The organism is Lentzea chajnantorensis (assembly GCF_054300775.1).
Map to the genome: position 1 here is coordinate 2652468 of NZ_JBSDZT010000002.1, position 57671 is coordinate 2710138.

The 57671-nt window shown below is 70.7% G+C and carries 52 protein-coding genes and 1 pseudogene (2 of these 53 cut by a window edge); 40 read left to right on the forward strand and 13 right to left on the reverse strand.

What is annotated here, in order from left to right; all coding sequences use genetic code 11:
- Nucleotides 1–328, reverse strand: the beginning of a protein-coding gene (locus ACVDFE_RS13855) for a hypothetical protein (RefSeq protein WP_458430670.1). 671 nt of this gene lie to the left of the window's left edge; the window shows 328 of its 999 coding nt (coding positions 1–328); the start codon lies at nucleotides 326–328; its stop codon lies off the left edge, out of view.
- 120 nt (nucleotides 329–448) lie between these two features.
- Here ACVDFE_RS13855 and ACVDFE_RS13860 point away from each other — a divergent pair, with 120 nt between their 5' ends.
- On the forward strand, nucleotides 449–1408 hold the full coding sequence (locus ACVDFE_RS13860; protein WP_458430672.1) for an ABC transporter permease: 960 nt from the start codon (nucleotides 449–451) through the stop codon (nucleotides 1406–1408).
- Here the strand turns inward: ACVDFE_RS13860 and ACVDFE_RS13865 are convergent.
- Together ACVDFE_RS13865 and ACVDFE_RS13870 are read right to left on the reverse strand one after the other, a co-directional pair.
- Entirely contained in the window at nucleotides 1304–1711 is a 408-nt protein-coding gene (locus ACVDFE_RS13865; RefSeq protein WP_360390757.1) for a YjbQ family protein, read from the reverse strand. The two genes, ACVDFE_RS13860 and ACVDFE_RS13865, sit on opposite strands and share 105 nt — an antisense overlap.
- Before the next feature lie 4 nt (nucleotides 1712–1715).
- A complete protein-coding gene (locus ACVDFE_RS13870; protein WP_360390754.1) occupies nucleotides 1716–2273 on the reverse strand; it encodes a sugar O-acetyltransferase in 558 nt (185 codons plus the stop codon).
- 22 nt (nucleotides 2274–2295) lie between these two features.
- Between ACVDFE_RS13870 and ACVDFE_RS13875 the strand changes: the two genes are divergently transcribed.
- The 4 genes from ACVDFE_RS13875 to ACVDFE_RS13890 are packed head-to-tail and all read left to right on the forward strand — an operon-like array spanning nucleotide 2296 to nucleotide 5476.
- The gene (locus ACVDFE_RS13875) at nucleotides 2296–3249 is read left to right on the forward strand and encodes a glycosyltransferase (protein WP_360390751.1); all 954 of its coding nucleotides are present in this window, start codon (nucleotides 2296–2298) and stop codon (nucleotides 3247–3249) included.
- Nucleotides 3250–3260: 11 nt separating this feature from the next.
- On the forward strand, nucleotides 3261–3725 hold the full coding sequence (locus ACVDFE_RS13880; RefSeq protein WP_458430674.1) for a DUF4442 domain-containing protein: 465 nt from the start codon (nucleotides 3261–3263) through the stop codon (nucleotides 3723–3725).
- Nucleotides 3718–4671, forward strand: coding sequence for an aminotransferase class V-fold PLP-dependent enzyme (locus ACVDFE_RS13885; RefSeq protein ID WP_458430676.1), 954 nt, complete (start codon nucleotides 3718–3720; stop codon nucleotides 4669–4671). Before ACVDFE_RS13880 ends, ACVDFE_RS13885 begins: the two co-directional genes overlap by 8 nt.
- 55 nt (nucleotides 4672–4726) lie before the next feature.
- A complete protein-coding gene (locus ACVDFE_RS13890; RefSeq protein WP_458430678.1) occupies nucleotides 4727–5476 on the forward strand; it encodes a hypothetical protein in 750 nt (249 codons plus the stop codon).
- A gap of 6 nt (nucleotides 5477–5482) precedes the next feature.
- Here ACVDFE_RS13890 and ACVDFE_RS13895 read toward each other — a convergent pair whose 3' ends face one another.
- Complete coding sequence (locus tag ACVDFE_RS13895; protein ID WP_458430681.1) at nucleotides 5483–5905, reverse strand: ferritin-like domain-containing protein; 423 nt, start codon at nucleotides 5903–5905, stop codon at nucleotides 5483–5485.
- Nucleotides 5902–6345, reverse strand: a complete 444-nt coding sequence (locus tag ACVDFE_RS13900) for a hypothetical protein (protein WP_458430683.1) — start codon at nucleotides 6343–6345, stop codon at nucleotides 5902–5904. Before ACVDFE_RS13900 ends, ACVDFE_RS13895 begins: the two co-directional genes overlap by 4 nt.
- Nucleotides 6346–6472: 127 nt before the next feature.
- Here ACVDFE_RS13900 and rimP point away from each other — a divergent pair, with 127 nt between their 5' ends.
- From rimP to truB, 11 genes are all read left to right on the forward strand, one after another.
- Nucleotides 6473–6997 carry a ribosome maturation factor RimP gene (gene rimP, locus ACVDFE_RS13905; RefSeq protein WP_360390736.1) on the forward strand — a complete coding sequence of 175 codons (525 nt, stop codon included), beginning with the start codon at nucleotides 6473–6475 and terminating at the stop codon, nucleotides 6995–6997.
- The gene (gene nusA, locus ACVDFE_RS13910) at nucleotides 6994–8007 is read left to right on the forward strand and encodes a transcription termination factor NusA (protein ID WP_360390734.1); all 1014 of its coding nucleotides are present in this window, start codon (nucleotides 6994–6996) and stop codon (nucleotides 8005–8007) included. Before rimP ends, nusA begins: the two co-directional genes overlap by 4 nt.
- Before the next feature lie 126 nt (nucleotides 8008–8133).
- Nucleotides 8134–8373, forward strand: coding sequence for a YlxR family protein (locus ACVDFE_RS13915; RefSeq protein ID WP_458434331.1), 240 nt, complete (start codon nucleotides 8134–8136; stop codon nucleotides 8371–8373).
- Nucleotides 8374–8460: 87 nt separating this feature from the next.
- A complete protein-coding gene (gene infB, locus ACVDFE_RS13920; RefSeq protein ID WP_458430684.1) occupies nucleotides 8461–11643 on the forward strand; it encodes a translation initiation factor IF-2 in 3183 nt (1060 codons plus the stop codon).
- Nucleotides 11644–11716: 73 nt separating this feature from the next.
- Nucleotides 11717–12013, forward strand: a complete 297-nt coding sequence (locus ACVDFE_RS13925) for a DUF503 domain-containing protein (RefSeq protein WP_360390728.1) — start codon at nucleotides 11717–11719, stop codon at nucleotides 12011–12013.
- Between the two features lie 13 nt (nucleotides 12014–12026).
- The gene (gene rbfA, locus ACVDFE_RS13930) at nucleotides 12027–12476 is read left to right on the forward strand and encodes a 30S ribosome-binding factor RbfA (protein WP_360390725.1); all 450 of its coding nucleotides are present in this window, start codon (nucleotides 12027–12029) and stop codon (nucleotides 12474–12476) included.
- A gap of 134 nt (nucleotides 12477–12610) precedes the next feature.
- Nucleotides 12611–13597, forward strand: a complete 987-nt coding sequence (locus ACVDFE_RS13935) for a DHH family phosphoesterase (protein ID WP_458430685.1) — start codon at nucleotides 12611–12613, stop codon at nucleotides 13595–13597.
- Entirely contained in the window at nucleotides 13594–14727 is a 1134-nt protein-coding gene (locus tag ACVDFE_RS13940) for an ROK family transcriptional regulator (protein WP_360390720.1), read from the forward strand. Before ACVDFE_RS13935 ends, ACVDFE_RS13940 begins: the two co-directional genes overlap by 4 nt.
- 408 nt (nucleotides 14728–15135) lie before the next feature.
- On the forward strand, nucleotides 15136–16425 hold the full coding sequence (locus tag ACVDFE_RS13945; RefSeq protein WP_458434332.1) for an MATE family efflux transporter: 1290 nt from the start codon (nucleotides 15136–15138) through the stop codon (nucleotides 16423–16425).
- Between the two features lie 116 nt (nucleotides 16426–16541).
- Nucleotides 16542–17876 (forward strand): MFS transporter, encoded by a 1335-nt coding sequence (locus ACVDFE_RS13950; protein ID WP_360390718.1) that lies wholly within the window; start codon nucleotides 16542–16544, stop codon nucleotides 17874–17876.
- Between the two features lie 11 nt (nucleotides 17877–17887).
- On the forward strand, nucleotides 17888–18775 hold the full coding sequence (truB, locus tag ACVDFE_RS13955) for a tRNA pseudouridine(55) synthase TruB (protein WP_360390715.1): 888 nt from the start codon (nucleotides 17888–17890) through the stop codon (nucleotides 18773–18775).
- A 49-nt stretch (nucleotides 18776–18824) separates the two neighbouring features.
- Here truB and ACVDFE_RS13960 read toward each other — a convergent pair whose 3' ends face one another.
- From ACVDFE_RS13960 to ACVDFE_RS13970, 3 genes are all read right to left on the reverse strand, one after another.
- On the reverse strand, nucleotides 18825–20786 hold the full coding sequence (locus ACVDFE_RS13960) for a tachylectin-related carbohydrate-binding protein (RefSeq protein ID WP_458430686.1): 1962 nt from the start codon (nucleotides 20784–20786) through the stop codon (nucleotides 18825–18827).
- 35 nt (nucleotides 20787–20821) lie between these two features.
- Entirely contained in the window at nucleotides 20822–22780 is a 1959-nt protein-coding gene (locus ACVDFE_RS13965) for a tachylectin-related carbohydrate-binding protein (protein WP_458430687.1), read from the reverse strand.
- A gap of 87 nt (nucleotides 22781–22867) precedes the next feature.
- On the reverse strand, nucleotides 22868–24853 hold the full coding sequence (locus ACVDFE_RS13970) for a tachylectin-related carbohydrate-binding protein (protein ID WP_458430688.1): 1986 nt from the start codon (nucleotides 24851–24853) through the stop codon (nucleotides 22868–22870).
- Between the two features lie 194 nt (nucleotides 24854–25047).
- Between ACVDFE_RS13970 and ACVDFE_RS13975 the strand changes: the two genes are divergently transcribed.
- From ACVDFE_RS13975 to ACVDFE_RS14030, 12 genes and pseudogenes are all read left to right on the forward strand, one after another.
- Nucleotides 25048–34215, forward strand: coding sequence for a LamG-like jellyroll fold domain-containing protein (locus ACVDFE_RS13975; protein ID WP_458430689.1), 9168 nt, complete (start codon nucleotides 25048–25050; stop codon nucleotides 34213–34215).
- Nucleotides 34216–34224: 9 nt separating this feature from the next.
- Nucleotides 34225–34770: a hypothetical protein gene (locus tag ACVDFE_RS13980; RefSeq protein ID WP_360390701.1), complete on the forward strand. Its 546-nt coding sequence runs from the start codon at nucleotides 34225–34227 to the stop codon at nucleotides 34768–34770.
- A gap of 59 nt (nucleotides 34771–34829) precedes the next feature.
- Entirely contained in the window at nucleotides 34830–35762 is a 933-nt protein-coding gene (locus ACVDFE_RS13985; RefSeq protein WP_360390699.1) for a bifunctional riboflavin kinase/FAD synthetase, read from the forward strand.
- Between the two features lie 82 nt (nucleotides 35763–35844).
- Nucleotides 35845–36327, forward strand: a complete 483-nt coding sequence (locus ACVDFE_RS13990; RefSeq protein WP_360390696.1) for a helix-turn-helix domain-containing protein — start codon at nucleotides 35845–35847, stop codon at nucleotides 36325–36327.
- A gap of 32 nt (nucleotides 36328–36359) precedes the next feature.
- Complete coding sequence (locus ACVDFE_RS13995; RefSeq protein ID WP_458430690.1) at nucleotides 36360–36770, forward strand: 2'-5' RNA ligase family protein; 411 nt, start codon at nucleotides 36360–36362, stop codon at nucleotides 36768–36770.
- A gap of 127 nt (nucleotides 36771–36897) precedes the next feature.
- Entirely contained in the window at nucleotides 36898–37167 is a 270-nt protein-coding gene (gene rpsO, locus ACVDFE_RS14000) for a 30S ribosomal protein S15 (RefSeq protein ID WP_360390691.1), read from the forward strand.
- 230 nt (nucleotides 37168–37397) lie between these two features.
- Nucleotides 37398–39648 (forward strand): annotated as a pseudogene (locus ACVDFE_RS14005) (polyribonucleotide nucleotidyltransferase).
- Entirely contained in the window at nucleotides 39645–41048 is a 1404-nt protein-coding gene (locus ACVDFE_RS14010) for a M16 family metallopeptidase (protein WP_458430691.1), read from the forward strand. Before ACVDFE_RS14005 ends, ACVDFE_RS14010 begins: the two are co-directional and overlap by 4 nt.
- Nucleotides 41045–41782 (forward strand): 4-hydroxy-tetrahydrodipicolinate reductase, encoded by a 738-nt coding sequence (dapB, locus tag ACVDFE_RS14015; protein ID WP_458430692.1) that lies wholly within the window; start codon nucleotides 41045–41047, stop codon nucleotides 41780–41782. Before ACVDFE_RS14010 ends, dapB begins: the two co-directional genes overlap by 4 nt.
- Nucleotides 41779–42216, forward strand: coding sequence for a hypothetical protein (locus ACVDFE_RS14020; RefSeq protein WP_360390680.1), 438 nt, complete (start codon nucleotides 41779–41781; stop codon nucleotides 42214–42216). The genes dapB and ACVDFE_RS14020 overlap by 4 nt, the downstream gene beginning before the upstream one ends.
- Before the next feature lie 151 nt (nucleotides 42217–42367).
- Nucleotides 42368–42910, forward strand: coding sequence for a helix-turn-helix domain-containing protein (locus ACVDFE_RS14025; protein WP_458430693.1), 543 nt, complete (start codon nucleotides 42368–42370; stop codon nucleotides 42908–42910).
- Nucleotides 42907–43782 carry an SRPBCC domain-containing protein gene (locus ACVDFE_RS14030; protein WP_458430694.1) on the forward strand — a complete coding sequence of 292 codons (876 nt, stop codon included), beginning with the start codon at nucleotides 42907–42909 and terminating at the stop codon, nucleotides 43780–43782. Before ACVDFE_RS14025 ends, ACVDFE_RS14030 begins: the two co-directional genes overlap by 4 nt.
- 167 nt (nucleotides 43783–43949) lie before the next feature.
- Here the strand turns inward: ACVDFE_RS14030 and ACVDFE_RS14035 are convergent, their stop codons facing one another.
- On the reverse strand, nucleotides 43950–44462 hold the full coding sequence (locus ACVDFE_RS14035; protein ID WP_360390672.1) for a hypothetical protein: 513 nt from the start codon (nucleotides 44460–44462) through the stop codon (nucleotides 43950–43952).
- Nucleotides 44463–44483: 21 nt separating this feature from the next.
- The gene (locus ACVDFE_RS14040; RefSeq protein WP_360390669.1) at nucleotides 44484–45026 is read right to left on the reverse strand and encodes a GNAT family N-acetyltransferase; all 543 of its coding nucleotides are present in this window, start codon (nucleotides 45024–45026) and stop codon (nucleotides 44484–44486) included.
- Nucleotides 45027–45096: 70 nt separating this feature from the next.
- Between ACVDFE_RS14040 and ACVDFE_RS14045 the strand changes: the two genes are divergently transcribed.
- The 4 genes from ACVDFE_RS14045 (at nucleotide 45097) to ACVDFE_RS14060 (ending at nucleotide 48500) form a co-directional block, all read left to right on the forward strand.
- Complete coding sequence (locus ACVDFE_RS14045; RefSeq protein WP_360390667.1) at nucleotides 45097–46296, forward strand: winged helix-turn-helix domain-containing protein; 1200 nt, start codon at nucleotides 45097–45099, stop codon at nucleotides 46294–46296.
- 91 nt (nucleotides 46297–46387) lie between these two features.
- Nucleotides 46388–47374, forward strand: a complete 987-nt coding sequence (locus ACVDFE_RS14050; RefSeq protein ID WP_360390665.1) for an aldo/keto reductase — start codon at nucleotides 46388–46390, stop codon at nucleotides 47372–47374.
- A gap of 4 nt (nucleotides 47375–47378) precedes the next feature.
- Entirely contained in the window at nucleotides 47379–47987 is a 609-nt protein-coding gene (locus tag ACVDFE_RS14055; RefSeq protein WP_458430695.1) for a TetR family transcriptional regulator, read from the forward strand.
- Between the two features lie 18 nt (nucleotides 47988–48005).
- The gene (locus ACVDFE_RS14060; RefSeq protein ID WP_360390659.1) at nucleotides 48006–48500 is read left to right on the forward strand and encodes a hypothetical protein; all 495 of its coding nucleotides are present in this window, start codon (nucleotides 48006–48008) and stop codon (nucleotides 48498–48500) included.
- A gap of 134 nt (nucleotides 48501–48634) precedes the next feature.
- Here the strand turns inward: ACVDFE_RS14060 and ACVDFE_RS14065 are convergent, their stop codons facing one another.
- Both ACVDFE_RS14065 and ACVDFE_RS14070 read right to left on the reverse strand, forming a co-directional pair.
- Entirely contained in the window at nucleotides 48635–49537 is a 903-nt protein-coding gene (locus ACVDFE_RS14065; protein WP_360390656.1) for a DUF4097 family beta strand repeat-containing protein, read from the reverse strand.
- 5 nt (nucleotides 49538–49542) lie between these two features.
- Entirely contained in the window at nucleotides 49543–50067 is a 525-nt protein-coding gene (locus ACVDFE_RS14070) for a toxin-antitoxin system HicB family antitoxin (RefSeq protein WP_360390654.1), read from the reverse strand.
- A 56-nt stretch (nucleotides 50068–50123) separates the two neighbouring features.
- Between ACVDFE_RS14070 and thyX the strand changes: the two genes are divergently transcribed.
- The 8 genes from thyX (at nucleotide 50124) to atpB (ending at nucleotide 57319) form a co-directional block, all read left to right on the forward strand.
- On the forward strand, nucleotides 50124–50828 hold the full coding sequence (thyX, locus tag ACVDFE_RS14075; RefSeq protein ID WP_458430696.1) for an FAD-dependent thymidylate synthase: 705 nt from the start codon (nucleotides 50124–50126) through the stop codon (nucleotides 50826–50828).
- A gap of 5 nt (nucleotides 50829–50833) precedes the next feature.
- Nucleotides 50834–51235, forward strand: coding sequence for an ACT domain-containing protein (locus ACVDFE_RS14080; RefSeq protein ID WP_360390649.1), 402 nt, complete (start codon nucleotides 50834–50836; stop codon nucleotides 51233–51235).
- A gap of 72 nt (nucleotides 51236–51307) precedes the next feature.
- A complete protein-coding gene (locus ACVDFE_RS14085; RefSeq protein ID WP_458430697.1) occupies nucleotides 51308–52750 on the forward strand; it encodes a protein kinase domain-containing protein in 1443 nt (480 codons plus the stop codon).
- A gap of 2 nt (nucleotides 52751–52752) precedes the next feature.
- On the forward strand, nucleotides 52753–53166 hold the full coding sequence (locus ACVDFE_RS14090; RefSeq protein ID WP_458430698.1) for a hypothetical protein: 414 nt from the start codon (nucleotides 52753–52755) through the stop codon (nucleotides 53164–53166).
- Nucleotides 53167–53220: 54 nt separating this feature from the next.
- The gene (locus ACVDFE_RS14095; RefSeq protein WP_360390641.1) at nucleotides 53221–53832 is read left to right on the forward strand and encodes a TIGR03085 family metal-binding protein; all 612 of its coding nucleotides are present in this window, start codon (nucleotides 53221–53223) and stop codon (nucleotides 53830–53832) included.
- Between the two features lie 20 nt (nucleotides 53833–53852).
- Nucleotides 53853–54749, forward strand: coding sequence for a 4-hydroxy-tetrahydrodipicolinate synthase (gene dapA / locus ACVDFE_RS14100; RefSeq protein WP_458430699.1), 897 nt, complete (start codon nucleotides 53853–53855; stop codon nucleotides 54747–54749).
- On the forward strand, nucleotides 54746–56425 hold the full coding sequence (locus ACVDFE_RS14105) for a ribonuclease J (RefSeq protein WP_360390636.1): 1680 nt from the start codon (nucleotides 54746–54748) through the stop codon (nucleotides 56423–56425). The genes dapA and ACVDFE_RS14105 overlap by 4 nt, the downstream gene beginning before the upstream one ends.
- A gap of 90 nt (nucleotides 56426–56515) precedes the next feature.
- Nucleotides 56516–57319: a F0F1 ATP synthase subunit A gene (gene atpB / locus ACVDFE_RS14110; protein WP_458430700.1), complete on the forward strand. Its 804-nt coding sequence runs from the start codon at nucleotides 56516–56518 to the stop codon at nucleotides 57317–57319.
- Nucleotides 57320–57323: 4 nt separating this feature from the next.
- Here the strand turns inward: atpB and ACVDFE_RS14115 are convergent, their stop codons facing one another.
- A protein-coding gene (locus ACVDFE_RS14115) for a class I SAM-dependent methyltransferase (protein WP_360390630.1) crosses the window boundary here: on the reverse strand, nucleotides 57324–57671 show its 3' portion. 267 nt of this gene lie beyond the right edge of the window; 348 of the gene's 615 nt are visible here — the last part of the coding sequence; its start codon lies off the right edge, out of view — the gene reads right to left on this strand; its stop codon occupies nucleotides 57324–57326.

Below are 57671 nucleotides of genomic sequence, written 5' to 3' on the forward strand. Positions count from 1 at the left end.
GGTACGTCGTGACACCGCCGCCCACCAGCAGCACGAGGACGACCGCGCTGAGCACCACCCACAACGTTGTTTTGCTCTTCTTCGGCGGTTGCTGGTCGAACCCGCCCCCGCCGTAGACGCCCAGGCCGCCGTACCCGCTGTTGTAGCCCTGGTGCTGCTGCGGGAAGCCACCGGTCTGCGGGTAGCCGACCGGCTGCGCGTGGCCCTCCTGCTGGGGGTAGGCGCCGCTGCCCTGGTAGCCACCGGTCGGGTAGTCGCCCTGCTGCTGACCCCAACCGGGCTGCTCGTTCCAGCCGCCCTGCCCGCCGCCGCCACCTGGGTAAGTCACGGGGAAACCGTACCTCGTGACCCCGACAGCCCTTAATTCATCAAGCGTTGACTTCCAGATCGTGACCGGCGTACCGTCGCGGCCATCGAATTCAACATATGATGAACTCTGGAGGTCGCGATGCGCACCGCGCTGGTCACCGCCGCCGCAGGTGCGGTGGTGGCGTTTCTGCTGGGGTTGCTGACGTTCGGCGTGCAGGCCACGGTCCACCCGCACGACGTGCCGCTCGCCGTGGTGGCACCGCCGCCGATCGCGGAACGGGTGGCGGCCGCAGACTCGCCCGAGGTCGACCTCCGCGTGGTCACCGCCGCCGAGGCGCGGGCACTGCTGGCCGGTCGGGAGGTCTACGGCGTCCTGGAGATCACGCCCGGCCAGGCCGTGGTCCGGCTCGACCCCGCGGTCAACCCGTCCGGCACGCAGGTCGCGCAGCAGGTGCTGACCGGGGTGGCCCAGGGCGCCGGACTGCCGGTGCGGGTCGAGGCACCGGCCGTCTCCGCCGCCGAACGCACCGCCCCGCTGACCGCGTCGGCGCTGCTGTGGATCGGCGGGATGGTCGCCGGGGTGCTGTTCGTGCTGCTCAGGGGCACCCGGTTCCGGCTCCTGTCCGCGGTGACCGCCGCCGTGCTCACCGTCGGGTCCGTAACCGGTCTGCTCGCGTGGTGGGGCGTGGGCCTCACCGGTGGCGCGCTGGCGTTCCTCTTCGCCGTCGCCGGTGCGTTCGCGCTGCTGCAGGCCGGGTTGTTCAAGCACCTCGGCATCCGCGCGATGGGCGTCCTCGGCGTGCTCTACCTGATGGCGCCCGCGGTGGCCGGCCAGGTGCCGGAGCTGCTGAACCCCGTCTACCGGGTGGCGCTGTGGTCGTGGACGCCGTTCCGGTTCGCCACCGAGGGCCTGCAGGCGGTGCGGCACGACGGCTCGGCGGGCACGGCGTGGTGGGTGTTCGCCGGGATCGCGCTGGCCGGGCTGGTGCTGGTGCTAGCCGGCCAGGAAGCTCAGCCGGACCGTCCGGACGGGGTTGTCGACGTTGGTGTCGACCAGGCAGACCGACTGCCAGGTGCCGAGCGCCAGCACGCCGCCTAGGACCGGGATCGTCGCGTAGGGCGGCACCAGCGCGGGCAGCACGTGGTCACGGCCGTGGCCCGGGGTGCCGTGCCGGTGCCGCCACCTCACGTCGCGGGGCAGGACGTGCTCCAGCGCCGTCAGCAGGTCGTCGTCGCTGCCCGCGCCCGTCTCGATGATCGCGACGCCGGCGGTGGCGTGCGGCACCCACACGTGCAGCAGTCCGTCGCCGTTCTCCTCCTGGAGGAACCGCTCGCACTCGCGGGTGAGGTCGTGCACGACCTCCTCGGCACCGGTGCGGACCTGGATCTCCTCGCTGCGCATGACCTCAGATCTTACGAACCACCCGCGCGGGGTTGCCGACCGCGAGCACGTGAGCAGGCAAATCACGCGTCACGACACTGCCCGCGCCCACGACCGTGTTGTTGCCGATGGTCACTCCCGGGCACACGATCACACCGCCGCCGAACCACACCTTGTCGCCGATGACGATCGGGGCGGTCGTCTCCCACCCCGCGATGCGCGCGTCGTGGTCCTCGATCGGGTGCAACGCGGTCAGCAGCTGCACGTTAGGGCCCATCATCACGTGGTCGCCGATGGTGACCGGGCCGCAGTCGAGGATGACGCCCCCGTAGTTCATGAAGCTGTTGGCGCCGACGCGGGTGTTGTAGCCGTACTCGATCTGCAGGCGCTGCATGAACGTCGTGCCCTCGCCGATCTCCGCGACGAAGCCCTTGAGGATCGCGTACATCCCGTCGAGGTCCTCCGGGTCGTGCGCGTTGAACCGGGCCATCTCCCGCCAGCCGCGCCGCCGGTCCGCGTCCAGCTCGGGGTCAGCGGGCAGGTACGGCTCGCCGTTGATCATCTTGTCGCGGTTGGTTCCCATGGGGACTCAGTATCGTCACGGCATGCGTGTGCTGTTCGCCAGCATGGCCGCCGTCGGCCACACCTATCCGTTGATCCCGTTGGCGGTCGCACTGCGCGATGCCGGCCATGAGGTGCACTTCGCCGTCGGCGAGGAGATGCACCCGGTGCTGGGCAAGCTCGGGCTGCGGCCGTTCCGGCCGGGCCTGGTGTTCGGGGAGATCTACGCCGAGGACATCGCCCAGGAGCTGGAACGGCTGCTGCCCGACCTCGTGGTCGGCGGCTGGGCGGTGCCCGAGGTGGTGTCGGAGGCGCGGCGGCGCGGGTTCCCCGCCGTGTGGCACGGGTTCGGTCGGATGTTCCCGGACGGCATCGGGCTGGTGCGGCCGGAGGGCGGGCGGCACGTCGACATCTGCCCGCCCTCGTTGCAGGACCCGGCTTTCCTGGAGCAGGACCGCATCCCGCTGCGGCCGGTGCCGTTCGCGCCGCCCGGCGAGGTCCCGGTGCGCACGGCGGGCAAGCTCGTCTACCTGACGCTCGGCACCGCGTTCGGCACGCGCGAGCTGCTCGCCGAGGCGGTCGTCGGGCTCGGCAAGCTCTCCGACGTCCAAGTGGTGGTCGCCGCGCCGCGGGTCGAGCTCACCGACGTGCCGCCGAACGTGACGGTGCACCCGTGGCTGCCGCAGGCCGAGGTGCTCCGGTACGCCGACGTCGTCGTCCACCACGGCGGCAGCGGCACGATGCTGGGCGCGCTGGTCGCCGGGGTGCCCCAGGTGGTGCTGCCGCAGGGCGCCGACCAGTCCGCCAACGCGACCGCCCTCGTCGCGGCCGGTGCTGCGGTGCGGCCGCAGGCGTTCAGCGCGGGGCCGATCGCGGACTGCGCGCGGCTGCTGCTGACGGACGGCCGGTACCGGGAAGCCGCTGGTCAGATCGCCCGGGAGATACGTCACATGCCGTCGCCGGAGGAAGTTGCGGACAGTCTGGCGAACGTTGTGTAACACTGTTTTTTATGAAGGCAAGCCGCCTGCGCCGCGGGATGAACCTGTGGCCGCCGTTCCTGTTCGCCGGTGTCCACGTCGAGGAGATCTCGCCGGACTACCGGTATGCGCGCGTGCGCATGCGTCTGCGCCCGTGGAACCGCAACTTCTTCGGCACCCACTTCGGCGGCTCGCTGTTCGCGATGACCGACCCGTTCTGGGTGCTGCTGCTGTTCAACCAGCTCAAGGGCGAGCACGTGGTGTGGGACCGGGCCGGTGAGATCGAGTTCGTCGCACCCGGCCGCGGCACCGTGCGCGCCGAGTTCCGGCTGACCGACGAGCACGTGTCCGAGGTCCTGGAGCAGACGTCGTCCGGCGCGAAGGCGTTGCTCTGGTTCGACACCGACGTGGTCGGGCAGGATGGGACCGTGATCGCGAAGGTGCGCAAGCAGGTGTACGCGCGGCGCAAGCGCGGCAAGCAGCTCGTCCATGCGTGAGGCGTTCGGGGCGGTCTTCGACGTCGAGCCGGGGTACCTGAACACGGCGTCCATCGGCGTGCCACCGCGGCACGTCGCCGACGCGGTGGCCGCCGCCCACGAACGCTGGCGGCGCGGGCAGGACACGTCCTCGTCGTTCACCGACGCGGTCGAGACCTCCCGTGCGGCCTTTGGACAGCTCGTGGGCGTGCCCGCGACGTCGGTCGCGTGCGGCGCCACCGTCTCGCAGTTCGCGTCACTGGTCGCCCAGTCACTGCCGGCCGGGTCGAGGGTGTTCGTCGAACCGGGCGAGTTCACCAGCGTCTCGCTGCCGTTCGTCGCGGCCGGCCACCGGATCGCCGCCTCCGTCGACGAGTGCGACCTCGTCGCGGTCAGCGTGGTGCAGTCGGCCGACGGCGCGGTCGCGGACCTCGGCGCGCTGCGGGCGTCGGGCAAACCGGTGCTGCTGGACGTGTCGCAGGCGGCCGGCTGGATGCCGCTGTCGCTGGAGTGGGCCGACTTCGTCGTCGGCGTGGCCTACAAGTGGCTGATGTCACCCCGCGGTGCCGCGTGGCTGGCGGTGCGGCCGGACCGGCTCGAGTCGCTGCGGCCCGTGGCGGCGAACTGGTACAGCACGGGTGAGAACTACGGCACCGATCTGCTGCTGCGGCCGGACGCACGGCGGTTCGACCTGTCACCGACGTGGTTCGCGCACGTCGGTGCGGCGGTCGCGTTGCCGTGGGTGGCCTCGCTGGACCTCACGGCCGTGCGTGCGCACTGTGTCGGTCTGACGGATCGGCTCCTCACCGGAATGGGTCTGCCGCCCACCGGCTCGGCGATCGTCTCAGTGGGGGAGCCGGCCGCCGAAGGCGTCGTTTCGTCCGTTCGCGCAGGTAGGACCCGATATGCGTGCCACCTGTACAACACGGCCGAAGACGTTGATCGGGTGCTCGCAGCGCTGAGCTGAACGCCGTCCGTTACCGTGGGTCCTTGTGTCGGAACCACGCGAATCACCCGAAGAGGTGACCCAGAACCTGCCTCGCTTCCCACCGAGGCCGACCGACACCGCTCCGCTCTACCCGGCCGACGAGCTCGTGAAGCTGCAGTCGATCATGGACAGCCGCCGCGGTGAGCTGCCCCCGCAGCAGCAGCAGCAACAACAGCAGCGGCCGGCGCAGACGCCGAAGCGGATCTGGTTCGGCAGGGCGCTCGCACTGGTCGGCGTGGCGGTGGTGTCCGGCTTCGTGTGGTGGGTGCTGCAACCCACCGACCCGGTCGACAAGCCGGCGGCGGCCCCGCAGAAGACCGCGGGCGAGTTCGAGTTCACCACCTCGCCGCAGCTGCCGGAGCCGGTGAAGGACAGCGACTGCGCCGCACACGCCACCACCAAGACGCAGGAGTTCCTGAAGGCGACCCCGTGCGTCCAGCTGACGCGGGCGTTCTACACGGCCAAGCTGCCCGACGGGCGCACCGTGTACTCCTCGGTGTCCGTCGTGCGGATGAAGACCGCGGAAGAGGCCAGGAAGCTCAAGGAGCTCACCGAGCAGAACGGCACCGGCAACATCAAGGACCTGGTGCTCGACAAGGCCGTGAGCGTCCCGCCGCTGACGACGCTGGCCAACGGCGGGTACGCCTCCGAGGTGCGCGACCGCGAGGTCGTGATCGTCGAGTCGGACGCGCTGACGAAGGGCCAGGACGCGCTCGCGCACAACAAGGAGATGAAGAAGGTCTCCCAGGACGCGCTCCGCCTCGCGTCCTCCATCGGGAACTAGCGGGAGCTAGCCGGAGGCCACGCCCGGCATCGTGATCGACGCCGGAGTGGTCCCCGCGGCCTTGCGCCACCGCGTCGCCCGCACCGCCGCCGTCGTCAACGCGTCCAGCGCACTCGTGCGCAGCGCCGCGTCGTCGGTCCGCTCCAGCACACCGCGCCAGGCCGCGCACGCGTCCTGCTCGACCGCGACGAGGGCCGCGATCGCCGACGGCCCGTCCGACACCGGCGACGGCGGCAGGTACGCCGCGGCGGGCGGGTTCGGCGTCGCGTTGTGGTCCTTCAGCCATCGCTCCGTGGTGTCCCGGCGCGCGCGGTGCGCGTTCGCGCCCTCGGCGACCGCCGGGTTGTCCAGGAACGCCGATACGAGCCCGTAGGTCCACACCGCGGCGTGCTCGGTGCCCAGCGCGGTCTGCACCGCCTCCGTGCTCACGCCAGCACCTCCCGCAGCGAGGCGCAGCCCGCCGCCACCGACCCGACCAGGCCCGCGCGGTAGGACGGCAACGCAGCCACGGCCTCCGACGCGGCGCGCACCGACTCGTCCAGCGCCGAGCGCAGCGCCGCGACCGGGTTCGGCGGCTGCGGCGGGGTCGGGGGAACGGGCGGCACCGTGGACGACAGCGGCGGGCGCTCGCGGTCCACCTCCGCCTGCAACAGCTGCGCGTGCGCCGCACGGGCCTTCGCGACCTCCGCGGCGGCCGGCACCGCTGTCAGCAACGTTGCCAGCGCCGCGTCCGAACGCGCCTGTGCCGCGAGCGCCGACAACGGGTCCGGCGGCGGAGGCGGGGGAGGTTCTGTGGTGCACGCAACGGCCAGAGGTGCGGCGGCCACCGCGAGCAGCACGCGACGGCGGCTGACCGATTCGGAGATCACGCGAACCAATCTTGCCAGCGGACGGTGGGGCGGTGGCAGGCGGGCGAACGAGATACCCTGGGCGCCCACGGCCGCCGAAACACCGTCGGTCGGGGTTTTCATGCGTTCGAACTGAAGGAGACACCACGTGTCCAGCCCGCCGCGCGGAGAGCTTGCCGCGCAGCTAGCACCCGTTGTGCGGGAAGCGCTCGAAGCCGCCGGCTTCGACCTCGACGCACTCGACGTGAATCAGGCTGGGCGCCGCCGTCTGGTCAAGGTCGTCGTGGACGGCGAGGACGGCATCGGGCTCGACGAGGTCGCCGAGGCGAGTCGCGTGGTGTCCGCCGCGCTCGACGCGCACGACCACCTGATCAACGGGCCGTACACCCTCGAGGTCACCTCGCCGGGTGTCGACCGGCCCCTCACGCACCCGCGCCACTGGAAGCGCGCGCACCTGCGCCTCGTGAAGGTCAAGCAGCCGGACCGGGTCGAGTGGTTCGGCCGCGTCGGCGAGTGCGACGAGAGCGGCGTCGAGCTGCTGCACCAGGGCGAGCTGAAGCGCGTGGAGTACCGCGACGTCGAACGCGCGGTAATGGAGATCGAGTTCAAGCAGCCGCCGGTCGAGGAACTGGCTCGGCTCACTCGGAAAGCACCGGAGGAGGAGCCGAGGTGAACGTCGACATCGCCGCCCTGAGGGCGATCGAACGTGAAAAGGACATCCCCTTCGAGACGGTCCTGGAGGCGATCGAGTCAGCACTGCTGACCGCCTACAAGCACACCGAAGGGCACCACTCGCACTCGCGGGTGGAGATCGATCGCAAGACCGGGGTCGTGCGCGTGCTCGCGCAGGAGCTCGGCCCGGACGGCGTGGTCCAGGAGGAGTGGGACGACACCCCGGAGGGCTTCGGCCGGATCGCGGCCACCACGGCGCGCCAGGTCATCCTGCAGCGCCTGCGCGACGCCGAGCACGAGCGCACCTTCGGCGAGTTCTCCACCAAGGAGGGCGAGATCATCGCCGGCGTCGTGCAGCGCGACGCCCGCGCGAACGCCCGCGGCATGGTCGTCGTCCAGGTGGGGGACACCGAGGGCGTGCTGCCGCCGGCCGAGCAGGTGCCGGGCGAGCAGTACAACCACGGCGAGCGGATCAAGTGCTACGTCGTGAGCGTCTCCCGTGGCGCCCGCGGCCCGCAGATCGCCCTCTCGCGCACGCACCCGAACCTCGTGCGGCGGCTGTTCGCCCTCGAGGTCCCGGAGATCGCGGATGGCACCGTGGAGATCGCCGCGGTGGCACGTGAGGCAGGTCACCGCTCGAAGATCGCGGTGAAGTCGACGGTCTCCGGGGTGAACGCCAAGGGCGCCTGCATCGGCCCGATGGGAGCCCGTGTGCGCAACGTCATGCACGAGCTCGGTGGCGAGAAGATCGACATCATCGACCACTCGGACGACTCGGCCACCTTCGTCGGGAATGCCCTGTCACCAGCGAAGGTTGTGTCCGTGCGGGTGCTCGACGAACGGGCCAAGACGGCCCGTGTCGTGGTGCCCGACTTCCAGCTCTCGCTGGCGATCGGCAAGGAGGGGCAGAACGCCCGTCTGGCCGCCCGCCTGACCGGCTGGCGCATCGACATCCGCAGCGACGCGGAGGCTCCGGCTGCCGGAGCGGTCACATCCAGTTCGGCTGAATGAGCTCCAGGGGATAGAATTATCAACGGATCAACGTCGGGATCGGTTTCCCAGCACATCGGCCCTGTTCGCACGTGTGTCGGGTGCCGAGCTCGGACGTTGCCCTCTGAGCTGCTGCGAGTGGTCGCGGTGGACGGTTCGGTGGTCCCGGACGTCCGTCGGCGGCTTCCGGGTCGGGGTGCTTGGTTGCATTTCGATCTCGAATGTCTCCGCAACGCCGAGCGGCGACGAGCGTTCTCACGGGCCTTCAAGGTCCAGGGAGCACTCGACGTCGCTTCGCTGCGCGAGCACGTCGAGCAGCACGGGAACTTGGCCTCGGGACAGCCCCAGGGCCAGCAAGCAACAAGGAAGCAGGTCGACCCGTCATGAGTCAGCCGTGAAGCTGAAGACATGAACGCGCGACGTTAAGACGAGGTCGATGGGACTTGCCCGCCGGCCTCACGACCTAGGAGAGCAGTGGCAGGCAAGGCCCGCGTGCATGAGCTCGCGAAAGAGCTCGGTGTTACGAGCAAGGAAGTTCTCAACAAGCTCGCCGAACAGGGCGAGTACGTGAAGTCCGCGTCGTCGACCGTCGAGGCCCCGGTGGCCCGGCGACTTCGCGACGCCTACGAAGCCAAGTCCTCGAAGCCGGCTCCCAAGCCGTCCGCTCCGAAGCCGAAGGCACCCGCACCCGCTGCTGCCGCAGCGCCCGCCGCACCGGCGGAGTCCAGGCCGGCAGCGTCCGACACCAAGCCCGCCGCGCCGAAGGCCATGCCCGGCCCGCGTCCGGCGGCACCGCGCCCGGCGGCGCCCAAGCCCGCTCCGGCAGCTCCTGCCGCGCAGGCCCCGGCTCCCGCCGCGCCCGCACAGCCCCAGGCCCCGGCCGCCGCACCGGCACCCGCCGCGTCGGCTCCGGCCGCCCCCAAGGCTGCCCCGGCTCCCGGCTCCAAGCCGGGTGGCCCGCGTCCGGGCCCCCGCCCGGCTCCGCAGCAGACCCAGCAGCAACAGCCCCAGCAGCAGCCGCAGGCCCCGGCCGCGTCGGCTGGTGGGCAGTCCCCGTCCGTGGTCCCGCCGCGCCCGCAGTCTCCCAAGCCTGCCGGCCCGCGCGCCCCGCGTCCGGGCAACAACCCCTTCGGCGTCGGTGGCGGCAACGCTCCCTCGCCGCGTCCTGGACCCCGTCCCGGCCCTCGGCCCGAGCAGGGCGGCGACCGCCCCGCCGGTGGTCCGAAGCCCGGTGACCCGCGTCCGGCGAACCCCCGTCCGAGCGGTGCGCCCGGTCAGGGTGGTCCGCGTCCCGCGGCCGCACAGGGTGGCGGTCGTCCCGGCCCCGGTCAGGGCGGTCCTCGCCCGGCGCCGGGTCAGGGCGGTCCCCGTCCCAACCCGGGCAACATGCCTCCGCGGCCGAACCCCGGCATGATGCCGGGCAACCGTCCGGCCGGTAACCGTCCTGGTCCTGGTGGCGGCGGTGGCCGTCCCGGTGGCGGTGGCGGTGGCGGCGGTCGTCCCGGTGGGGGCGGCGGCGGTGGCGGCTTCCGCGGCGGTGGCGGCGGTGGCGGTGGCGGTGGCTTCCGTCCCGGTGGCGGCGGTGGCGGTGGCGGTGGCTTCCGTCCCGGTGGCGGCGGTGGCGGTGGCGGCGGTTTCCGTCCCGGCGGTGCCGGTGGCGGTGGCGGCGCGCCCGCTGGTGGCGGCGGTTTCCGCGGTCGTCCCGGCGGCGGTGGCGGTGCCGGTCGCGGTGGAACCGCTGGTGCCTTCGGTCGTCCGGGTGGTCCGGCGCGCCGTGGACGCAAGTCCAAGCGGCAGAAGCGCCAGGAGTACATGGACAACATGCAGGCGCCTTCGGTCGGTGGCGTCCGCCTGCCCAAGGGCAGCGGCGAGACGATCCGCCTGCCGCGCGGTGCCTCGCTGACCGACTTCGCCGACAAGATCAACGCCAACCCGGCGTCGCTCGTGCAGGTGCTCTTCCACCTGGGCGAGATGGTCACGGCGACCCAGTCGGTGTCCGACGAGATCCTGGAGCTGCTCGGCTCCGAGATGAACTACGTCGTGCAGGTCGTGTCCCCCGAGGAGGAGGACCGCGAGCTGCTCGAGACGTTCGACATCACCTACGGCGAGGACGCCGGTGACGAGGACGACCTGCAGGTCCGCCCGCCGGTCGTGACCGTCATGGGTCACGTCGACCACGGCAAGACCCGCCTGCTCGACACCATCCGCAAGGCGAAGGTGCACGAGGGCGAGGCCGGTGGCATCACCCAGCACATCGGCGCGTACCAGGTGCAGACCGAGCTCGAGGGCAACCCGCGGCTCATCACCTTCATCGACACCCCGGGCCACGAGGCGTTCACCGCCATGCGTGCCCGTGGTGCGAACGCGACCGACATCGCGGTCATCGTCGTCGCCGCTGACGACGGCGTGATGCCGCAGACCGTGGAGGCGATCAACCACGCGCAGGCCGCTCAGGCGCCGATCGTGGTCGCGGTCAACAAGATCGACAAGGAGGGTGCGAACCCCTCCAAGATCCGCCAGCAGCTCACCGAGTACGGACTGGTCGCCGAGGAGTACGGCGGCGACACGATGTTCGTCGACATCTCCGCGAAGCAGGGCATCAACATCGACAGCCTCCTCGAGGCCATCCTGTTGACCGCCGACGCTTCGCTGGACCTCCGGGCCAACCCGGACATGGAGGCCCAGGGTGTCGCGATCGAGGCGCACCTCGACCGCGGTCGCGGTCCGGTCGCCACGGTGCTCGTGCAGCGCGGTTCGCTGCGCGTCGGCTCCTCGATCGTCGCGGGTGACGCGTACGGTCGCGTCCGCCGCATGGTCGACGAGCACGGCGACGACGTCACCGTCGCGACCCCGTCGCGTCCGGTGCAGGTCATCGGTCTGACGTCGGTGCCCCGCGCCGGCGACACGTTCCTCGTGGTGGAGGAAGACCGGGTCGCACGGCAGATCGCCGAGCGCCGCCAGGCACGCACCCGCAACGCCGCCAACGCGGCGAAGCGCAAGCGCGTCAGCCTGGAGGACCTGGACGCCGCGCTCAAGGAAACCAGCGCTCTCACCTTGATCATCAAGGGTGACAACTCGGGTACCGTCGAGGCCCTCGAGGACGCGCTCATGAAGATCGAGGTCGGCGACGACGTCGAGCTGCGCGTGATCCACCGCGGTGTCGGTGGCATCACCGAAGGCGACATCAACCTCGCCGTGGCCGGTTCCGCCATCGTCCTGGGCTTCAACGTCCGGGCCGAGGGCAAGGCGACCGAGCTCGCGAACCGCGAAGGCGTGGACGTCCGGTACTACACGGTCATCTACCAGGCGATCGACGAGATCGAGGCGGCCCTCAAGGGTCTCCTCAAGCCGGAGTACGAAGAGGTCCAGCTCGGCCGCGCCGAGATCCGCGACGTCTTCAAGTCCTCCAAGGTCGGCACGATCGCGGGTTGCATGGTCCTGTCGGGCGAGATCCGCCGCAACGCGCGTGCTCGCCTGCTCCGTGACGGCAAGGTGATCGCGGAGAACCTCCCGATCAGCTCGCTCAAGCGGTTCAAGGACGACGCCACCGAGGTCCGCGAAGGTTTCGAGTGTGGTCTCACGCTCGGCAACTACAGCGACCTCAAGCTGGAAGACATCATCGAGACCTTCGAGATGCGCGAGAAGCCGCGCGCCTAGTCGGCCGATGAGGGGGGTGCGGAGCCGCTTTAACCAGTGGCTCCGCACCCCTTTCTTCTGGAGGATCTTGCCCATGTACGTGGGGGCTTTGGAACTGGACGTGCTCCTGGGCGACGTCCACTCGTTGAAGGAGAAGCGCTCGCTGGTCCGCCCGGTCGTGGCGGAGCTGCGCAAGCGCTTCGAGGTGGCGGCCGCCGAGGCCGGCCATCAAGACCTGCACCGACGCGCTTTGATCGGCGTAGCAGTGGTTGCTGCCGACGCTGCGCACGTCAGGGACGTGCTCGACAGCTGTGAAAGGCTCGTCGCCGGACGTCCCGAACTGGAATTGCTCTCCGCCCGCACACGACTCGTGGGGCCGGAGGACGACTAGGAAGGGGAGGCTCGTGGCCGACACGGCACGTGCCCGCAAGCTCGCCAAGCGGATCTCGCAGATCGTCGCCTCCGCGCTGGAGCACGAGGTCAAGGACCCGCGCCTGGCCCGCGTCACCATCACCGACACGAAGGTGACCGGCGACCTGCACGACGCGACCGTCTACTACACGGTCCTGGGCGAGCGTCTCGACTCCGAGCCCGACTACGCCGGTGCCGCCGCGGCACTGGAGAAGGCCAAGGGCGTGCTGCGCTCCATGGTCGGGCAGCAGACGGGCGTCCGGTTCACGCCGACGCTGACGTTCATGACCGACACCGTGCCCGACACGGCGCGGAAGATGGACGAGCTGCTCGCCCAGGCACAGGCCGCCGACGCCGAGGTCGCCCGTCTCGCCGCGGGTGCCTCACCCGCCGGTGAGGCCGACCCGTACAAGGCGCCGCGGGCCGACGAGGACGAGGACTGACGAATCGGGACGGTCTCCGGCACACGCCGGGGACCGTCCACTTCGCACCGCTCCTGCCAGCTCCGTCGCCGGAAAGCAGCACAGGAATGGGTGCCTTGTCACACAGCCGGACCACGAGCGGTTAACGTCTCCCTGTGGCAGACGACCTGAGCACCACCATCGCCGAGGCCGCACGGTTGTTGGCAGATGCCCGTGACGTGACCCTGCTGGCGCACATCAATCCCGACGCGGACACGCTGGGCAGCGCGCTGGCGGTCGGTCTGGCGTTGCACCGGCGCGGTGCGCGGGTGCGGGTGGCGTTCGGTGACCCCGAGGTCGTGCCGGAGTCGTTGCGGGCGTTGGACACCGCCGGACTGCTGGTGCACCGCGACGAGGTGCCCACCCACCCCGAGCTGCTGGTCGTCCTGGACACCGCGAGCCTGCAGCGGTTGGGGCCCTTGGCAGATCGCGTCGCCGGCGCCCGCGGACCCGTGATCGTCGTCGACCACCACGTGTCGAACACGCGCTACGGCACCGTTCACTGCGTCGACGAACACGCGGAGGCGACGGTGCTGATCGCGTTGAAGCTCCTCGACGAGATGGACGTCGAGCTCGACGAGCCGATCGCGCGCTGCATCTACGCGGGCCTCGTGACCGACACCGGTGGCTTCCGCAACGCCGGGCCCGCCGCGCACCGGACGGCCGCGCGGCTGCTGGAGACCGGAGTGGACGCCTACCGGGTGACGCGGCCGTTGATGGACGCCCACCCGTTCGCGTACCTGGGCATGCTGTCGCGCGTGCTCGCCCGCGCCGAGCTGGACCCGGCCGCGGCGGGCGGTCTCGGGTTGGTGCACGCGGTCGTCGGGCTGGACGACGCGCAGGGCGTTCGCAGCGAGGAGGTGGAGAGCGTGATCGACGTGGTGCGCTCGACCTCCGAGGCCGAGGTCGCCGCTGTGCTGAAGGAACTGCGCCCCGGCCGCTGGTCGGTGTCGTTGCGCGCGGTGAGCCGGGTGGACGTGCGCGAGGTGGCCCAGGTGCTCGGTGGCGGCGGCCACCGCCTGGCCGCCGGGTTCACGTTCGAGGGCGCACCGGCGGAGGTCGTCGCCGCGCTCAAGGGCGCGTTGGAGCGGGTGGAGTCATGACGAGAACCGGAAGCCCGCGCCTGCTGCGGGAGATCAACGACCGCGCGGCCATCGAGACGTTGCTGCGCAGCGGCGCCATGACCCGCGCCGAGCTGGAGGAGGTCATCGGCCTCTCCAAACCGGCGACCGCGCAGCTCCTCGCACGCCTCGAAGAGGACGGCATGGTCGTCCGCACCGGCCTGCGCGGCGGCGGCCGCGGCCCGCGCGCCCAGATGTGGGCCGTGAACGGCGCCGTCGGCCACGTGGCCGCCGTGGCGCTGACGCCCGAGCTGATCGACGTGGTGATCGCCGACATCACCGGCACCCTGCTCGCCGAGCACAGCACCCCGATGCCCGCCACCGACACCCTCCAGGCCTTCCGCACCGCGGTCCAGAAGGCCGCCGCTCTCGCCGGCCTGCGCCTGGACGCCCTGTCCCACGTCGTCGTCGGCACCCCCGGCGCCGTCGACCCGGCCACCGGCTTCCTCGGCTTCGCCCCGCACCTCCCCGGCCTCGTCGAGGTGGACCTCCCCTCGACCCTGCGCACCCTGCTGGGCACCTCGGTGTCGATCGAGAACGACATCAACCTCGCCGCCCTGGAGGAGATGAGCACCGGCAAGGCCGTCGGCGTCCGCAACTTCGTCCTCTTCTGGCCCGCCGACGAGATCGGCTCGGCCATCGTCGTCAACGGCACCCTGCTGCGCGGCGTGACCGGCGGCGCCGGCGAGGTCGACTCGATGCAGATCCCCGGCGGCCGCTACGGCGACCAGGTGGACAACGAGGCGATCGTGGCCCTCGCCGCCTCGCACGGCATCACCGCCACCTCCGGCGTGGAGGCCGTTTCCGCCGCGTTGGAGGCCGGCGCTTCCGGCCGCGAGTTCTTGTCGGACCTCGCCCGTAGGATCGCTCACGGGTTGGCGAACGTGGTGTGCGTGCTCGACCCGGAACTGGTGCTGCTGTCCGGCGGAGTCGCGCAGGCCGGCGGCGAGACCCTGTGCGAGCTGGTGTCGGAGGAACTGCTGAAGCTGGTCGTCCCCCGCACCTCGGTGCAGCTCGCCCAGATCACCGCGAACCCGGTCCGGTCCGGGGCCCTGCACTCGGCGCTGGCCGTGGCGCGGGAGCAGGTGTTCGGGCTGCCGCAGCGGGCCTGAGCGGGTTCCTGCTCCCATCCCTGCTCCTTCACTCGAACGGGTGGATGTGGGCTGGTGGATGTCCGGATCTCGTCGCTCGGCTCCCTCGCTGGGGAGGAAGCGCGCGGGGGTGCGGGAACGAGGTGGGGCGGGAGTGCTTTCCATCGCTAAGTAGTTCGGTCGTGCGGCTTGAGCGCCTAGGTTCGGTGTGTGGAGGAACAGGGGCTAGGGGTCGGTGGGCAGGGCTCGGACGTGGACCGGGGCGCTGCGGGCCGGAGTGATGCGGGCCGGGATGCTGCGGCCTCGGCAGGGACCGTGGATGGAGCAGGCGCTGCGGGTGCGGGGGTGAATGCCGTTCGCGCCGGCGCGCCAGCCGGTGCCGACCACGCCGGCACGGCCAACGACAACGACGACGGCGACGGCGACCACGTGCCTGCCCGTCGCGTCATCGGCCTGGCCGTGCCCGCACTGGGCGTCCTGGCCGCGGAACCGCTGTACGTCCTCGTCGACACCGCCGTGGTGGGCCACCTGGGTGCGTTGCCGTTGGCCGGCCTCGCCCTGGGGGGTGTGCTGCTGACGCAGGTGTCGACGCAGCTGACGTTCCTGTCGTACGGCACGACTGCGCGCACGGCGCGGTTGCACGGTGCGGGGCGGCGGGGGGATGCCGTTGCCGAAGGGGTGCAGGCGACGTGGCTGGCGTTGGCCGCGGGTGTGCTCGTGGTGTTGCTGGGGCAGGTGTTCGCGCGGCCGTTGGCGGAGGTGCTCGCCGGAGGTGGGGCGGTTGCGGATGCGGCGGTCGAGTGGGTGCGGATCGCGTTGTTCGGGGCGCCGTTCATCTTGGTCACGATGGCGGGCAACGGGTGGATGCGCGGGGTGCAGGACACGCGGCGGCCGTTGCGGTACATCTTGATCGGCAACGGGATCAGTGCCGTGCTCTGCCCTGCGCTCGTGTACGGCGCGGGGTGGGGGCTGGAGGGGTCGGCGATCGCCAACGTCGTCGCGCAGGTGTTGTCGGCGGGGTTGTTCTTCAAGGCGTTGGTTGCGGAGCGGGTGCCGTTGCGGCCGCATTGGGCGGCTATGCGCGCGCAGCTCGGCATGGGGCGCGATTTGGTGCTGCGGAGTTTGGCGTTCCAGGCGTGCTTCATCAGTGCGGCGTCAGTTGCGGCGCGGACGTCTATTGCGGCTGTGGGAGCGCATCAGGTCGTGTTGCAGCTGTGGACGTTCCTGGCGTTGGTGCTGGACTCGTTGGCGATTGCGGCGCAGTCGCTTGTCGGGGCGGCGCTGGGGGCGTCGCGGCGCCGGCGGGCTGAGCGGCTCGCCTGGCAGGTGACGCGGTACGGGCTGGTGTTCGGGATCGGGCTCGGGCTGGTGTTCGCCGCGGTGGCGTCGGTGTTGCCGAGGGCGTTCACCTCGGACGCCGGGGTGCTCGCGGAGGTGCCGAACGCGTGGTGGTTCTTCGTTGCGCTGCAACCGATCGCGGGCGTGGTGTTCGCGCTCGACGGGGTGTTGCTCGGGGCGGGGGACGTGAAGTTCATGCGGACAGCGACGCTCGGGTCGGCGGTGGTCGGGTTCCTGCCGCTGGTGTGGGCCTCGTACGCGTTCGAGTGGGGACTCGCCGGGATCTGGACCGGGTTGTCGGCGTTCATGGTCCTGCGGCTGGTCGCGGTGGTGTGGCGGACGCGGACCGGGGAGTGGGCGGTCGAGGGCGCCGTCCGGTGACGGCTGTCCCGCAGGGTGGGCTGTGGCCGAGTTCACGGCATGGAATCGTTACCAAGAAGGTTGTTTAGGCGATGTAACTAATGTCTGCCCGTCTCCGACCTGGGGAGAGTGTCGCCTTGCCGGTCGTCCGCCAAGATCGAGATGCTGCTCGTGCCGCGTGGCTGATCTGGACCACCGCCGTACTCGTCTACTTCGCCGCCGTCTTCCACCGCAGCACGCTCGGCGTGGCCGGGCTGGAAGCGAGTGAGCGCTTCGGGCTCGGGCCCGCGCAGCTCGGTGTGTTCACCGTGTTGCAGGTGGGGGTGTACGCCCTCATGCAGATTCCCACCGGTCTGCTCGTGGACCGCTACGGGCCGAGGAAGGTCCTCACCGCCGCCGCGTTGCTCATGGGCACGGGGCAGCTCCTCTTCGCGATAGCCGAGTCATATCCCCTCGGGCTTGTCGCGCGCGCGGTGCTGGGCATGGGTGACGCGATGACGTTCATCAGCGTGATCCGGCTCGTCGCGGCGCACTTCTCACCACGGAAGTACTCGTTGGTCGTCGCGATCACGGCCGCGCTTGGGGGCGTGGGGAACCTCGTCGCGACGGTGCCCCTCACGCTCATGCTCGGCAGCATCGGCTGGACGTGGGCGTTCCTCATCGCGGGCGGCGCGACCGCTCTGTACGCGTCGGTGGCGTTCCTGAAGGTCCGCGACGTGCCGCCGGGAACCGTCACGCCGAAGCCGGAGGTCGTGCCGTTCCGCAGGATCTGGCCGAAGGTCCGGCAGGCGTGGAGCGTCCCGGGCACCCGGCTCGGGTTCTGGGCGCACTTCAGCACCATGTCCACGCCCGCTGTGCTCGGCCTGCTGTGGGGCTTCCCGTACCTCGTGCAGGCGCAGGGCATGTCACCGAAGGCGGCGTCGTCCACGCTCGGACTGCTGGTCATCGGCGCGATCGTGACGAGTCCGATCATCGGCGCGTTGTTCTCGCGCAACCCGGAGTGGCGCATGCCGATCGCGGGCTGGTTCCTGGCGTTCGCGTTCATCGGGTGGGGCGTGCTCTTGTTGTGGCCGGGCGGTCACGTGCCGTCGCCGGTCATCGCGGTCGTGTTCCTCGTGCTCACGATCGGTGGACCCATCTCGGGCGTGGCGTTCGCGTTGGCGCGTGACTACAACCCGTCGCACCGGCAGTCCACGGCCAGCGGCCTGGTCAACGTCGGCGGCTTCCTCGCCGTCACGGTGGCGGCGCTCGGCGTCGGTGTCCTGCTGGACCTGCTCGAGAACGTGCTGAGCCCGCAGAACGCCTTCCGCGTCGCGTTCGGCTTCCTCGTCGTGGTGCTCGCGTTGGGCGCCTGGCGGATGCTGGTCTGGTGGCGGCGCGCACGGGCCGCGGTGTTCGCGGCGGAGGCGCGCGGCGAGACGGTGCCGGTGCAGTTGCGGCGTCGGCGTTGGGACGCTCTGCGCGTCGCTTAGGATCAGCGGCCGTGAAAAGTTCTGTTGCACCTGGCCTGGTCGTCGTCGACAAGCCGGACGGCATGACCTCGCACGACGTGGTGGCACGGGTGCGCAGGATCCTCGGCACCCGCAAGGTCGGGCACGCCGGCACGCTCGACCCGATGGCGACCGGTGTCCTCGTGCTCGGCATCGAACGCGCGACGAAGCTGCTCGGCCACCTCGCGCTCGACAGCAAGGCCTACCTCGCCACGATCGTGCTCGGCGCGGCCACCACGACCGACGACGCCGAGGGCGAGGTGCTGTCCACCGCGGACGCGAGCCACGTCGAGGACGCCGCGATCACGGCCGAGATCGCGAAGCTCACCGGCCCCATCCAGCAGGTCCCGTCCGCGGTCAGCGCGGTGAAGATCGACGGCAAGCGCGCCTACGCACGGGTCCGCGCCGGTGAGCAGGTCGACATCCCCGCCCGCCCGGTCACCGTGCACCGCTTCGACGTGCTGTTCAGCCGCCGCGAGGACGAGAAGGTGCTGCTCGACGTCATGGTCGAGTGCTCGTCGGGCACCTACGTCCGCGCCCTGGCCCGCGACCTCGGCGCCGCACTGGGCGTCGGCGGCCACCTCGGCGCGCTGCGCCGCACCAGGGTCGGCCCGTTCGACCTGCGCGTGGCCCGCACGCTGCAGCAGCTGGAGGAGACCCCCGGCCTGTCGCTCGACCTCGACGCGGCGGTCGGCACGGCGTTCCCGCGCCGCGAGATCGACCCGCTGGAGGCCGCGGCGCTGTCCCACGGCCAGCGCCTGAGCGCCGGCGGGTTCGACGGCACCTACGGCGTGTTCGGACCCGACGGCCACGTGATCGCGCTGGCCAAGGACGAGGACGGCCAGGCCAAGCCCGTGGTGGTGCTCAGCCCGGCCGGATGACCCCGGAGGTGCGGCGCAGACCCCGCAAGGCCTGCGCCGCACCACTTCCTCAGCCCTGCAACGGCACGTTCACGAACTCGCCGGCGCCGTCGGTCGCCGTGGCGGACCTGGCCGCCGCCGAGGAAGCCGCCACCCAGCGCAGCAGCTTCGGCACACCGCCGGGGGTCCGGAACGCGATGACCCAGGTGTCACCGGCCGGCGACACGGCCGGGTCGACCACGGTCTCGTCGGCGTAGTTCGTGACCTCGGTCCACGGGTGCCACGCCGTGCTCGCCGACGCGACCTGCCCGGTGCGGTAGACGAACCCGTCGTCACCGCGCACCGCGAGCTGCACCGTCCCCTGCGGCGCCAAGAGCGCGGACGGAGCGCCGACCGCCGTCACGCCGCTGGGCAACGAGCCGGGCACCGCGGTCCAGGTGTCCGGGATCGTGCCGCTCGACGTCGTCTGGACGGTGTGGACGGTGCCGTCCGACTTGCGCGCGAACAGCTGCACGACGTTGTTGGGCAGGGCGACGACCGCGGCCGCGCTGGTGAACCCGTTGGTGGTGGTGCACTGCCACGCCGTCTGCACCAGGTCGGTGATGCCCGCCTTGCACTGGCGGCCGTCGGCGTTGCGGACGACCAGCACGATCGTGTCGCCCTGAGCGTACGCGGTGAAGTCCTTGCTGCCCGGTGCCACCGGTGCCGCGCCACCCGGCCTGCGCCACGACGGGAAACCGCCGTTGAGCACGCGCTGCTGGCGCAGCCAGAGCGCACCGGAGGAGTCGATCGCCACCATCGTCTGGATCTTGTTCGCGGTCCGCACGAACTGCGGGGCGCTGACCATGTACCCGCCGAAGTCGGCGTGCGGGTTCCACACACCGGGCGAGTTGCGCAGGAAGCCGTGCACGTTCGAGTCGGTACCCGGCCCGTAGACGCGGATCATGCCGTTCTCGTTCTCACCCGTCGTCAGCGCACCGCTGAAGGACGAGTAGCCGGTGCGCGTCTCGAACCCGTTGGGGGTCGTCCCCGACAGGTCGGTGATCTCCCCGTGCACCAACGACTTCGCGTTGTCGACGTAGCTGTAGTGGAGGTTGCCCGTGGTGGTGGACCTCAGCAACGACGGCTTGGCCGTCGGCTCGGACGCGGCCGCGGGGATCGCCGGGTTCGTCACACCGGTCACCGCGCAGGTGTCCGGTGCCGCCGTCGTCGTCGCGCTGTCCGCCGCCCAGTTCGTGCCGGCGGGCTGGGCACCGCTGCCCGTGGCGAAGCGCTGCTCGGAGTCGATCCACCGGTACCACCACACGGTCCGGTACTGGGCGTGGATGCCGTAGACGATGTCGCCGCCGGGGGAGAACAGCGTGCTGTGCGCGTTCCACCCCGTAGCAAGCTTGCCGCTGCGCGACACCCACCGCTGGGACGGGGCGTGGTAGCGGAACCGGTACACGTCACCGGCCGGGGTGCGGGCCCACAGCACGCCCTCGCCGGCGGCGACGATCGCGTCGTACTGGTTCCACCCGCCGTCGAGGTACCACTCGGCCCAGCTGTTCGAGGTCTGGTTGTACCGCTTCATCCGCAGCGCTCCGGCGGCGTCGACGTAGTAGAAGTCGCCGCGCGCGTCGATGGTCAGGCGCTGCCGGTAGGCCGGGTCCGTGTTGTAGATCTTCCAGCTGTCCGACGTGTCGATCTTCGTCGACTCGCCGTTCTTGTCCCAGCCGGTGCCCAGCCAGATCTGCTGGTGCACCTCGCCGGCCGAGTTGATGTAGTACACCTTGCCGCCGGGCCCGGCGTACGTCGAGGCGGGCCACCCGTTGCCGATGCCGGCGTTGTTGCCCCAGACGTTCTGACCGGTCTCCGGCTCCTCGTGGTAGTGGATGTGCAACCCGCCACCCGTCCGCGCTTCGAAGATCGGCGCGGTCGTCTTGCACGTGAACGAGTCCACCGCGGCGGCAGTGGGAGCGGTGACCGCGGCGGGGACCACCGCCAGCGCGGTGGCGACGGCCGCGGGCAGGGCGAATCTTCGGAAGTTCATGCGGTTCAAGCCTTTCTGAGCAGAAGAGCGGCGTGTCAGTCGCCGGCGGACGTGAACGAGCCCTGGTCGGCGACAGGAGCGCCGCCCGTGCGCGCCGCGGTCGTGCTCGGCACCCAGAACTGCATCTTCGGCACGCCGTCGGGGGTGCGGAACGCGATCAGCCAGGTGTCGTTGGCGAGCGACATGGCCGGGTCGGAACCTGCCTCGTCGGAGTAGTTCGTGATCTCCGTCCACGGCCACCACGCCGTGCTGGCGGGGGCCTGCTGACCGGTGCGGTAGATCCAGCCGTCGCTGCCGCGCACGGACAGCTGGACGGTGCCGTCGGGTGCTCTCAGCGCAGCGGGGTCGCCCACCACCAGAGCGCCCCCCGGCAGGTCGACCGGCACCGCGGTCCACGCGCCGGTCAGGGTGTCGCTCGCGGTGGTGCGGGTCGTGTAGACCCTGCCGTCGGCCCGCCGCGCGTACAGCTGGAGGGTGTTGTCCGCCAAGGGGACCACGGCCGCCGCGTCCGTGCCGCCGGAGCCGCCGCACGACCAGTCGCCGACCGCGGTGGGCGTGACCGTGAGCTTGCAGTAGTCACCGCCGGTGCGCAGGGCGACCACGTGGATGGAGGTGCCCGTCGTGACGGCGGTGACGTGCCCGGTCGCGCTGATCGGCTGCGCGGTCAGCCTGCGCCACGGGTACAGCGTGCCGTTCGACCCGTACTGCTTCGCCCAGACGTGGCCGTCGGCCGAGAGCGCGACGTAGCCGACCTTGCCGTCCGAGGTGCGGACGGCCTGCGGCGCGGTGAGCATCCGGCCGAAGTGGTTGACCGGCGCCTTCCAGGAGTTGATCGCCTGCCGGTCGAAGACGCGCGCGTCGGCGTCGGTGGCGCGGGCCCAGATCCTGGTGCTGCCGTCGGTGTTCTCGGCGAGCGCGGGCGTGCCGCGGAAGTCGACGGCGGTGTCCGGGAGAGCGCTGAACGGGTGGGGCCCGACCCGCACGTCGGCGATGTCCGAGTGGACGACGTCGCTGTTGCCGTTGACGTAGGCGAACTGGAGGTGGCCGTCGGAGGTCTTGAGCAGCGCGGGCTTGGCGTACCCCGTGGGCGGGACGCTCGGGCGGGCCGGACCCGGTTCGGTGACGAGGGTGCACGCGTCCGGCGCGGCGAGCGCGGTGACGCCGTCGGTCCACCACGTGCCCGCCTGCACGCCGGAGGTGATGTGGTGGGCGGTCTCGGAGTAGCGGAACCAGTAGACCTTGTTGTCGCGGATGCCGTAGATGACGTCCGCGCCGGGCGAGGTCAGGTTCTGGTACTGCTCCCACGGGATGCCGGGGATCGCGACGGGCGCGGGCGTGAGCCAGCGCTGCGAGCCGGCGTGGAAGCGGTAGCGGAACATCGCGCCGTTCGGCTGGCGGGCCCACAGCACGCCGTCACCGGCCGCGAAGATCAGGTCGTACCGGTCCCAGCCGCTGTCGATCGCCAGCTCGTCCCAGACACCGGTGGCCTCGTCGTAGGTGCGGCGCCACAGCCCGCCGTTGCCGTCGACCATGTAGAACGCGCCGGTGCTGTCGATCGTGAGCTTCCTGGCGCCGGCGGGATCGGCGTAGTAGCCCATGCCTTCGCGGATGGGCTTGCTGGTGCCGCCGTTCTCCCAGGACGGCGAGCCGGTGCCGAGCCAGCGGTGCCGCTGCAACGTGCCGTCGGCCGCGTTCAGGTAGTACATGCGGCCGTCCGGGCCCGCCCAGCTCGCCGCCGGCCAGCCCGAGCTCACCTCCGAGCCGTTGCTCCACGCGTCGGCACCGGTCGCCGGCGCGTGGTGCTCGTGCAGGTGCAGCTTGGTGGTGGCGCGCACCGCCCAGAGGCGGGCCGTCTGCTGGCAGGTGAACTCGTCGGCGGCCACGGCCGGTCGTACCGCGTCCGTCAACGCCGGTGCGGCGGTCAGGACGCCCGTCGCGGCGAGGACGGCCATGACCGCGGGCAGCGTTCTTCTGCGCGACAGCTGTGGTCGCATGGGATCTCCCCAGAGGTGGAAGGTGAAGTGCGGTGCGCCGGGAAGGCGGCCTTCCCGGCGGGTGGTCAGCGCTGGAGCACGACCTCGTCAGCGGCTCAGCGGAACGTCCACGAACGAGCCGTTGCCCGTCGGTGCCGCGGACCGGGCCGTGGCGCTCGTCGTCGACGGCGCCGGGACGAAGGAGCGCAGCTTCGGGAGGCCCGCCGGCGTCCGGTAGGCGATGACCCAGGTGTTCTCGGCGAGCGACAGCGTCGGGTCCACCTCCGTCTCGTCGGCGTAGGCGGTGATCTCGTGCCACGGCCACCACGCGGTCGAGGCGTGGGCCTGCTGACCGGTGCGGTAGGTGAAGCCGTCGGTGCCGCGGACGGCCACCTCCAGCGTGCCCGAGGTGGGTGCCAGGACGGCGCTGGGCGGGCCCGCCGCCGTGACGCCCGGCGAGAGCTCACCGAGGATCGGCGTCCACGTGCCGTTGGCCGCGGAGCTGTGGGTGTAGACCTTGCCGTCTGTCCTGCGGGCGAACAGCTGCAGGTCGTCGCCCAGCGCGACCGCGGCGGCGGGGCCGGTGTTGCCCGTGCCGCCGTTGTTCTGCCACACCACGGTTTCCGTGGTCGGCGTCAGCGCCGTGGTGCCGTACGTGCCGTCGGTGCGCAACGCGACGACCTTGATCGTGTTGTCGACCGCCAGCACGGTGAGCTGACCGGTCGGGCGGGGTTCGCCGGTCTGGAACGACTGGCCCTTCACCCGCGACCACGGGAGCAGGTCGCTGTTCGCGGTCTTCTGCGACCGCGTCCAGAGGAAGCCGTCCTTGTCCACGGCCACGTACGAGACGAGGCCGTTGGTGCGCACGAGCTGCGGCGGCGACTGCATCCGGCCGCCCAGGTCGGCGAGACCGCCGAACGAGGCCCCCGGCTGGGCCTGGAAGGCGCCGCGGGCGTCGGAGTCCTCGGTGTGCGCCGCGATCCGCAGCGACTGGTCCTGGTTGTCCACGATGGACGGAACACCGGTGAGGTTCGTGACACCGGGGAACGTCTCGAAGCCGTTGGGGCCGCCGGAGAGGCTGCGCACCTCGGCGTGGACGAGCATGCCGTCCTTCGCGACGTAGGCGTACTGCAGGTAGCCGTTGGACGTCTTGGTGAGCGCCGCGGCGGCCAGCCGGTTCCGCGGCACGACCGGGCGGTCCGGGTTCGGCTCCGGGGTGCGGACGCAGTTGTCGGTCAGCGCGAACACGGACAGGTCGTCGTGCCAGCCGTTGCCGACCTCCCGGCCGAAGCCGGTGACCGGGTCGCCCTGCCAGGTGCCGTTCGTCTCGTCGTAGCGGTACCAGAGCAGCTGGCCGGTGTCCGGTCGCGTGCCGTACAGCACGTCGCCGCCGGGGGAGAAGACGCGGCTGAACATCTGCCAGCCGAAGCCGACCGGCTTCGCGTACTCGAGCCAGCGCTGCGACGGCGCGTGGTAGCGGAAGCGGAACAGCTCACCGGCGGAACCGGCCTTGCGGGCGTAGACCACACCGTTGCCCGCGGCCGTGATGAGGTCGTACTGCTCCCAGCCGGTGTCGATGACCGTGGCCGCCCAGGTGCCGTTCGACTCGTCGTACGAGCGCCAGTGCAGGTTGCCTGCCTTGTCCACGTCGTAGAAGTGGCCGAGCGGGTCGACCGTGACCCTGTTCTTGAAGTTCGCGTCGGCGTGGTCCTGCCAGTCGTCGGCGATCTTGCGCCCGCTGCCGCCGTCCTCCCAGCCGGTGTTCGGGTCCAGCCGGAAGCGCCAGAGCTCCCCGTTCTCCTTGACGTCGTAGACCCGGCGGTCGGGGCCGCCGAACGCCCGCGACGCCCAGCCGGAGCCGACCTGGTTCCACTGGTTCCACTGCGCGGCACCGGTTTCCGGTTCCTGGTGCGGGTAGAGCCACAGGTTGCCGTCCGGGTAGACGGTGAAGATCAGCGCCTCGGAGTTGCACCTCAGGTAGTCGTCGGCCGCGTGGGCGACGACGGACGTGCCCGGTGCCACGACGGTGCCGAGCACCGCCGCCAGCGCGACGGCGATGGACGTGCTTCTTCTTCGCGACAGCTCAGGTCGCATCGATCCCCCCAGGGCATGTGTGAAGTTGGGCGATGGCCCGCGCCCCTCCCTTGGCCCGTGCACCGCGCACGAAGCATGCGGCGCGCACCCCGCCCACCGCAAGGGGCTTGCTTTCCGCGGCGCCGGAACGCATCCTGTGCGCTGCGTCGTGTCCGACCTGGGGAGGTGCCGGGCAAGGCGGCCTGGGTGGACACATGGGGGGATTCGACGTGGCCGAACCGCGGTTCTTCAGCATGCCCGGAAAACGGGCGCCGGGCAGCCGCGGCCGGCGTGCCGGTCTGGCCGGACTCGTGGGTGTGTTGGTGCTCACCATCGCCGGTCCCGCGCTCGCGGAGGTCTTCCCGGAGGCGTTGCAGCGCACCATCGCCGCGATGGGCCCGGCGTCCGGGCCCGGACAGCAGTGGGGTGACGCGGCCGCCGCGAACGGCGACCCGGCGGCGAACAGGGCAGACCCCCGGTCGTTGCAGGCGGAGTACCAGCCCGTGAAGGGCCAGGACACACCGTCCGCGAAGGACAACCCCACCGAGGTCGTCACGAGGGAACGCGGCGCCGTCCGCGGGTTCGACGCCGCCACGAGCAAGGAGCTCGCCGACCGGCGAACCGAGACGAGCCGCACGTTCGGCAACGCCGACGGCACCGAGACCACCGAGGTCAGCCAGGAGCCGATCAACCACCGCGGGCCGGACGGCAGCTGGGCACCGGTCGACCCGAGCCTGGTGGCCGCGGGCGGCGGCTGGCGCAACGCCTCGGACAGCGTCGACATCAGGCTCGCCGCCGCGGCCGACGCCACGCCGCTCGTGCGGTACGCCCTCGACGGCGACCACGAGCTCGGCTTCTCCCTGCGCGGGTCCGCCGCGTCCGCCGGGCAGGTGAGCGGCTCCTCGGTGACCTACCCCGCCGTCCAGCCGCGGGTCGACCTCAGGTTCGACGTCAGCGCGGGCACGGTCAAGGAGTCCATCGTCCTGCACTCCGCGGACACGCCACGGACGTTCGACTTCCCGTTGCACCTCAAGGGACTCACGCCGCGCATCAGCAACGGCAACCTGGAGCTCACCGGCCGTGACGGGAAGGTCGCCGCCGTCGTGCCCGCCGGGTTCATGGTCGACGCCCACGACGGCCCCGCCGGTGGCGTCCAGTCGAAGGGCGTGCGGTACGAGCTGGCCGGACAGGTGCTGCGGGTCACGCTCGACGACGCGTGGCTCCGAGACCCGGCGCGCAAGTACCCGGTCGTGGTCGACCCGACGGTGACCACGCCGGAGTCCGGCCACACCATGTACGTGCAGCGCGTCGGCAGCTCGTCGAACACCAGCTACTCCGACGGGGCCCAGCTGCGCGCGGGCACCGTGGTCGACAACGGCACGCGGATCAACGCCGCCACCTACCTCGACTTCTCCGGCATCGAGAACACCCTGCGCAACCACCGGATCTTCGGCGCCACCCTCGGCCTCACCAACGAGTGGTCGTACTCCTGCGGCGCCCGGCCGGTGTCGGTGCACCCGGTCACGCAGGGCTGGAACGCGTTCGCCGGCACGTACCCCTACCCCGGCCCCGCCTACGGTGGTGAGCTGGCGAGCTCGTCGTTCGCCTACGGCTACATCGCGCCGGGCAGCTCGCGGTCGAACTGCCCGCAGGCCACCGCCGCGATCGACCTCGGCGCCGCCGGTCGCGACCTCGTGCAGCGCTGGGTGACCGGCCAGCAGGCCAACTACGGCCTCACGGTCCGCGCCTCCGAGACCGACGTGTACGGCTGGAAGAAGTTCTACGGTCACGCGACGGCGAACAAGCCGAAGCTCTCGATCACGCACACCCCGTACGACGCCGAGTACCGCTTCGACCGCCCGGTGCCCAAGCCCGCGCTGCTCAAGGGCGGTGTGCCCGGCACGATCGGCATCAGCGTGACGAACCGGGGCCCCACCACGTGGACCCCGGGCGAGTACGTGCTGTCGTACCGCCAGTTCGCCGCCAGCGGTGCGCCCATGGTGCAGGTGAACGACTCCGCGACGCTCACCGGTGACGTCGGCCGCGGGCAGACGGTCGCGCTGGAGGCGAAGATCTTCCCGCCCGCGGACTGGGGCGAGTACACGTTCGAGTTCTCCATGCACCGCAAGGGACACGCGTACTTCGTCGACGAGCAGATCCCGCCCGCGGTGCTCAACCTCGAGATGCAGAACGTGCCGCCGGCGTTGCAGGAGCAGTACCCGCCGAACGGCTACTCGGCACCGACGCTGCGCCCCACGCTGTGGGCCGGCGGCATCGACATCGACAACGGCGGTGCCGGCCTGCAGTACCGGTTCAAGGTCTGCGACAAGGACAACGCTTCGTCCTGTGTGGACTCCGGGTACAGCGCGAACCAGTCGTGGACCGTGCCGGCAGGCGCGTTGCGGTGGAGCAAGACCTACCTGTGGAACGCGTTCGTGAAGGACTCCGGTGGCGCGGAGAGCCAGCCGGTCCAGGGCAGCGCGCTGCTCACCGCCGTGCCGCAGCCGGAGATCACCTCACACCTGGGCAACGCGCCCTACAGCGGCAGCACCGGTGAGGTGGACGCGCAGGTCGGCAACTACCGCACCAGCGCGGTGGACCTGTCGGTCGGCGGTGTCGGGCCCGCGCTCGGCGTGTCCCGCACCTACAACAGCCTCGACCCGCGCCGGGACCTGACGTTCGGCGCCGGTTGGAGCACCCAGTTCGACATGCGGGTCGTCGAGGACACCGACGGCTCCGGCAACGCCGTGGTCACCTACCCGGACGGCCAGCAGGTCCGCTTCGGCCACAACGGCGGCGGCACCTACTCGCCCCCGCCCGGCCGCTACGCCACGTTCTTCCGCAACGACAGCGGCTGGACGCTCGTCGACAAGAACTCGACCGGCTACTTCTTCCGCCCCGACGGCAAGCTGGCCAGGATCGCCGACAACAGCGGTCGCTTCATCGACTTCACCTACGACGCCACCACGGGCCGGCTCACCTCCGCCGGCAACCCCGCCTCCGGTCGCGCGCTGACCTTCACCTGGACCGGCGACGTCGTCACGCAGGTCAGCGCGACCGTCGACGGCACCGAGCTGAAGTGGGCCTACACCTACTCCACCGACCTGCCCGAACGCGGGCGGCGGCTGGAGGAGGTCTGCGACCCGAAGGGCGGCTGCACCACCTACTCCTACGGCTGGGGCTCGCACTACCGCAGCACGGTCCTCGACACCCGGCCCGAGTCCTACTGGACGCTGGGCGAGACCGACGGCTCCGCCAAGGCGCACAGCCAGATCGGCCTCAACCTGGGCAACGACGCGGCCACGTACACCGACGTGACCCGCGGTGTGACCGGTGTGGCCCAGGGCTCACCGGACAGCGCGGTGTCGTTCGACGGCACCAAGTCGCGGGTCACGTTGCCGGACAACGCCATCCGCAAGAACCGCAGCGTCGCCGTCGAGCTGTGGTTCAAGACCACGAAGTCCGGTCCGCTCGCCGCGTTCGCCGACAAGCCGTTCATCGAGAACTCCGCGTTCAACGGCATGTACGTCGGCACGGACGGCAAGCTGCGCGCCCGGTTCACCACCACCGCGGCCACCCAGCCGGCACCGATCACCACCACGGGCACCGTCAACGACGGCCAGTGGCACCACGTCGTGCTCAGCGCGGACGTCGCCACGCAGGTCCTCTACCTCGACGGCGCCAAGGTCGGCGAGATCGCCGGTAACGTGCAGACGGCGGCGCTGAAGCACGGCCAGCTCGGCGCGGGCAACAGCTCCGGCCCCGCGTGGGGTGCGCCGCAGTGGTTCTTCCAGGGCGAGGTCGACGAGGTCGCCGTCTACGCGCACCCGTTGGGGCTCAACGAGGTCAACGCCCACGTGCAGGCCGCGAAGATGCCCGGCGCCCAGGTGGCGAAGGTGACGTTGCCGAGCGGACGGGTCGCGGGCGAGGTCCGCTACGACACGGTCCGCGACCGGGTCAGCGAGCAGATCGACCGCAACGGCGGCTCGTGGCGGTTCGGCGCGCCCGCGTTCACCGGCAACGAGCAGAACCCGGTGCGCACGGTCCGGGTCACCGACCCCGGGAACCGCCACCACTTCTACGACTTCGACCCGCTGCGCGGACGCATCCTGCGCTACCTCTCGCCGCTCGGCATGGAGACCCGCAAGGAGGACCGCCCGCCGGGCTCCACGGCACCGGCACCCGGTGAGCCCACCTGCGCGCCGCAGCCGGACGGCAGCTTCTGCGACGTCCCGGTCACCGGTGGCGGTGGTTTCGTGAACGTCGAGTTCCAGGGCGTGCGGAACTTCTCCTACGACGAGGCCGGGTTCCAGACGACGATCACCGACGAGGTCGGCAACCAGGTCGTCCTGGCGCACGACCCCCGCGGCAACGTCAAGTCCCGCAAGACCTGCCGCCGTGCCGCGGACTGCCAGGTCGCCCACTACACCTACTACCTCAACCCGGCCGACCTGACCGACCCGCGCAACGACAAGGTGATCGAGCACCGCGACGGGCGGTCGGCCGGCGCCACCGACAACACCTACCTCACCCGGTACTCCTACGACCCCAAGGGCCGGCTGCTGGAGCAGGTGACCGCGGACAACGCGTCCGTGAAGCACACCTACACCGACGGCAGCTCCGCGGCCGTCGGCGGCGGCAACGAACCGGCCGGACTGGTGAAGACCAGCCGCGACCCGATGGGCGCCGTCACGACGTACCTGTACCACCGCAACGGTGACGTGGCCGAGGTCCGGTCGCCGAGCGGTCTGCGGCAGGTCTCGACGTACGACGCGCTGGGCCGCAAGGTCACCGGCAAGACCATCTCCGACGCCTACCCCAACGGGCTGCTGACGACGTACAGGTACGACGAGCGTTCTCGGCTCGTGCGCGTCACGGCACCCGGTGTCGTGAACGTGCTCACCGGCAAGACGCACGTCCTGCAGACGTCCCTGGAGTACGACGCCGACGGCAACCAGACGAGGGTGTCGCGCGCCGACCTCACCGGCGGCGACCCGATCCGGGAGACGTTCACCCACTACGACTCGCGCGGCCGGGTCGAGCGGGTGGTCGACGCCGAGGGCGGGGAGATCTCGCTGGGGTACGACTCCTTCGGCAACACCACGTTCGTCGTCAACGCGGACGGCGTGCGCACCGAGTTCGCCTACACCGCCCGCAACGCGGTGTCCGAGGTGCGGCTGCGCGGCTGGAACGGCGACCCCGAGGGCGCGCCGGCGCTGCCCAACGGCTACCTCGTGGTGCAGCGCAACAGCTACGACCGGGCCGGCCGGCTCACCCGCACCACCGACGCCATGAACCGCACCGAGGTGCGCGACTACTACGGCGACGACCTGCTGTTCTCCCGCAAGCTGCTGGGAGCGGGCACGGGGACCGGCGCACCGCCGAAGATCGACCTGGAGACGAACTCCTACGACGGCGCCGGCAACCTCGTCGAACGCCGCCAGCCCGGCAACCTCGTCACGAAGTACACCTACGACGCCGTCGGCCGCACGCTCACCACCGTGGACGACCCCGGCGGCCTGGACCGGCGCACCGCGTTCGCCTACAACCTGAACGGCGGCATCACCCAGGTCACCCGCACCGGCAACACCTCCAACGCGGGGCAGCTGCAGAGCGGCACCGCGGAGGTCGTCGACTACGGCTACGACGCCTTCGGCCGGCGCACGTCGGAGGACGTGCGCCTGAACACCGGCCGGCTGCGCACCACGTGGGAGTACGACCAGCGCGGTCTCGTGCGCAAGGTCGTGCCACCGCGCGGCAACGAACCGGGCGCCAGCGCCGCCGCGTTCACGACCGACCTGACCTACGACGAGGCCGGCCGCCTGGTCGGCACGACCTCGCCCGCCGTCTCCGTCGTGACCGCCGAGAACGACCCCGCGACCGTGCGGCCCGTGACGAAGATCGGCTACAACGCGTTCGGCGAGTCGCAGCAGGCGCAGGACGCCAACGGCGTCGTGCACCGCTCCGAGGTCGACCGGCTGGGCCGGACCGTCAAGTCCTCCGCGCCCTCCTACACACCGCCCGGTGCGTCGCAGCCGGTCGAGGGCTTCTCCACGGCGCGGTACGACGGCAACGGCAACGTGCTGGAGACCGTCGACGCGCGCGGTGCGTCGACGACGTTCGAGTACGACCAGATGGGTCGCGTGGTGAAGACCACCGGCCCGGCCGGCAGCGTCGTGCGGACCTACACCAGGACCGGCGAGCTGCTGTCCACCGTGGACGAAAGCGGTGCGCGCACCGAGTCGACCTACGACGTGTTCGGCCGCCTCGCCACGAGCACCGTGCTGGAGCGGTCGCCCGCCAAGACCCTGACGAGCACCTACTCCTACAACGCGGCCAACCGCCTGGAGAAGGTCAGGTCGCCGCTGGGCGCCGAGTCGAAGCTGGAGTACGACGTGCTCGGCTCGCTCGTCCGCAGCACCGACCCCGCCGGTGTCGTCAGCTCCTTCGGCTACGACCTCGCGGGCCGCCGGATCAAGGTGGCCGACGGCGCCGGCCGCGCCACGTTCACCGGGTACGACCAGGCGGGCCGGGTCGAGTCGGTCCGCCGCCTCAGTGCGTCCGGCGGGCTGGTCAGCCGTTCGACGTTCGTCCACGACGCCGCCGGCAACCTGACCACCGCCACCGACCCGCTGGGCCGCAAGACCACCTACGCCCACGACGCGCTCAACCGCACCGTCGGCCAGGTCGAGCCGGTCTCCGACACCGAGTCGATCACCACGTCCTCCGGCTACGACTCGGCCGGCAACCGCACGCGGTTCGTCGACGGCCGCGGCAACCGCACCGCCTACACCTACAACACGCTCGGCCTGCCGGAGTCCACGATCGAGGCGGCGACGGCGGAGCACCCCGCTCCGGCCGACCGCACGTGGACCACGACCTACAACGCGGCCGGCGACCCCGTGTCCGAACGCGCGCCGGGCGGTGTCGTCCGGACCCGCACGTTCGACCCGCTGGGCCGGCTGACGAAGGAGACCGGCTCGGGCGCCGAGGCGGCCACCACCGACCGCGGCTACGACTACGACGCGCTGGGCCGCCTGGTCGGCTCGTCCAGCGCGGGCGGCACCGACACGTTCACCTACAACGACCGCGGCCTGCTGCTGACGTCGTCCGGACCGGGCGGCACCGCGTCGCGCGAGTACGACGACGACGGCAACCTGACCGCGCGCACCGACGCGTCGGGCACCTCCCGGTTCACCTACCTGCTCGGGCGGACCCAGTCCGTGCAGGACGGCGTGACCGGTCTGACGCAGACCTTCGGCTACGACACCGCGGGCCTGCTGAAGACGCTCGACCTGGGCAACGGCCGCACGCGCACCTACGACTACGACGACGGCGGCCGCCTGGCCAAGGACACCGTCGCCGGCGCCGCGTCCGTCGCCTACACCTACGACCGCGCCGACCGGGTGCTCACGAAGACCTCGACCGGCACGACGGCCGCCGGCCAGCAGACCTACGACTACGACCACTCGGGCCGCCTGAAGTCCTGGACCTCACCGGCCGGAACGGTCTCGTACGGCTGGGACGCCGCGGGCAACCGCACCCGCGTGGGCGACGCCCAGTCGACCTACGACGAACGCAACCGCCTCCGCACCGAGAACGGAGCGGTGGTCTCCCACAACGCGCGCGGCGGCGTGACCTCCCGTGCGGGTGTCACGGCCTCGTTCGACGCCTTCGACCGCATGGTGAGCCAAGGCGCGCAGACGTACACGTACGACGCGTTGGACCGCGTGACCAAGCGCAACGACAAGTCGTTCCAGTACAGCGGCACGTCCAGCGCGGTCGTGTCGGACGGCACCGCGGTCTACGGCCGCGACGCCTCCGGCTCGGTCCTCGCCATCGGCCAGGGCACCGACAAGAAGCTGGCCGTCTCCGACCGGCACGGCGACGTCGTCGGCACCCTCGACCCGGCCGGCACCATGACGTCGCTGGCCGACTCGACCGCCTACGACCCGTTCGGCGTGGTCACCTCCGGCGCCAAGCGCGCGGTCGGTTTCCAGGGCGAGTGGACCGACCCGGCCTCCGGCACGGTCAACATGGCCGCGCGCTGGTACAACCCGGGCAGCGGCGGCTTCGAGTCACGCGACTCGTGGACCCTGCCGGCCGCTCCGTCCGGCATGGCCAACCGCTACTCCTACGGGCTCGGGTCGCCGGTGAACCACGTCGATCCGACGGGCCACTACCCGTGCAAGGGCTTCGGCGGCGGCAACCCGTGCGGCGACGACAGCGGTGGCGGTCTCTGCATCCTCATGCCGATGCTGTGCTCGTGGTTCCCCGGCGGTGGCACCCACGAGGACCCCGGTGTCGGTGGCAGCAACCAGTCCAGCAGCAACCAGGGCAGCAGCAACCCGAGCAACAACAGGAAGAACAACAACTCGAACCAGCGCAGGACCCAGCAGCAGACCGACCCGTCGGTCAACGCCCGCAAGCAGGCCCAGGACTACGGTCGCCGCAACCCGTTGCCGGTACCGGAGGCGATGACCCAGCCGTCGTTCAGCGGTGACCGCAAGCCGCCGGTGTCGTCGGCGCCCGACCGGCGTTCCGAGGTCGCGAGCACGTACTCGAACCCGGTCAACGACGTGAACGACAGCTACCGCAAGCTCGAAATGCTGCTCGTGGTGCCCTCGAACGCCCTGATCGGCTCGGTGTCGCTCGCGTCGTCCGGCCCAGGCGAGATGACGTCGGTGCACTGGCGTCAGGACCGCGACCGCGATCCCGACGGCGTGCGGCCGCCCAAGGAGTGCGACCCCGACACCTACCTCAACCACAACGACCTGTGCCCTGCCGGCTCCGTGCCGCCGACGCCGCCGGACCCGCTCGCCGGCTGCGACTCGAACACCAAGGCCAACAAGCCGGAGCTTTGCGGGCAAGGCGGCTTCACGATGTGGGACCTCTTCGGAGGTGAGATCGAGGCCACAGCCGCCTGCGTGCAGGACCCCGGCGTCACCTGGGCATGCGGTCTCGCCGCCGCAGGTGTGGTCCTCGCCGTCATACCGTGGGGGAAGATCTTCAAACGCGCCGGCAGCGGTGTGGTGCGGCTGAGTCCGCTGGAACGGGCTGCGAGCCCGACGCTCACGGACCTGGACGAGGTCGCCGCGCACCTCGGCAAGCTCGACCACTCGCCGAGCAACGACCTCATGATCGGCCGAATCAGGGGCAACCTCCAGGCGGGAAGGCCGCTTCCGCAGAGCCAGACGAACTTCATGCGGCACGAGCTCACGGAGTCCGGACTCATGCAGCAGGGCATGAAGTACGAAGACGCGCACGAGCTGGCGCTCAAGACCCACGACCCCGGTAAGAACTACGACGTTGACATCATCGACAACGACCCGTCGTTCGGCCCGTGGTGGCGCAAGCAGAACGGCCTGCCGCCGAGGAAGTGAGATGTCGGCATGATCGAAGTAGATCTCCAGGGCCGCGGTGTGGTCGCGGTGGAGTTCGGCCGGATGAGCGCTCCACTGCTGGCGGACGACTGGCTCATCGACCGTTCCTCCGCGACCGCCACAGGTGCGGCGGGCAGCACCGTCGTGACCGTGGAGCTGTTGCGGCGGTTCGGCGGCGTCGCTCCGAGGGCGTTGCTCGGAGCGACCTACACACCACTCGGTGCAGAGGCGTCGGCGGGTGTGTTGGAGGTGCGGGTGCCCCGCGCCGCCACGTCGGCCGGCGGCGAGATCACCTGCGCGTCCCGGCTGTGGAAGAACCCGTTCGAGGTGGGCCTGCCGGAGGACTTCCCGGAAGGGGCCTTGAAAGGCGTTCTCTCCGGTGGGGCGGAGCTGCCCGCCGGAACGCTGGTGGTCGACCAGGCAGGCTTCGACGAGATGAACTCGTCGGCGTTCGCCTTCGAACAGGCGGGCGCACTGCTGCGCCGGGTCCTGTCCGCCTCGATGCGTGGGGAAGACGTCGAGGCCGTGGTGGTCAGGACGATGCAGAAGTGGTGACGGAGGACCTGGCGAGGTAGGCGGGCAGCGGCCCCGGCCGTCGTCGTAGGCTGATCACCGTGCAACGCTGGCGCGGACTGGATCACCTCCCCGGCGGCTGGGGCCGCTGCGTGGTCACCATCGGTGTGTTCGACGGTGTCCACAGGGGGCATCAGGCGCTCATCGGCCGGGCCGTCGAGCTCGCGCGGGAGCGGGGGCTGCCGGGTGTCCTCATGACGTTCGACCCCCATCCGTCCGAAGTGGTCCGGCCGGGCAGCCACCCCGCCCAGCTCACGACGCTGCGGCGCAGGGCCCAGCTGGTCGAGGAGCTCGGGGTCGACCACTTCGTGGTGGTGCCGTTCAGCCTGGAGACCAGCCGGATGCCGGCGGACGAGTTCGTGCACGAGGTGCTGGTCGAGAAGCTGCACGCGGCGGCTGTCGTGGTGGGTGAGAACTTCACCTTCGGGCACAGGGCGGCGGGTAACGTCGCGATGCTGCGCCAGCTGGGGCAGCGGTTCGGCTTTGTGACCGAGGGGGCTGATCTGGTGTCCGCTGATGACGTGACCTACTCGTCGACCTACATCCGCGCGTGCATCGACGCCGGTGACGTGAAGGCCGCCGCGGAGGCGCTGGGGCGGCCGCACCGGCTGGAGGGGATCGTCGTCAAGGGCGACGGGCGGGGCAAGGACCTGGGGTTCCCCACCGCGAACCTGTCGACGCCCCGGTTCGCGGCCGTGCCCGCGGACGGGATCTACGCCTGCTGGTTCACCGACGCCAAGGGGCGGACGCTCAAGGCCGCCGTCTCGGTCGGCACGAACCCGACGTTCTCGGGACGGGAACGGCGGGTCGAGGCGTTCGTGCTGGACGTGGACGAGGACTACTACGGCCAGCGGGTCGCCGTGGACTTCGTGGAACGGCTCCGCGAGATGGAGAAGTATGACTCCGTCGAGGCGCTCCTGGAGCAGATGCACCGGGATGTAGACCGAACGAGGGAACTGCTCACCGAGTCGTGACCGTCAGATGGCACGAAGTGCGCATGTGACGGCCTTCGTGCTGGCAGGATGCGGGTCGAAGCAGGCTACGGGAGAGGCCAAGGTGGAGGACCACAAGATCGTTCAGCGCAACCTCGCCCTCCAGCGGGAGTGGTACGGGGAGCCCCTGGGAGACCGGGTGAGGCGCTTGGTCGTGGCCTTCAACGTGTCGCAGGCGCAGCTGGCCGACGTGCTGGGGATCAGCGCGCCCATGCTCAGCCAGGTCATGAGCGGGCGGCGGGCCAAGATCGGCAACCCGGCCGTGCTCGCGCGGATGATCATGCTGGAGCGCAAGGTGCTCACGCCGGACGTGGCGACCGGGGCGCCGGAGGCGTTGCAGCGCGCGCTCGACGACGTGCGCGACTCCAAGCCGACCGTGTCACGCGACTCGCTGCCGGTCAACGGTGACGAGAGCGTCGCGTACCCGGTGCTGCGCCGCGTCGCCGACCGGGTCGAGCTGCAGCAGGCAGCCGACCTCCTGCACGAGGACTTCCCCGCGATCGCCGAGCTGTTCCGCCGCGCCATCCGGGCCGCCGGGCCCCGGTGAGGTTCTTCACCGCCCTCTTCCCGCCCCGGCACGTGGTCGACGAGCTCGACGCCGTGCTGGACCGTTCGCTCGACATCGGGTGGACGAACTCCGGGAAATGGCACATCACGCTCTGCTTTCACGGCGGAAGCGCTGATGAGGAACGTTTCCGGGCACTCGCGGGACATCCCGCGCCGCAACTGCGGGTGAAGGGCTTCGGCGACTTCCGCGGCACGGTCCTGTGGGCGGGAATCGACGGCGACTTAAATGGGTTGGCACGGGCGGCGGGCGCGGACGACAATTGGAAAGCGCACCTGACGTTGGCCTACGGGTACCGGGGCCAGCCGATGCCGGCTTTCAAGAGCAGCCCGTGGACGCCGGCCGAGGCGGTGCTCGTGAGCAGCGCAGACGGCGTCTACTCGCCCGTGGCACGGGTGGGGTTGCGCACGTCAACGCGCCGTTGAGCGGTGTGCCTGATAACCTTCGCAGTTGGGTCTGGCTGCGGTCCGTGGCGGCCAGTACCGGCTACCCCGGCCAGCAATTCGGCGGGCGTGGGGCCGCACGGACCTGAACAAGTAGGAGAACCACCCAGTGGCACTGTCCACGGAGCAGAAGAAGACCATCCTCGGTGAGTACGGTCTGCACGACAGCGACACCGGCTCGACCGAGGCGCAGGTCGCGCTCCTGAGCAAGCGCATCGCCGACCTCACGGAGCACCTCAAGCAGCACAAGCACGACCACCACTCCCGCCGTGGTCTTCTGCTGATGGTCGGCCGTCGCCGCCGTCTGCTGAACTACCTGACCAAGGTGGACATCAACCGCTACCGCGCGCTGATCCAGCGCCTCGGTCTGCGCAGGTGATACCCGCCGAGGGGGAGTGACCGGCCGGTCGCTCCCCCTCGGCGCACAACCGGGTGTATACAGACCCCTGGTTGCAAAGAGGAACAAAACAGGGCCCGCATCGCGCGAAGCAGTTATCGCCGGTCCTCGGTAGTGGCCCTCTGGTGGAACGCCCCAGAGGACTTCGATCGAAGACCGGCCTCGTCAGAACGCGTGTTGCGGTGTCCCAAAAGACGAGGAGAAACACTTATATGACGGACATCGAAGTTCACGAGGCGACTGCCGTGATCGACAACGGCAAGTTCGGCTCGCGCACGATCCGCTTCGAGACCGGGCGCCTGGCGCGCCAGGCCGCGGGCAGCGTGGTCGCGTACCTGGACGACGACACGATGCTGCTCTCCGCCACCACGGCGTCGAAGCAGCCGAAGGAGCACTTCGACTTCTTCCCCCTCACGGTGGACGTCGAGGAGCGCATGTACGCCGCGGGCCGCATCCCCGGCTCGTTCTTCCGGCGTGAGGGCCGTCCGAGCACGGACGCCATCCTGACCTGCCGCCTGATCGACCGTCCGCTGCGCCCGTCCTTCGTGGACGGTCTGCGCAACGAGATCCAGGTCGTCATCACGGTCATGAGCCTCAACCCGGCCGACCTGTACGACGTCGTGGCGATCAACGCCGCGTCCGCGTCGACGCAGCTCGCCGGCCTGCCGTTCTCCGGCCCGATCGGTGGCGTCCGCGTCGCTCTGATCGAGGGCCAGTGGGTGGCGTTCCCGACCCACGAGCAGCTCGAGAAGGCCGTGTTCGACATGGTCGTCGCGGGCCGCGTGGTCGACTCCGGCGACGTCGCGATCATGATGGTCGAGGCGGAGGCCACCGAGAACGTGATCGACCTGATCGGCGAGGGCGCCGTCGCCCCCACCGAGGAGGTCGTGGCCGCTGGCCTCGAGGCCGCGAAGCCGTTCATCAAGGTCCTCTGCGAGGCGCAGGCGCAGCTCGCGCAGGTCGCCGCCAAGGAGACCGGTGAGTACCCGACGTTCCCGGCCTACCAGGCCGACGCGTTCGAGGCCGTTGAGTCGGCCGCCTCCGGCGAGCTTCGCCCAGGCGCTGACCATCGCGGGCAAGGCCGAGCGCGAGAACAAGCTCGACGAGATCAAGGCCGCCACGCTGGACAAGCTGGCCGAGCAGTTCGAGGGCCGCGAGAAGGAGATCGGCGCGGCGTTCCGCTCGCTCACCAAGAAGCTGGTCCGCCAGCGGATCCTGCGCGACCAGGTGCGCATCGACGGCCGCGGTGTCACCGACATCCGCGACCTGGGTGCCGAGGTCGCCGTGATCCCGAGGACGCACGGCTCGGCGCTGTTCGAGCGCGGCGAGACCCAGATCCTGGGTGTCACCACGCTGAACATGCTGCGCATGGAGCAGCAGATCGACTCGCTGTCCCCCGAGACGCACAAGCGCTACCTGCACCACTACAACTTCCCGCCCTACTCGACCGGTGAGACCGGCCGCGTGGGCTCGCCGAAGCGCCGCGAGATCGGCCACGGCGCACTGGCCGAGCGCGCGCTCATGCCGGTGCTGCCGAAGCGGGACGAGTTCCCCTACGCGATCCGCCAGGTGTCCGAGGCGCTGGGCTCCAACGGCTCGACGTCCATGGGCTCGGTCTGCGCCTCGACGCTGTCGCTGCTCAACGCCGGTGTCCCGCTGAAGGCACCGGTCTCCGGCATCGCGATGGGCCTCGTGTCCGACGAGGTCGACGGTGAGACCCGCTACGTGGCGCTGACCGACATCCTCGGTGCCGAGGACGCGTTCGGCGACATGGACTTCAAGGTCGCGGGCACCAAGGAGTTCGTGACGGCGCTGCAGCTCGACACGAAGCTCGACGGCATCCCGTCCGAGGTGCTGGCGGCGGCGCTGGGCCAGGCCCGCGACGCGCGCTACACCATCCTGGAGGTCATGGCCGAGGCCATCTCCGACCCGGACGAGATGAGCGCCTTCGCTCCGCGCGTCACGTCGGTCAAGATTCCGACCGACAAGATCGGCGAGGTCATCGGCCCGAAGGGCAAGATGATCAACTCGATCACCGAGCAGACCGGTGCCGACATCTCCATCGAGGACGACGGCACGATCTACGTCGGTGCGGCGGACGGCCCCTCGGCCGAGGCCGCGATCGACATGATCAACGCGATCGCGAACCCGCAGCTGCCGAAGGTCGGCGAGCGCTTCCTGGGCACCGTGGTGAAGACCGCAGCGTTCGGCGCGTTCGTCTCGCTGCTGCCCGGCAAGGACGGCCTCGTCCACATCTCGAAGCTGGGCAACGGCAAGCGCATCGCGAAGGTGGAAGACGTCGTCAAGGTCGGCGACAAGCTCCGCGTCGAGATCGCCGACATCGACCAGCGCGGCAAGATCAGCCTGGTGGTCGTGAACGAGGACGCCGCCGAGGCGCCCGCGTCCGACGCCACCGAGGCGCCCGCTGCCACCGAGGCCGCTGAGGCGGCTCCCGCGCAGTGAGCACGACTGACAACAACGTGACGGCCGCGGGTGCATCCACCCGCGGCCGTCCGCGTACTCCAGCGCTGGGGCACCTGCAGAAGCCGGGCAGCACGCGGGTGCTCGAGACCTCCGCGGGCTCCGAGGTGCGGCGCAGCATGCTGCCCTCGGGGCTGCGGGTCATCACCGAACGCATCCCCGGCGTGCGGTCCGCCTCGGTCGGGCTGTGGGTGCAGGTCGGGTCGCGCGACGAGCGCCCGGCGGTCGCGGGCGCGGCGCACTACCTGGAACACCTGCTGTTCAAGGGAACGGCGCGGCGTTCGGCGGCGGCGATCGCGGAGGAGATCGACGCGGTCGGTGGCGAGCTGAACGCGTTCACCGCCAAGGAGCACACCTGCTACTACGCGCACGTCCTCGACGAGGACCTGCCTCTGGCGGTGGACCTGGTGGCGGACGTGGTGTTCGAGGCGTTGTGCGCGCCGCGGGACTTCGAGACCGAACGCGGTGTCGTGCTCGAAGAGATCGCGATGCGCGACGACGACCCCGAGGACCTGCTGCACGACGCGTTCATCGAGGCGTTGTTCGGCGGGCACGCGCTGGGCCGTCCGGTGCTGGGCACCGAGAAGTCCATCCAGGACATGGAACGGGACAACCTGTACTCGTTCTACAAGAAGAACTACACGTTGCCGCGCATGGTGTTCGCCGTCGCGGGCAACATCGAGCACGCGCACGTCATGCGCCTGGTGCGCAAGGCGATCGGTGACCGGCTGTCGCGGGAGGGCAGCGCGGTCGCACCGCGGGCGGGCCGGGCGCGCATCGCCGACGCCCGCAAGCTGGTGCTGCACACCGACGACACCGAGCAGGCGCACCTGATGCTCGGCATGAAGGGCCTCGACCGCCACGACGAGCGCCGGTTCGCGTTGAACGTGCTGAACGCGGCGGTCGGCGGCGGCATGAGCTCGCGGCTGTTCCAGGAGGTCCGCGAACGCCGCGGCCTCGCCTACCAGGTGTACTCGTCGGTCGGCATGTACGCCGACACGGGCACGTTCGCCGTGTACGCGGGCTGCCAGCCGGACCGCCTCGGCGACGTCGCCGGCGTGATCCGCGAGGTGCTGGTGGACGTGGCGCGCGGTGGCCTGTCCGACGCCGAGGTGGCCCGTGGCAAGGGCCAGCTGCGCGGCGGGCTGGTGCTGGGCCTGGAGGACACGAGCTCGCGCATGTCGCGGATCGGCAAGTCCGAGCTGAACTACGGCGACCACCTGAGCGTCGAGGCGACGCTCGCGCGGATCGACGCGGTCACCGCCGAGGAAGTGGCGCTGCTCGCACGTGATCTGCTGCGCCGACCGGTCGCCGCCGCGGTGGTCGGTCCCTACGATCATGCCGACGATCTGCCGGACCAGGTACACGAGGTGATTGCATGATTCGCGTCGGTGTTCTCGGCGCGCGGGGCCGCATGGGCTCCGAGGTGGTCCGCGCCGTCGAGGCGGCGAAGGACATGGAGGTCGTGGCGGCACTCGACGCCGACGACCCGTTGCCGGCCCTGGTGGACGCGGGCGCTCAGGTCGTCGTCGACTTCACGCACCCGGACGTCGTGCTGGGGAACCTGGAGTTCTGCATCGGCGCCGGAATCCACTGCGTCGTCGGCACTTCCGGCTTCGACCAGTCCCGTTTGGACGCCGTGGCGGCACTGCTCGCCGACCAGCCGTCGGTCGGTGTGCTGATCGCGCCGAACTTCGGCATCGGCGCGGTGCTGCTGATGCGCTTCTCGGAGATCGCGGCCCGCTACTACGAGTCGGCGGAGATCATCGAGCTGCACCACCCGCGCAAGGCCGACGCGCCTTCGGGCACGGCCGCGCACACGGCCCGGCTGATCGCGGCGGCCCGCGAGGGCATGGACCCGATGCCCGACGCGACCACGCAGGAGGAGCCGGGTGCCCGTGGCGCCGTCGTCGACGGCGTGCGCGTCCACTCGCTGCGCATCGCCGGCATGATCGCGCACCAGGAGGTCGTGTTCGGCGGCGAGAGCGAGACGCTGACGCTGCGCCAGGACTCGTTGCACCGCACGTCGTTCATGCCGGGGGTGGTTCTCGGGGTGCGGGAGATCGTCTCGCGGCCGGGGCTCGCGGTCGGTCTCGACAAGTACCTGGACCTGTGAAGACCCGGATCACCGTGGGGCTGCTGATCGCGGCCCTCGCGGTGTACTTCGTGCTGCTGGCCGGCCGTGCCGTGGCGTTGCTGCGCACCGGTGACGTGGTGGCGGTGCTGCTCGGTGTCGGCGTGCTGATCCTGCCGCTGCTCGGTGTGTGGCTCGTGTACTCGAACCTGCGGTTCGGGTGGGAGACCGAGAGGATGGCCCGCGAGCTCGACGCGGACGGGCTGCTGCCGGACGTCTCGCACCTGCCGCGCCGTCCGTCCGGGCGGGTCGACCGGGATGCCGCGGACGCGTGGTTCGAGGAGCGGCGTGGTGAGGTCGAGACCTCACCCGACGACTGGCGCGCCTGGTTCCGGCTGGCGTACGCGTACGACGTCGCCGGGGACCGCGGCCGGGCCCGGGAGACGATGAAGAAGGCCATCCAACTGCACTCCTGACCTCGTCGGGGTGCTGGACACGGTGAGACGCAGGGGTTCCCGCAACGGGGACCCCTGCGTTCGTTTGTGCGGGTGAAAGCGGCCCTCGACCGGCGAGCAGGCACGTGCACAATTGACAAAAAAGCTTTGAACGTTCAAAGTTGTTTTTGCGATGAGAGACGTCATCTACCTGGAACGGATGGAGCAGGCCGAGACCCTGCTCAAGCCGCAGCGGATCGAAGTGCTGCGGCAGCTCGCCGCGCCGCGATCGTGCACCGAGGTCGCCGAGGTGCTGGAGCAGACGCCGCAGCGGGTGCACTACCACGTGAAGCAGCTGGTCAAGGCCGGGTTGGCCGTTCAGGTCGCCGAACGCAAGGTGCGCGGGGTGCACGAGGGGCTCTACCAGGCGGTGGCGCGGTCGTACTGGCTGTCGCCCGCGCTGGTGGGGCGGATCGGGACCAGGGACGAGCTGGCGCTGGGGCACCTCGTGGACCTGGCCGAGCAGGTGCAGTCGGACATCGCGGCGCTCGACCGGGACGGGGAGCTGCCGTCGGTCGGGGTGTCGGGGGAGATCCGCGTGCGGCCGGAGGACCGGCAGCGGTTCCTGGCCGAGCTGCAGACGACGTTGCAGGAGCTGTTCACCCGTTACGGCGGGGACGAGGGTGATGCGTTCCGCGTTGCCCTCGCCTGCTATCCGAAGGGAGACAACCGATGAGCACGGGAGTGGTGCGCGTTCGGGCACGGGCTTCGGTCGAGCGCGTGCGGGAGGCGTTGACGAGCGCCGGCGAGCTGCGCGTGTGGATGGCGGAGCACGCCGAGGTGGACCTGGAGCGCGGCGTCTTCGAGTTCTGGGGGCGGTTCACGCCGGAGGGGGAGCGGGGTCGGCAGAAGCTGCTCGGGTTCGACGAGCGGTCGGTGCGGTTCTCGTGGTTCCTGCACGGCGAGGAGCACACGGTGGAGCTGTCCGTCGAGGAACGGGACGGGGAGACCGTTGTCGCCGCCGCGCAGTCGCCGTACCCGGAGTGGGGCGAGGCGATCGTGGACGAGGTGCACGCCGGGGTGGAGCAGACGTTCTGGTCGTTCATGCTCGCGAACCTCGTCGAGCACGTCGAAGGACGCGAGGTGTTCGGGTTCTGCGACTTCTCGACGTCCGAGCAGCGGTTCGAGGTCGACATCGCGGCGCCGGCCGCGCGGATCATCGGCGCGTTGACCGACATGGAGAAGTTCCAGCGGTGGTTCGGGGCGCGGGCGTCCATCGAGCCGCACGTCGGCGGCCGGTGGGCCATGGGGAGCTTCGACGACGAACCGAACCCCGGCAAGGTCCTCGCGCTCGACGAGAACCGGTTCGCGATCGAGTTCCCGGACGGGATGGTGTCGTCGTGGGAGCTCGCCGAGTCGGGCGGGAAGACGCACCTGACGTTCGTGCAGAGCGGGTTCGATCCGGAGCGGCCGCCGTACGGGTCGTGGATGGGCTGGCTCAGCGGGTTCGCGGACCTGCGGCGGATGCTGGAGATCCCGGACTGGAAGCCGATGTGGCACTCCGTGGAGGTGCCGGGACTGCCGGATGGCGTGCTCGTGCTCGAATGATCGGGCGTGAAACGGCGGGTGAGAGCTGGATCATCCGGCTCTCACCCGTTTGCACGTGGCTTTGTCCGGTGCGGGCTCGCTAGTTTGAGGCACGTGCTGAAGGAGACCCGTGTTGTGTTCGCCGCGCTCGTGATCGCGTTCTCGGTGGCGGTGTCGATCGTGTTCGGCTAGAGCCACGCCATGATCAGGCCGGGTGAGGCGCACAGGAGGCTGAACCTGGCGAACCGGCCGACCAGCCCGGTGACCACGAAGACCAGCGTGGACATCCCGGCGAGGCCGGCGAGGACGCTCGTCGCCATGAACGGCGGCAGACCCACCAGCGAGCTGACAGCGTGGGTGCCGGCCATCCAGTTCGGGTGCGCCCGGCACTTCACGTGGATCCAGTCGCCCCACCGGTGCATGCGGGTGCCCTCGCCGAACCAGCGCTGCGCCAGCGTTGGCTTCGTGCGCTCTTTCTTCTTGCGGTGCAACCACTTCGGCAGCTGGATGTCACCGCGCGCCGCGTAGAAGTACACCAGCTTGCCCAGCACCTGGCCGACGGCGACGACGAGCCCGACCACCCAGAACGGGAGGCCCGGCCAGCGCGCGCCAAGCCCCACCACCCACGCTTCGATGCTGATGAAGGGGAGGAGCGCGGAGCCGAGAGCGATGCCGAAGGTGAGGCCCACCAAGCCGAACACCCGCCCGAGGCTACACAGTTCTCAGTCGCCGAGTCGGACCTCGAGCGGACCGGACAGCCGCACCTCGCGCAACGGACGACCGCCCGCGTCCAGGGTGCGCACCGTGCCGTCACCCGTCCAGCCCAGTCGCTCGTAGAAGTTCCGCGACGCCTTGTCGGCCTCGGGGACCCACGCGATCCCCCTGGTGGCGCCTGCTTTCGCAAGCTCGCGGCACGCTTCGGCGACGAGCCGGGTGCCGTGGCCGCGGCGGCCCCAGCGGGGTTCGGTGAGCACGCTCAGCAACGCGGTCGTCGCGGCGTCCTCGGGCAGCGACCCGTCCGCCCTGGCGACCTCTTCGTCCGGGGCCTTGGTCGCCACGGCGAAACCGACGGTCCACTCGCCCTCGGTCGCCACGAGCACGGCGCCGTTCTGCACGGCCAGCGACCACGCCTCGTCCGTGTCGAGCGTGCTCAGCACGTCTTCCGGCAGCAGTTGCGCGTAGGCGAGGCGCCAGGTCTCGCGGTGGATGCGGATGATCTCCGGAACGTCGTTCGCGGTGGCGGTGTGCACGCCGGCGTCGGCCATTGCCGCACCTTATCGGCCGTCCCCCGGAGAATTGTCAGGGGTGCGTGGCAGCATCGACGGGGTGCAGAGGATGAGTGCGGACGTCGCCCGGCGGATCGCCCTGGGGGCGCAGGGTTTCACGGACGGGCGGCCGTCAGCGGCCACGCGCAGGCACCTGCAGCGCGTGCTGTCGCGGGTGCAGCTGTTGCAGATCGACTCGGTGAACGTGGCGGTGCGCGCGCACTACATGCCGTTGTTCTCGCGGCTGGGTGCGTACGAACCGGTGCTGCTGGACGACGCGGCGTGGACGCATTCGGCGCGCAGGCCGCGGATGCTGGTGGAGACGTGGGCGCACGAGGCGTCGCTGGTGCCGGTGGCCGACTGGCCGCTGTTCCACTCCGGGGCGAAGAAGCGCGGCTGGTGGCAGAACTACCAGACGATCGTGGACCGTTCGCCCCAGCTCGTGGACGAGGTGCTGGCGGCGGTCAAGGAGCTCGGCCCGATCGGCGCGGGCGCGCTGGAGAAGGCGCTGATGGGTGACACGGGCCGGGCGAAGGGTCCGTGGTGGGACTGGTCGGAGGTCAAGCGGATCTGCGAGGTGCTGTTCGGCGTCGGCGTGCTGACGACGGGCACGCGCCGCGGCTTCGAACGGCTCTACGACCTCACCGAGCGGGTCATCCCGCCGGACGTGCTGGCGCGGCGGCTGAGTCCGGAGGAGGGCGCGCGTGAGCTGGTCACGCGGGCGGCGGTGGCGCTGGGCGTTGCCACGGAACCGGACCTGCGCGACTACTACCGGCTCGACCCGCGGCGCTCGCAGGCGGCGGTGGCCGAGCTGGCGCAGGAGGGCGTGCTGGAGCCGGTGGCGGTCGACGGCTGGCGCGGTCCTGCCTACCGGCACGTCGAGGCGAAGGCGCCGCGCCGGGTGACCGGGCGGGCGCTGCTGTGCCCGTTCGACCCGCTGATCTGGGAACGGGCCCGCACCGAGCGGATCTTCGGCTTCCGGTACCGCATCGAGATCTACGTGCCGGAGCCGCGGCGGGTGCACGGCTACTACGTGTTCCCGTTCCTGCTGGACGGCCGGCTGGTGGCGCGGGTCGACCTCAAGGCGGACCGGGCGGCGGGGGTGCTGCGGGTGCAGTCGGCGTTCGCGGAACCGGAGGTGGACCGGCCGCGCGTGGCGGCGGAGCTGGCGGCCGAGCTCGCGCACATGGCGGAGTGGCTGGGCCTGGAGGACGTGCTGGTCGTGCCGAAGGGAGATCTGGCAGGCGAACTGGCGGCCGCGCAGGCGTGAAGCGCGGAGCGTACAAATAACGGCTGACAGATGTTGAAATCTGTCAGCTCAAGGTGCATAGTCGACCTCAGCCACAGAGGAGGAGTTCGTCATGCAGAAGCGTCAGCTCGGCAGCACCGGCCCGGTCGTGTCCGCGCTCGGGTTGGGCTGCATGGGCATGTCCAACGCGTACGGACCGGCCGATCGGGACGAGAGCATTGCCACGATCCACGCCGCCCTGGACGCCGAGGTCACGCTGCTCGACACCGGTGACTTCTACGGTCAGGGCCACAACGAGCTGCTGATCCGCGAGGCGATCAAGGGCCGCCGCGACGAGGTCCAGCTCAGCGTCAAGTTCGGCGGCATGCGAGACCGCGCGGGGGCGTTCATCGGGTTCGACACCCGGCCCGCGGCGGTGGCCAACTTCCTGGCCTACTCGCTGGAGCGGCTCGGCACGGACTACGTGGACGTCTACCGGCCGGCGCGGCTCGACCCGGCCGTGCCGATCGAGGAAACGGTCGGCGCGATCGCCGAGCAGATCGAGAAGGGGTGGGTGCGGCACATCGGGTTGTCGGAGGTGGGCGCGGAGACGCTGCGCCGGGCGCACGCCGTGCACCCGATCACGGACCTGCAGATCGAGTACGGCGTGCTCAGCAGGGGCATCGAGGCGGAGATCCTGCCCACGGCCCGGGAGCTGGGCATCGGCATCACCGCGTACGGGGTGCTGTCGCGCGGGCTCATCTCGGCCACGCCGAGCAAGGAGTTCGCGGCGAACGACTGGCGCAGCCACACGCCGCGGTTCCAGGGCGACAACCTCACCCACAACCTCGGCCTGGTCGAGAAGCTCGCCGGGATCGCCGCCGACAAGGGCGTCACGGTGGCCCAGCTGGCCATCGCGTGGGTGCTGGCGAAGGGCGACACCGTGGTGCCGCTGATCGGCACGACGAAGCGTGCGAGGCTGGGCGAGGCGATCGGCGCGCTCGACGTCGAGCTCACCGAGCAGGAGCTGCGGGAGATCGACACCGTCGTCCCGGTCGGGGCGGCCGCGGGCACGCGGTACGCCGCCGAGCAGATGGCGATGCTGGACAGCGAGAGGTGAGGACGTGGCGGAGGCGTTGACCGGGGAGGCGATCCTCGTGGCGACCGAAGAGGTCCTGCGCAGGTACGGGCCGGCCAAGGCGACGGTGGTCGACGTCGCCAAGGCGCTCGGGGTGAGCCACGGCAGCGTCTACCGCCACTTCCCGACCAAGGCGGCGCTGCGGGAGGCCGTGACGCGCCGGTGGCTCGACCACACCCACCGGGAGTTCGCCGCGATGTCGGACCACGGGGGCAGCGCGTCCGACCGGCTGCGCGCGTGGCTGCAGGAGCTGTTCGACCGCAAGCGGCGCGCGCACCTGGAGGAACCCGAGCTGTTCGAGACGTTCCAGGTGCTGGTCAAGGAGAGCGACAGCATCCCGGAGTACCACGTCGGGCACATGGTGGAGCTGCTCGCGCGCATCATCCGCGCGGGAGTGGAAACCCAGGAGTTCATGGCGGACGACGTCGCTGTGACGGCACAGGCGGTGTGGGACGCGACGGACCGGTTCCACCACCCGAGCCACGCGCCCGAGTGGGGGGATCCTCACATTCAGGCCGCGTTCGACGCCGTCGTCTCCCTGGTGATCGCTGGACTGCGGTACAACCGAGGTCCGAGTTCCGCAGGCGATGCTTGAGGGTCACGGAGGTGAGCGGTGCCGCCTGACGAGTGGATCGACCTGCTGGGAGCGCCCGAGCGGCGTCCGGACCCGGTTGACTGGGACGCGGTCCGGGCACGGCTGGGCACACCCCTGCCGACCGACTACGTGCACCTCGCGGAGGCGTACCCGCCGCTCATCGTGGGCGGCTACGTCCGCATCCTGCACCCCACGGCACGTGCGGGGTTCATGAACTGGATGTCGCAGGCGCCCAAGGTCCTGCGGGCGGTGCGGCGCCAGCCGGGGCTGCGGGCCCACCCGGAGCAGCCGGGGCTGCTGCCGTGGGGCACGACGCTGGGCGGCGACCACTGCCTCTGGTACACCGCCGGCGAGCCGGACGAGTGGACCGTCGTGATCACGGACCTGCGGCAGAGCTGGTCCTACGACGGCACGTTCTCGTCGTTCGTGCGGAAGTTCCTGACAGGGGAGATCCGCTGCCCGATCTTCCCGGACGACGTCCCCGGCGGCTCAAAACCGTTCCAGGAGCCCTAGCCCGAAGTGCACGCGGGGAGCTTTCGTACTCCACTGGAGCACGGGAGGTCCCCGCGTGCGGTCCGCCGCAGCGGAAGTCACGCGGGAGTCCCGCGTTTCCCTTGGGGGAACGCGGGGGCCCTGCGTTCCCCCGGTCAGCTTGTTGCGGCGGTTACCAGGGCGGTGCCGCTGCCGGTGCGGCCGGTGACGGACAGCGCGGCCTCGCCCAGCGGCTCCGCGGAGACGTCGAGGTCGCTGCGCGCCGCACCGGACGTGGACACCAGGTCGATCTTGGCCAGCGTGCCGGAGCGGATGCCGACGCGGATGTTGCCCGAGCCGGTGCCGAGCTGGATGTCGCCCGCGGCGGCGTCGGCCACGGTCAGGTCACCGCTGCCGGTGCGCACCATGACGTCACCCTGCACCGCGCCCAGCCACACGTCGCCGGTACCGGTGATGAGCACGGCGTTGTCGCCCACGGACGACACCTCGACGTCACCGCTGCCGGTCTTGGCCTTGAGGCGGGCGAGCATCGTGCCGAGGCGGACCGTGCCCGACCCCGAGTTGATCTTTGCCTCACCGGTCGCGCGGTCGACGTTCACCGCGCCGGTGCCGGTGTTCAGGTCGACCCGGCCGGCCTCGCCGGTCACCGACACGTCGGCGGCACCGGTCTTGGACTGCACGTGCGAGCCCGCCGGTGCCGTCACGACGACCGACAGCGGCACCGCGCGCAACGGCAGCGCCTTCGACGACTCGATGCGCAGCCGGTTGCCCAGCAGCTCCACGCGGGCGTCCCGCACGGCCTCCTCCGGCCCGGCGACCGGGGTGCCCCGGTCGGAGCCGAACTGGCCGCTGACCCAGCTGAGCACGCTCGACAGGCCCTCGGTCCAGGTGTTGCCCGCCGCCGGGTCGTGGCGCACCTCGACGTGCACGCCCGGTTCGTTGACCAGGTGCACCTGCACCCGGCCGCTGAGCAGCGAGATGTCGATCTCCGCGACACCCGCGAACTCGAAGCTCTGCTGCCGCACGACGGCGGTCGGCCCACTCGACGGATCGGTCATCCCGCTCACCCCTGCACCCATCCGCGGACGCGCGAGCCGGAGCCGCCCTGTCCGCTCGGCCCCTTGTGCTGCTGCTTCCAGTGCTCGCGGTGCTTGCCCTGGATGGCACCGCCGACGGCCTGCTGGATGAACGAGTTCAGCGACACGCCCTGGGCGGCTGCGGCCTGCTCGGCCTTCGCCTTCAGCTCGTTGATCATCCGCAGCGTGATGCGGCTGATGTCACCGGTGGCGTCACCGGCGACGTACGGTGGTGGCACGTCCTGCTGCGGCCCGCTGTCCTGCTCGGGGGCCGAACCGGTGACGACCACCTGGACGTCGCGGCCGGCCAGCCTGACCTCCACGACCTGGCCGTCCAGCGAGGCGGTGACCTCGGCTGCCAGGTCCGACAGTGCGTTCATGATCGCCAGTCGCGCGGCTGGCTCGAGCGCTGCGGACAACGCGGCGGCCGTTCGACGGGTGCTTTCGTCCCCCGCAGATGCGGCCGTCGCCAGGTCCTCGCGCAGTGACGCGATGTAGGGCGACAGATCCATGACATCACTATGACGTCACTCGTGGTGTCGCGCAAGCACCGGCTAGTGTCGGCACCATGCCGAGAGTGCGTTTGGTGGCGAAAACCGAGTTCATCCCGCCGGACGACGTGCCGTGGACGACCGACGCGGACGGCGGCGCGGCGCTCGTCGAGTTCGCCGGACGGGCCTGCTACCAGTCCTGGGACCGCTCCAACCCCATGACGAACACGAACGCGACGTTCCTGCACCACCTGCTCGACGTCGGGCACTTGGCCGCGTTCGAGCACGGCAGCGCCACCCTCTACCTGACCGAGCTGCCCCGCTCGCTCACCCACGAGCTGATCCGGCACCGGCACTTCTCGTACTCGCAGCTCTCCCAGCGCACCGACCCGACCGACGTCGTCGAGCCCGCGCTGATCGCGGCGGACCCCGAGCTGCACGCGCGGTTCGTCGCGGCCACCGACGCCAGCCTGCGCGCCTACGAGGACCTGGTGCACAGCCTGGAGAAGACCGTCAACGGCCGGCGCGCGCGGCAGATCGCCCGGTCCGTGCTGCCGAACGCGACCGGCACCGAGATCGTCGTCACGGGCAACTACCGCTCGTGGCGGCACTTCATCGCGATGCGCGCCACCGAGCACATCAACGTGGAGCTGCGCGAACTGGCCGTGGCGTGCCTGCGCGAGCTGACGAAGGCCGCGCCGAACGCGTTCGCCGACTTCGTCGTCTCGACACTCCCGGACGGCACCGAAGTTGCCTCCAGCCCGCTGGTCGTTGAAGGCTGACGGTCATGAAGCGGCTCATCGTGGACGTCCGCCCCGGCGGGTACACCGTCACGCGCCTGGCACCCGGCACCCCGCTGCCCGCAGGGCTGCTGGACCTGACCGGCGTCCTGGTGTCCGTGACCAGGACCCCGGACGAGGTGTCGGTCATCGCGCCGTCGTCGTTCGAGCTGCCCGCCGGCACCGCCGAGGAGGGCTGGCGGCTGCTCACCGTGCGCGGGCCGCTGGAGTTCACCCTGACCGGCATCATGGCCGCGCTGGCCGGTGAGCTGGCGGCGGCGGGCGTCCCGTTGTTCGCGCTGTCCACTTACGACACCGACCACCTGCTGGTGAAGCAGAGCGACCTCGACCGCGCTGTCGTCGCGCTGCGTGCCGCAGGTCACGAACTGGTTGTAGCGCCGGAAGCGTAGGAACCGATCCTCCAGTCGGCGGGTCTGAAGTACCGTCAACGCCCCCCGGTTCCGAGGTCGTAGGAGCGCACGTTGCACGGACAGGCTGTCGAACCGCGCGTCATCGCGGGCAGGTACGCCCTGGTGGCCGAGCTCGGCCGCGGTGGCATGGGCATCGTGTGGCGCGCACAGGACCGTCACATCGGGCGCTTCGTCGCCATCAAGGAACTGCACCTGCCGGACGGCCTCGCGCACGAAGAACGCCGTGTGCTCGAAGAGCGCGCTCTGCGTGAAGCGCGCACGGCCGGCAAGTTGAACGACCCCGGCATCGTGACCGTCTACGACGCGATCAACGAGAACGGCACGACGTACATCGTCATGGAGCTGGTCGAGGCGGCCACGCTCTCGACGTTGATCAGCACGCACGGCCCGATGCCGCCGAACCAGGTCGTGTCGATCGCGCTGCAGGCGTTGTCCGCGCTGGAGACCGCGCACCAGGCGAAGATCGTGCACCGCGACGTCAAGCCCGGCAACCTGATGGTCCGCCCGGACGGCAAGCTCAAGCTCACCGACTTCGGCATCGCCCAGGCCGTGGACGACCCGCGCCTCACCACCAGCGGCAGCCTCATCGGCTCGCCCGCCTACATGGCACCGGAACGCATCCACGGCCACGAGGCCGGCCCCGCGTCCGACCTGTGGGCGCTGGGCGCGACGCTCTGCTACGCCGTCGAGGGCTGGAGCCCGTTCGAGCGCTCCTCCACGGCCTCCACGCTGCACGCGATCATGAGCGAGACCCCGCGCTTGACCAGGGCCACCGGCGTGCTCGGCGCGGTGATCACCGGTCTGCTGATCGCCGACCCGAACGCCCGCCTGTCCGGCCCGCAGGCCCGCGCCATGCTCTCCAGCATCGGCAACCAGCCCACGCCGCCCACCGGCATCCCGCCGGTCGCGACGCAGCAGTACCAGCAGAACACCGCGGCCGTGGACCCGGCGAAGAAGAAGCGAACCCGCATCATCGCGTCGGTGGCGGCCGCGGCCATCGCCGTCGCGGCGTTCGTCGGCGGCATCTACACGCACAGCTGGTTCACCTCGCCCACGAGCGGCGGCACCAGCGCCATGACCTACGGCGAGGGCGGCGAGGTGCCGGTGTTCGCCCTGTACGAGAACTACTGCGGCGTCGGTGAGGTCGCGCCCACCAAGCAGCTCGACTCCGACGCCCGCGAGGAGTGCGACAAGCCGCACGACTTCGAGGTGTTCGACGCGATCGACCTGCTGCCGGTGTCGTCGAGCCTCCCGGACGCGGCCTATCCTGGCGTCGAGGCGCTGAAGGACGTCGGCATCCCGCGCTGCCAGTTGATGCTGGACTCGCAGTGGATCAAGGACGGCTCGAAGCTGAAGATGTCCGTCCTGGTGCCCTCGCAGTCGGCGTGGGAGAAGGACAAGAGCGGCAGCGCCCAGCGCAAGGTCTTCTGCGTCGCCGGCGCCAAGGACGGCAGCAAGCTCGACGGCAGCATCAGCGCGAAGAAGGACAGCTGACGGTGAAAAGACGGATCATCTCGTTGTTGCTGGTCCTCGGCTGCGCGGCCACGTTGCCCGCGTGCGCGAACAACGAGGACAGGTTCGTCTCCGAACTCAAGGCCGCCGGTTTCACCAACCCCGGCGAGCCCAGCACGGAGAAGGAGAAGAAGACCAAGAAGATCGGCAAGCGCACGGTCAAGTCCTCGGAGAAGACCATCGAGGTCGTCGTCCGGGTGAAGGGCTGCGACCTGGAGTTCGCCAAGACCTCCGGCCAGTCCGGCTACTGGCTGGACGAGCTGCACGTCAACGGCCAGGAACCGGACTGGCCCGACTACCCGGAGAACCTCACCCGCGACCAGACCGTGTCCCTGCTGGCCGGCGGCTCGGCCAAGCCGGCGGGCTTCACCGGCTGCTACAGGCCGAACGAGCCCTGACCCGGCTGTGGTGCAATGGAGGCGTTGCGCTGAGCCCGGCCAGGAGGACATGACGTGGGTCTAGCCCGCGACGAACGCAAAGCGCTCGTCGACCTGATGACCGAGCTCGGCCCGGACGCGCCGACCCTGTGCAGCCCCTGGCTGACCAGGGACCTCGCCGCCCACCTGGCGATCCGCGAGCGCCGCCCGGACACCGCGCCGGGCATCCTCGTGCCCGCGTTCGCCAAGTGGACGGAGAAGGTCCAGGGCGAGTACGCGCACAAGGCGTGGAGCGAGCTGCTCGACCTCGTGCGCACACCGCCGTTCTGGATCCAGCCGGTCGACGAGCTGATCAACGCCGGCGAGTACTTCGTGCACCACGAGGACGTGCGCCGCGCACAGCCCGACTGGGAGCCACGCCCGTACGACGCCTCTCGCGAACGCGCGCTGTGGAAGCTGCTGCCGCTCACCGCGCGCATGACCTACCGCTCGTCGCCCGACGGGGTGACTTTGGTGCGGCCCGACGGCGAGCACGTCGTGGCCAAGCCGGGCGCGAACGGCGTGGTGATCACCGGTGAGGTGGCCGAGCTGGTCCTGCTGGCGTTCGGGCGCGACCAGGCGCGCGTCGAGTACAGCGGTGACGCCGCCGCCGTGGCACGCGTGCGGTCGGTGAACCGAAGTGTGTGACCTCGGGTAACGTTCCGCGCATGTCCGGAAGCCCGTACGCTGGGCCGAACCGCCCGTTCGGCCGCGTTCTCACCGCCATGGTCACGCCCTTCGACACGCGTGGCGAGGTCGACCTCGCCAAGGCGCAGGAGCTGGCGAAACACCTGGTGGACTCCGGCAACGACGGTCTGGTCGTCAACGGGACCACGGGGGAGAGCCCGACGACCACCGACCGGGAGAAGGCCGCGCTGATCACGGCGGTCGTCGAGGCCGTCGGCGACCGGGCGACCGTGGTGGCGGGTGCGGGCACTTATGACACGGCGCACAGCATCCACCTCGTGCAGCAGGCCGAGAAGGCGGGCGCGCACGGGGCGCTGGTGGTGACGCCGTACTACTCGCGGCCGCCGCAGGAGGGGCTGCTGGCCCACTTCACGGCCGTGGCGGACGCGGCCGGGCTGCCGGTCATGCTCTACGACATCCCGCCGCGCGCGGTGGTGCCGATCGAGGTCGACACGATCCTGCGGCTCGCCGAGCACCCGCGGATCCTCGCCGTGAAGGACGCCAAGGGCGACCTGCACGCGGGCAGCCGGGTGATCGCGAGCACCGACCTCGCCTACTACTCGGGCGATGACCCGCTGAACCTGCCGTGGCTCGCCGTGGGCGCGGTCGGGTTCGTGAGCGTCATCGGCCACCTCGCCGCAGACCGCCTCCGCGACATGGCCGACGCCTACGAGAGCGGGGACGTGGTCAGGGCGAGGGAGCTCCACGAGTCGCTGCTGCCGCTGCTGCGACCCTTCCGCCGGGTTCCCGGCGTTACGTACACGAAGGCGGCGCTGCGCCTGCGCGGACTCGACGTGGGTGACCCGCGTCTTCCGCTCGTGCCGGCCGCCGCCGAGGACATCGAGGCCATCGCGGCCGAACTGGGAGTCAACGCGTGACCCACTCGACCGAACTGCCACCCGCACTGCCGGAAGGCGGCCTCCGCGTCGTCGCACTCGGCGGAATTGGCGAGGTCGGCCGCAACATGACCGTCTTCGAGCACGCCGGCCGGCTGCTCGTGGTCGACTGCGGCGTTCTGTTCCCCGAGGACGACCAGCCGGGCGTGGACCTGATCCTGCCCGACTTCCGCGCCATCGAGGACCGGCTCGACGACATCGACGCGATCGTCCTGACGCACGGTCACGAGGACCACATCGGTGCCGTGCCGTTCCTGCTGAAGCTGCGCCCCGACGTGCCCGTGGTCGGCTCGCGCTTCACGCTGGCGCTGCTCGCCGCCAAGTGCAAGGAGCACCGCCAGAACCCGCGGCTCGTCGAGGTGAAGGAGGGCGAACGCCACCCCTTCGGCCCGTTCGAGCTGGAGTTCTTCGCCGTCAACCACTCGATCCCGGACGCGCTGGCCGTCGCCATCCGCACCGCCGCGGGCCTGGTGCTGCACACCGGTGACATCAAGCTCGACCAGCTGCCGCTCGACGGCAGGCTGACCGACCTCGCCGGGTTCTCGCGGCTGGGCGACGAGGGCGTGGACCTGTTCCTCGTCGACTCGACGAACGCCGAGGTGCCCGGTTTCGTGGTGCCCGAGCGCGAGATCGGCCCGGTGCTCGAGAACGTGATCCGCAAGGCGGACCAGCGGGTCATCGTCGCCTGCTTCGCCTCGCACGTGCACCGCGTCCAGCAGGTCCTCGACGTGGCCGTGCAGTACAAGCGCAAGGTCGCCTTCGTGGGCCGGTCGATGGTCCGCAACATGGGCATCGCGTCCGAGCTGGGCTTCCTGAACGTGCCGGACGGCCTGTTCGTCGACCTCGACGTGGCCATGCGGATGGAGGAGGACGAGGTCCTCTTCGTCTCCACCGGGTCGCAGGGCGAGCCGCTGTCGGCGCTGTCGCGCATGGCCCGCGGTGAGCACCGGCAGATCTCGATCCGCGAGGGCGACACGGTGATCCTCGCGTCGTCGCTGATCCCCGGCAACGAGAACGCGGTCTTCAACGTCGTCAACGGCCTCGCGAAGCTCGGCGCCACCGTGGTGCACCAGGGCAACGCCAAGGTCCACGTCTCCGGCCACTCGCCCGCGGGTGAGCTGCTGTTCCTCTACAACGCGGTGCGCCCGTCGAACGTCATGCCGGTGCACGGCGAGTGGCGCCACCTGCGCGCGAACGCCGCTCTGGCCGTGGCGACCGGTGTGGCCGAGGACCACGTCGTGATCGCCGAGGACGGCGTCGTCGTCGACCTCGTGGATGGCAAGGCCGCCGTGAGCGGACGTGTCGTCGTCGGTCACGTGTACGTCGACGGCCTGTCCGTGGGCGACGTGGGCGAGTCGACGCTGTCGGACCGGCTGGTGCTGGGCGAGGGCGGGTTCATCTCGATCTCCGTCGCGATCGACCGGACGACCGGCAGGGCCGTCACGGCGCCGACGATCTCCGGGCGCGGCTTCTCCGACGACCCGAAGGCGCTGGAGGCGGTCGTCCCGCTGGTGGAGATGGAGCTGGCGCGCACCGAGGCCGAGGGCATCACCGACACCCACCGGATCGCACAGGCCGTGCGCCGCGTGGTCGGGCGCTGGGTCGCGGAGGCCTACCGGCGCCGGCCGATGATCGTGCCGACCGTCATCCCCGTCTGATCATCGGTCCGATTTCCGTGACCCTGCTGTGACCTGCGTCCCCCTCGTCCGATAAAGTTTGGTCCCAGACCTTGGACGAGGGGGACGCCCATGGCCGCAGACATCGTCTTCAACCCACCCGGCAAGCCGGACATCTACCTACCGCCGATCTTCACCTGGCACGACCCGTTCGGGCTGCCGTTCGCCCTTGAGATCACCAAGCCGATGGTGCTGCTGGCGCTGTCGATCGTGATCATCACGGTCTTCTTCCTGGCCACGACGAGGAAGTTGAAGGTCGTGCCCGGCCGCTGGCAGTTCGCCGCCGAGTCGATCTACGACTTCGGGCGCAACAACATCGCACGGGAGCAGATCGGTGCGAAGGAGTTCGCGCCGTACGTGCCGTTGATCGTCAGCATCTTCTGCTTCGTGCTGGTGAACAACCTCTACGGGCTGGTGCCGCTGGTCCAGTTCCCGACGATGACGCACTTCGGGTTCCCGGTGGCGGTGGCGCTGCTCATCGTCTTCCCGCTCTACCACTTCGTGGGCATCAGGAAGTTCGGGCTGCGCGGCTACCTGCGCAACCAGTTCGTCATCGAGGGCGTGCCGAAGCCGGTGCTGTGGGGCCTGCTGATCCCGACCGAGGTCATCCTCAAGTTCTTCTTCGACCCGGTGAACCTCGCGATCCGGGTGTTCGCGGCGATGTTCGCGGGCCACCTGCTGGTGCTCGTGTTCACCCTCGGCAGCGAGTTCCTGTTGCTGCAAACCAACGTGTGGCTCAAGCCGGTGTCACTGCTCGGGTTCGCGCTCGCCATCGCGATCGTGTTCCTGGAAGCGTTGATCCAGGTGCTCCAGGCGTACATCTTCGCCACGCTGTCGGCGCACTACATCGGCCGCGCGCTCGCCGCGCACCACTGAGCCGCTAGGGGCGCTGGCACACCAGGTGCAGCGACTCCTCGGGCATGGCGCCGGGGTAGGACGGGGTGAACACCGGCCGGCTCCGGCGCACGACCCGCAGGCCGACCTCGCCGAGGTGCGCCTCGAAGTTCTCCTCGGAGAACGAGGACACCTCGATCTCCTGCCCCATCCAGGGCAGCCGGACCTGTTCGACGTCGATCGCCACGGTGGCCAGGAAGAAGTGGCCACCGGGCCGCAACCAGGTCGAGACGCGGCCGAGGGTGTCGATGATCTCCGCCTGCGTCATCTGCAGCAGCGAGAAGACGGCGCAGATGACGTCCCAGGAACCGGGCGGCGACTCGAAGTCGCGGAT

Coding starts and splice junctions, on each gene's coding strand:
- ACVDFE_RS13860 (WP_458430672.1), top strand. CDS start 449: ATGCGCACCGCGCTGGTCACCGCCGCCGCAGGTGCGGTGGTGGCGTTT.
- ACVDFE_RS13865 (WP_360390757.1), bottom strand. CDS start 1,711: ATGCGCAGCGAGGAGATCCAGGTCCGCACCGGTGCCGAGGAGGTCGTG.
- ACVDFE_RS13870 (WP_360390754.1), bottom strand. CDS start 2,273: ATGGGAACCAACCGCGACAAGATGATCAACGGCGAGCCGTACCTGCCC.
- ACVDFE_RS13875 (WP_360390751.1), top strand. CDS start 2,296: ATGCGTGTGCTGTTCGCCAGCATGGCCGCCGTCGGCCACACCTATCCG.
- ACVDFE_RS13880 (WP_458430674.1), top strand. CDS start 3,261: ATGAAGGCAAGCCGCCTGCGCCGCGGGATGAACCTGTGGCCGCCGTTC.
- ACVDFE_RS13885 (WP_458430676.1), top strand. CDS start 3,718: ATGCGTGAGGCGTTCGGGGCGGTCTTCGACGTCGAGCCGGGGTACCTG.
- ACVDFE_RS13925 (WP_360390728.1), top strand. CDS start 11,717: ATGTACGTGGGGGCTTTGGAACTGGACGTGCTCCTGGGCGACGTCCAC.
- ACVDFE_RS13940 (WP_360390720.1), top strand. CDS start 13,594: ATGACGAGAACCGGAAGCCCGCGCCTGCTGCGGGAGATCAACGACCGC.
- ACVDFE_RS13960 (WP_458430686.1), bottom strand. CDS start 20,786: ATGAACTTCCGAAGATTCGCCCTGCCCGCGGCCGTCGCCACCGCGCTG.
- ACVDFE_RS13965 (WP_458430687.1), bottom strand. CDS start 22,780: ATGCGACCACAGCTGTCGCGCAGAAGAACGCTGCCCGCGGTCATGGCC.
- ACVDFE_RS13970 (WP_458430688.1), bottom strand. CDS start 24,853: ATGCGACCTGAGCTGTCGCGAAGAAGAAGCACGTCCATCGCCGTCGCG.
- ACVDFE_RS13975 (WP_458430689.1), top strand. CDS start 25,048: ATGGGGGGATTCGACGTGGCCGAACCGCGGTTCTTCAGCATGCCCGGA.
- ACVDFE_RS13980 (WP_360390701.1), top strand. CDS start 34,225: ATGATCGAAGTAGATCTCCAGGGCCGCGGTGTGGTCGCGGTGGAGTTC.
- dapB (WP_458430692.1), top strand. CDS start 41,045: ATGATTCGCGTCGGTGTTCTCGGCGCGCGGGGCCGCATGGGCTCCGAG.
- ACVDFE_RS14025 (WP_458430693.1), top strand. CDS start 42,368: ATGAGAGACGTCATCTACCTGGAACGGATGGAGCAGGCCGAGACCCTG.
- ACVDFE_RS14030 (WP_458430694.1), top strand. CDS start 42,907: ATGAGCACGGGAGTGGTGCGCGTTCGGGCACGGGCTTCGGTCGAGCGC.
- ACVDFE_RS14040 (WP_360390669.1), bottom strand. CDS start 45,026: ATGGCCGACGCCGGCGTGCACACCGCCACCGCGAACGACGTTCCGGAG.
- ACVDFE_RS14045 (WP_360390667.1), top strand. CDS start 45,097: ATGAGTGCGGACGTCGCCCGGCGGATCGCCCTGGGGGCGCAGGGTTTC.
- ACVDFE_RS14050 (WP_360390665.1), top strand. CDS start 46,388: ATGCAGAAGCGTCAGCTCGGCAGCACCGGCCCGGTCGTGTCCGCGCTC.
- ACVDFE_RS14065 (WP_360390656.1), bottom strand. CDS start 49,537: ATGACCGATCCGTCGAGTGGGCCGACCGCCGTCGTGCGGCAGCAGAGC.
- ACVDFE_RS14070 (WP_360390654.1), bottom strand. CDS start 50,067: ATGGATCTGTCGCCCTACATCGCGTCACTGCGCGAGGACCTGGCGACG.
- thyX (WP_458430696.1), top strand. CDS start 50,124: ATGCCGAGAGTGCGTTTGGTGGCGAAAACCGAGTTCATCCCGCCGGAC.
- ACVDFE_RS14080 (WP_360390649.1), top strand. CDS start 50,834: ATGAAGCGGCTCATCGTGGACGTCCGCCCCGGCGGGTACACCGTCACG.
- dapA (WP_458430699.1), top strand. CDS start 53,853: ATGTCCGGAAGCCCGTACGCTGGGCCGAACCGCCCGTTCGGCCGCGTT.
- atpB (WP_458430700.1), top strand. CDS start 56,516: ATGGCCGCAGACATCGTCTTCAACCCACCCGGCAAGCCGGACATCTAC.